Genomic DNA, 54,141 nt, shown 5'->3' with positions numbered 1-54,141 from the left:
TCGGCGATGCGCCGGGCGATGGGCAGGTCGTCGCGCCCGGGCTGGCCTTCGCGCCAGTAAAGCGCCGCCGCCCCCGCGAACAGCAAGGCCAGCAGCGACAGCGCCAGCAGCCCGCGCCCGCCCGCGCCGCCCGTTCCCGCTTGGGACAGGCGGCGGTCGGCGTCCAGCACCTTGCGGCCGATCTCGGTGCGCAGGCGCGCGGCCTCCTCGGGGGCGATCACGCCGCGGTCCAGGTCGCGCTCGACCTCCTTCAACTGGTCGCGGTAAACGCGCAGGTCGAAGGCCGCCGTCGGTTCGGCAGCCATGCGCCCGCCCCGCAGCAGGGGCGCGATGATGGCAAGGCCGACGACGATCGTGGTGGCGGCGCAGATGATCCAGAACATTCCAGCCCTCCGGTTGGTCCCTCCTTTAGGGCGCTTTCGCTTCGGCGGAAAGCGTCAGGCTGTCGCATTTTGCCGTGATCGCGCCGCAAGCCGTCTTGAGCCTGCGGTCCCGTCCCGCCATTCTGCGGCCAAGTCCAACAGGGGTTCCTGATGCCGTCACGCCGCTATTCGGTCTTTGCCATCGCGCGCGAGGCGCTGCGCCAGCATCGGGGCTGGACCCGCGCCTGGACCAGCCCCGAACCGCGCGACCGCTACAAGGTGGTGATCGTCGGCGCGGGCGGGCACGGGCTGGCGACGGCTTACTATCTGGGCAAGAACCACGGCATCACCGATGTCGCGGTGATCGAGAAGGGCTGGCTGGGCGGCGGCAACACGGGCCGCAACACCACGATCATCCGGTCCAATTACCTGCAAGACCCGTCCGCGGCGATCTACGACAAGGCGCTGAAGCTCTATGAAACGCTCTCGCAGGACCTGAACTACAACGTGATGTTCAGCCCGCGCGGGCTGATCATGCTGGCCCAGACCGAACACGAGGTCCGCGGCTATCGCCGCACGGTCCATGCCAACGCGCTGCAGGGCGTGGCGACCGAATGGATCGAGCCTGCGCGCGTCAAGGACCTGGTGCCGATCATCAACATCGACGGGCCGCGCTATCCGGTGCTGGGCGGGCTTTACCAGGCGCGCGGCGGCACGGCGCGGCACGACGCGGTGGCCTGGGGCTATGCGCGGGCCTGTTCCGACATGGGAATGCACGTCATCCAGAACTGCGAGGTCACGGGGGTCGAGACCGCCGGCGGCCAAGTCCGCGCCGTCAACACCGCCAAGGGCCGCATCGGTTGCGACAAGCTGGCCTTGGTCGTGGCCGGTCATTCGTCGCAACTGGCCGAGATGGCGGGCTTCCGCCTGCCCATCGAAAGCGTGCCCCTGCAGGCCATGGTCAGCGAGCCGGTCAAGCCCTGCATGGACGTGGTGGTGATGGCGAACACCGTCCACGGCTACATGTCCCAGTCCGACAAGGGGGAAATGGTGATCGGCGGCGGCACCGACAGCCATAACGCCTTCACGCAGCGCGGCAGCTGGCACCATGTCGAGGAAACCGTGCGCGCCCTGGTCGAGACCTTCCCGATGATTTCCCGCCTGAAGATGCTGCGGCAATGGGGCGGGATCGTGGACATGACGGGCGACCGCTCTCCCATCCTGTCGGCGACGCCGGTCGGGGGCGTCTTCGTGAACTGCGGTTGGGGCACCGGCGGCTTCAAGGCCATACCGGGGTCCGGCTGGGCCATGGCGGAACTGGTGGCCCAAGGCCGGCCCGGTCCGCTGGCCGCCGCCTTCGGCCTGAACCGCTTCCGCGAGGGACGCTTCATCGACGAATCCGTCGCGGCCGGTGTGGCGCATTAGTCATGGCTGACGATGCACGGGAATTTCAAGGAACCCGAGGGGCGCCGGTCTCATTGTCCGGGTACCTCAGGGTGAATCGAAAGGGACGAGAATGGCCGAACCCAACAGCAATCGCATGTATATCATCATCGGTGCCATCATCGTCGTGGTGGCGCTGCTGTTCTTCTTCATGTCGGGCAGCGATGATGCCGCGACCGACGCGACCGCGACCGGCAACGCGACCACGACCGCCCCGGCCACCACGACCGCTGACCCGGCTGTCGATGACGCCGTCGAGGTCGAACCCGCCGCGCCCGGAACCACGACCGGAACCACGACGGGCACCCCGGCCCCGGCCAACTGACCCGCGCCGCGCCGGCACCGCCCGGCGGGCTTCTTCTTCATCGAAATATCCGCGGGGGTCCGGGGGCAGCCAGCCCCCGGCCTTCGTCCCGAAACCACCCGCAGCCTTGCTCGGGTGGTTTTCATCGTTCACCATCCCCACCCGTTCGAGAGCGCGATGCTGATCCTGACCTGCCCTTATTGCGGCGTCAAAGCCGAGGAAACCGAACTGTCCCCCGGAGGCGAGGCGCATCTGAAGCGCATCGGTCCCGACGGCACGGCCGCCGATTTCGAGGCCTATCTGTTCGCGCGCAAGAACATCAAGGGCGTGCATTTCGAACGCTGGCGCCACGCCTATGGCTGCGGCAAATGGTTCCTGGCCGCCCGCGACACCCACACCATGCAGGTCTATGGCACCTACAAGGCCCAGACGGCGCACGCCACGGACGAGATCGTGGCGAACGCCCGCCAGGCGCGGCCCGAATGGGTGCCCGACTGGCCGCAGGCTTCCGAGGCGGTGGTCGGATGAGCCGCACGCCCCCCTTCCGCCTGGTCCGTGGCGGCCGCCTGATCGACCGCGCCTTCCAGCTTGCCTTCCGCTTCGACGGCCGCCACCTGCGCGGCGTGCAGGGCGACACGCTGGCATCCGCCCTGCTGGCCAATGGCCAGATGCTGATGGGCCGGTCCTTCAAGTATCACCGCCCGCGCGGCCCCCTCGCCTCGGGCGCCGAGGAGCCGAACGCGCTGTTCGGCCTGGGCCAGGGCGGCCGGTTCGAACCCAACCAGCGGGCCAGCACCACCGCGCTTGTGGCGGGCATGGTGCTGCGCAGCCAGAACTGCTGGCCCTCGCTGGACGCCGACGTGGGCGCGATCAACACCTGGCTGTCGCCGCTGCTGCCCGCGGGCTTCTATTACAAGACCTTCATCCACCCTCGCCCCTTCTGGAAACACCTGTTCGAGCCGATCATCCGCCGCAGCGCAGGCCTTGGCCGCGCGCCCACAGGTCCCGATCCCGACCGCTATGAACAGGCTTACGGCTTTGCCGAGGTGGTGGTCGTCGGCGGCGGCATCGCCGGCCTGACGGCGGCGCGCGAGGCGGCGGACAAGGGCGGGCGCGTGATCGTTCTGGAACAGGACCCCCACTGGGGCGGGCGCACGCCGACCGATCACGACGGCGGACAGGCCGCCATCGACGCGGCTCTGGCCGACCTGCGGGGCCGCGCCAACGTCACCCTGCGCCGCAACACCATGGCTGTGGGGCTTTACGACCACGGCTATCTGCTGGCGCGCGAAACCCTGGCCGATCACGACCCCAACCAGGGCATCCCCCGCCAGCGGTTGTGGCGCATCCGCGCGGGCCATGTGATCACGGCGACCGGCGCGCTGGAACGCCCGTTGTCCTTCGCCTGCAACGACGTGCCGGGGGTGATGCTGGCATCCGCCATGCGCGACTTCATCGCCGATTACGGCGTCGCGCCCGGCAAGCGCATCGTCGTCGTCACCAACAACGACGACGCCTATCGCACCGCCCTGACCGCCCAAGCGGCGGGGCTTGATGTCGTGGCCGTCATCGACGCCCGCCCGCAGGCCACGGGCGACGGGCCGCAGGCGGCGCGCGCCGCGGGCATCCCGGTGATGACCGGTACCGCCGTGGCCAAGGTCAAGGGCGGCACCCATGTCGAGGGTGTGGCGCTCTGCGACCAGTCGGGGACGGGCCGCGTCACCGGCGCACTCGATTGCGACGTGGTCGCCATGTCGGGCGGCTGGTCGCCCGTCGTGCACCTTTACAGCCACTGCGGCGGCAGGATCACCTGGGACGAAGCGCAGGCGATGTTCCGCCCCGACCCCTCGCGCCCGCCGCTCGGCGCGGACGGCAAGCCCATGGTCACTGTCCTTGGCGCAGCGAACGGCGACCTGCGCTGCGCGGGCGACCTGGAACGGGCCGAGGCGCCCACCATGCCCGTCTGGGTCATGCCCCGGAACGCGCCTTACAAGCTGCGCGCCAAGATGTGGCTGGATTTCCAGAACGACGTGAAGGTCAGCGACGTGGAACTGGCCGCGCGCGAGGGCTATGCCTCGGTCGAACATGCCAAGCGATACACGACGCTGGGCATGGCGACCGACCAGGGCAAGACCAGCAACATCAACGGCCTGGCGGTCCTGTCGGCCGCGCTGGACCAGCCGCTGGAAGCCACCGGCACCACCACCTTCCGCCCGCCCTACACGCCCCTGACCCTGGGCACCATCGCCGCCGAGGCGCGGGGCGAGGCCTTCCAGCCCCTGCGCAAGACCCCGATCCACGACTGGCACGCGCGCCACGGCGCATCCTGGGAACCCGTGGGCCATTGGCGCCGTCCCTACAGCTATCCCCGCGCGGGCGAGGACCGATACGCGGCGGTCCACCGAGAGATCCTTGCGGTGCGGAACGGGGTGGGCACGCTGGACGCCTCGACCCTGGGCAAGATCATCGTCAAGGGACCGGATGCCGGGCGGTTCCTGGACATGATGTATACCAACATGATGTCCACGCTGCCGGTCGGCAAATGCCGCTATGGGCTGATGTGCAACGAGAACGGCTTCCTGATGGACGACGGCGTCGTCGCGCGGCTGTCCGCCGACACTTGGCTTTGCCACACCACCACGGGCGGGGCCGACCGCATCCACGCCCACATGGAGGACTGGCTGCAATGCGAATGGTGGGACTGGCAGGTCCATGCCGCCAACCTGACCGAGCAATACGCCCAGATCGCCATCGCCGGTCCCAAGGCGCGCGAACTGCTGCAGCGCCTGCCCGGCACCATTGACCTGTCGCAGGACGCCTTGCCCTTCATGCAATGGGCCGAGGGCGAACTGGCAGGCATCCCCGCCCGCGTTTATCGCATCAGCTTCTCGGGCGAACTCAGCTATGAAATCGCCGTGCCTGCCGGGCGCGGGCTGGAGTTGTGGGAAAAGCTGCACGACACGGGCCGCGACCTGGGCATCACCCCCTACGGGACCGAGGCGATGCATGTCATGCGCGCGGAAAAGGGCTTCATCATGATCGGGGACGAAACCGACGGCACGGTGATTCCGCAGGATCTGGGGCTGCACTGGGCGATCTCGAAGAAGAAGCCCGATTATATCGGCAAGCGCGCGCAGGCCCGCAGCTTCATGAAGGATGGGGGCCGCTGGCAGCTTGTGGGGCTGGAAAGCCTCGACGGGCGGGTTCTGCCGGATGGCGCCCATGCGGTGGAACCCGGGGTGAACGCCAACGGGCAGCGCCGGACGCAGGGTCGCGTCACCTCCAGCTATCATTCGCCCACGCTGAACCGGCCCATCGCCATGGGGCTGGTCCGCCACGGCCCGGCGCGGATGGGGCAGGTGCTGGAGTTTCCCATGCCCGGGGGCGGGGTGATGAAGGCGCGGATCGTGGATCCGGTCTTTTACGACAAGGAAGGAACCCGCCTGAATGGCTGAGGCGCTTGCAACCATTATTCGCGTGGAAGGCCTGGGCATGGTCACGATCCGCGCCGACCTGGACCACGCAGGCGACGCCATTGCCGAGGCATCGGGCCTTGCCATCCCCGACCAGACCCGCATCGTGACGGACGGCAGCCGGTCCCTGGGCTGGATGTCCCCGGACGAACTGCTGCTGGTCCTGCCGGCTGCGGAACGGGCCGATGCCCTGACCGCGCTGACCGATGCCCTGGCGGGCGAGCACGCCCTGGTCGTCGATGTCTCGGACGCGCGCGCGGTCTTCGACGTGACCGGTCCCCATGCGGCGGACGTGATCGGCAAGCTGATGCCGGTCGATCTGGACATGCTGCCCCACGACGGCTTGCGCCGAAGCCGCGCGGCCCAGACGGCGGCGGCCTTGTGGCGCATCCCCGGCGGCTTCCGGCTGATCGGCTTCCGCTCGACCGCCGACTACCTGCGCCTGATCCTGGAAAACGCGGCCATTCCTGGCAGTCAGTTGGCGCCGCGCTGATCTTCTTCATCCAAGTATCCCACAGGGGGTCCGGGGGACGTGAAGTCCCCCGGCTACCGCCCCCGGCAGGAACCCGCCCCGACCCCTTGCGTTTAGGCCCCGAATGCGGGACCGTGCGCCCGACCAAGGCTCAACCCCTTCTGAAAGGACAGAAAATGGCTTTCACGCTTCCCGATCTTCCCTATGCGCATGACGCACTGGCCGAAGGCGGCATGTCCAGGGAAACGCTGGAATACCACCACGACAAGCACCACAAGGCCTATGTGGACAAGCTGAACGAGCTGACGGCCGGCACCGAATGGGACGGCAAGCCGCTGGAAGACATCGTCAAGGGCACCTATCAAAAGGGCGCGGTCGCGCAGAACGGCATCTTCAACAACGCCAGCCAGCACTGGAACCACGCCCAGTTCTGGGAGATGATGACGCCGAAGCCCGTCGCGATGCCGTCCGAACTGGAAAAGGCGATCACCGAATCCTTCGGCTCGGTCGATGACTTCAAGAAGAAGTTCACCGAAGGCGGCGTGGGGCAGTTCGGGTCAGGCTGGGTCTGGCTGGTCAAGACCGCCGACGGCGGGCTGGAGGTCACCAAGACCGAAAACGGCGTGAACCCGCTCTGCCACGGGCAGACCGCGCTTCTGGGCTGCGACGTGTGGGAACACAGCTATTACATCGACTTCCGCAACGCGCGTCCGAAATACCTGGAAAACTTCCTGGGCAACCTGGTGAACTGGGAAAACGTCGCCTCGCGCATGTGATCCCCTGCCCATCATGGAAGGCCCGGCGCATGTCCCGCCGGGCCTTTTCCTTTGCGCCAAGCGCGGCATTGGCTTTCCCCGCCATGCCGGTATAAGACAGGGCGCAAGAAAAGCGGCGGAAGGCGGGCATGGCCAACGGGAACGACAATTTCATCGACGAGGTCTTCGACGACCTGCGCCGCGAACGCCTGTTCCGGCTGTTCCGCCGGTGGGGATGGGTCGCGGGCCTTGTGATCCTGGGCATCGTGGCGGGCGTGATCTGGCGCGAATACAGCCAGTCGCGGGCGGAAACGCAGGCGCGGGCCTGGGGCGACGCGATCCTGGCGGCGGAAGGCTCGGACGATCCGGCGGCGATCATGGCGGTCGATCCGCAGGGGGCCGAATCCCGGCGCATCCTGACGGCGCTGCTGGCAGCCTCGGAATGGTCGGAAAACGGCAACGTCGATGCCGCGGCCGAGGCGTTGCGCGATGTCGCGGGCGACCAGGCGGCGGGCACGGTGCTGCACGACCTTGCGGAACTGAAGCTGGTCATGCTGCAAGGCGATGCGATGGACCCCGCGCAGCGCGACGAGATCCTGTCGCGCCTGTCGCGCACCGGCGCCCCCTTCGAACTGCTGGCCCTGGAACAGAAGGCCATCGCCCTGGTGGGCGCGGGCCGGCCTGACGACGCGGTCACCCTGATCCGCCAGATCCAGCAAAAGGACGGCCTCAGCCAAGCCTTGCGCCTGCGCCTGTCCGAGATGATGATCGCCCTGGGCGTCGAGCCGGAACCGTCCGACAACATGCCCGCGGGCTGACGCGCGGGCCAATGAACGAACACGAGGGAGAGGCGAGGAATGACCGCCACGCTGCGACTGACCCTGGCCCTGGCGGCCACGCTTGGCATGACGGCCTGCGGCGAACGGGACACGATCCTGCCCGGGCAGCGGCTTGACCCGCTGGCCGTGACCTCGCCCGACGGCCCGGCCATCGAAGGTCCGGCGCCCGTTTCCTCGACCGCGCTGCGGCTGGCCGCGCCCGTGACCAATGGCGAATGGACGCACCGTGCGGGCAATGCCGCGCATCAGCCGGGGCACCTGGCCCTGGGGGCGGGCACGTCGCGCATCTGGACGGCCAATATCGGGCAGGGCAGCGACAAGCGCCACCGCATCAGCGCCGATCCGGTCGTGGGCGGCGGACTGGTCTTCACCCTGGACAGCCGCACCCGCGTCACCGCCACCACGACGGGCGGGGCAACCGCCTGGACCAGCGACATCGCCCCGGCCCTGGAGGCGCGCGACAGCGTCTCGGGCGGCGGCCTCGCCTATGAAGGCGGGCGCGTCTATGCCACCGGCGGCTTTGGCGAGCTGGTGGCGATGGACGCCGCATCGGGCCGGATCCTGTGGCGGCAGCGCGTCGATGCGCCGATCGGTGGCGGACCGGCGGTGCAGAACGGCGTGGTCTATGTCCTGGGCCGCAACGACATCGGCTGGGCGGTGCGCGCAGCCGACGGCAAGGTGCTGTGGCAGACCTCCGGCACGCCTTCGACGGCGGGGGTGATGGGAGTCTCGGTCCCGGCGATCCAGGGCAACACCGTGATCTTCCCCTTTGCATCCGGGCAGTTGCTGGCCGCCGACCGGGAAACCGGCGCGACCTTGTGGACCGCGCAGATCGGCGGGCTGCGCACCGGGCGGGCCGTCGCCAACATCCGCGACGTGACCGGCGATCCGGTGATCGCGGGCAACGTGGTCTATGGCGGCACCTCGTCCGGCCGCATCAACGCCATCGAGATGGACAGCGGGATCGAGGCCTGGTCGGCGCGCGACGGGGCCAACAGCCCGGTCGTGGTGGCGGGCGGGTCGGTCTTTGCCGTCAACGACCAGGCCGAACTGATCCGCCTGGACGCCGCGACCGGCGGCGCGATCTGGCGCGTCCAGCTGCCCTATTACACGACCGGGCGCGTCCGCAGGCAGGACCGCATCCACGCCCATTTCGGCCCCGTGCTGGCGGGGGGACGGCTGTTCGTCACCTCGTCCGACGGGGTGATGCGGGTCTTCGATCCCAGTTCGGGCGCCCTGGTCGGCCAGGCGCAAATCCCCGGCGGTGCCGCCGCCGCCCCTGCCGTGGCGGGCCAGACGATCTATGTCGTCTCGCGCGCCGGCCAACTGCACGCGTTCCGATGACATTCACACTCGCCATCGTCGGTCGGCCCAATGTGGGCAAATCGACCCTGTTCAACCGCCTTGTCGGCAAAAGGCTGGCCCTGGTCGATGACCAGCCGGGCGTCACCCGCGACCTGCGCGAAGGCGCGGCCCGGCTAGGCGACCTGCGCTTCGTCGTGATCGACAGCGCCGGCCTGGAGATGGCCGACGACGACAGCCTGCAGGGCCGGATGCGCCGCCTGACCGAACGCGCGGTCGACGAGGCCGACATCTGCCTGTTCGTGATCGACGCCCGCGTGGGCGTGACGGCGGCGGACGAATACTTCGCCGAGATCCTGCGCAAGCGATCGAAACACGTGATCGTCGCCGCCAACAAGGCCGAGGGCCGGGCAGGCAAATCCGGCGCGATGGAAGCCTGGGGCCTTGGCCTGGGCGAGCCGTTGCGCATCAGCGCCGAACATGGCGAGGGGATGGACGACCTGTATCGCGCCCTGGTGCCCCTGGCCGACCGGATCGAGGCCGAACGCCCCACGCCCATCGCGGCCGAAACCGACATCGACCTGACCGAGGAAGACGCCGAGACCGGCGAAGGGGCCGAGGATTGGCGCCCGTCGGCCGCGCGCCCGCTGCAACTGGCGGTGATCGGGCGGCCCAACGCGGGCAAGTCCACGCTGATCAACAAGATCATCGGCGAGGATCGCCTGCTGACCGGACCCGAGGCCGGGATCACCCGCGATTCGATCAGCGTCAGCACCGAATTCATGGGCACGCCCATGCGCATCTTCGACACCGCCGGGATGCGCAAGCGCGCCAAGGTGGTGGACAAGGTTGAAAAGCTGTCGGTGGCCGACGGCCTTCGCGCGGTGCGCTTTGCCGAGGTGGTGGTGGTCCTGCTGGACGTGGCCATTCCGTTCGAACAACAGGATCTGCGCATCGCCGATTTCGCGGAAACCGAAGGGCGCGCGGTCGTCATCGCCGCGAACAAGTGGGATCTGGAGGACGACAAGCCCCACAAGCTGAACGAATTGCGCGCGAATTTTGAAAAGCTGCTGCCGCAGTTGAAGGGCGCGCCGCTGGTTACGGTCTCGGCCCGCACCGGGAAGGGGCTGGACCGGCTGCACGCCGCGATCCTCAAGGCGCACGAGGTCTGGAACCGCCGCATTCCCACCGCGCGGCTGAACCAGTGGCTGGGCGCGATGACCGAAAGCCATCCGCCCCCCGCGCCGGGCGGACGGCGGATCCGGCTGCGCTACATGACGCAGATCAAGACGCGGCCCCCGGCGTTCATCGTGAAGGCCACGCATACCGACAAGCTGCCCGACAGCTATCAGCGGTATCTGGTCAATGGGCTGCGGGCCGATTTCGACATGCCCGGCACGCCGATCCGGCTGTTCTTCCGCGACCAGGGGGGTGACAACCCCTTCAAGGAAAAAGCCAAGAAGATCAACCAGTCGGGCGCGCTGTCCAAGCACAGGAACCGGCAAAAGCCCAAGGACGCTTGAAGGCGGCTTGACCCTGATTGGCGAAGGCCATCGCCTTTGCCACACGATACGATTGCCACCTGAACCGCCGGGCCTTTAAGGCCCGGCCAGCGCCCGACCCGCCCCCAGGCGGGCGCTTACACGCCCCCCTCGGGTCGGGCGCCGGCCTTCCGTGGTCGCAAGGCGGCGCCGTCTCTGGTGGCAGCCTCGCGTAACGGGCGGGGGAAACGCTCGTCGCTTTTCCTTGTCCCGCCCTGCGGACTTGCGCAGAATTGACAATCACCTTTCAGGTCGCCGCGCGCACGAACACGACGCCCATGCCGGATATGCCGATGATCGCGGCCAGCGCCACGCCGGGGCTGCTGGCCATGGTGGTCACGGCCACCGCGCAAAAGGCCCAGATCATCGCCAGCGAAAAGGTCAGCGACCCGTCCAGCCGTTCCTGGGCGAACATCCCGATCACCGCGCCGGGCAGGATGGCCAGGATCGCCGTCTGCGGCGTGGTCAGGTCCATCGGCGCGCCGATCAGGCTCGCCAGCGTCGCCGTGCCGAGCGCAAGGCTCCACCCCGCCAGGAAGCCCGGCGCGGGACGCCCCTGGCCCCCGGCGCGCATGGCGCCCGACAAGGCCGTGGTCAGCATCAGCAGCGCGCCCAGCGTGGCGAGCGGCTTGTGAAAGCCCACAAGCCAGGGCCACAGCGCGCCCCCGGCCAGGGCCAGGCTGAGAGGCAGCCAGGCGGGATGGGGACCATGGTCCGACGGCTCCAGGTATTGCGCGATCCCGTCCGCCAGCAGCGTCAGCCACAGCAACACCAGCAGCGCCCACATCAGCGGGTTCTGCGGCTGGACATAAAGCTGGGGCAGGGTCACCATGGGCAGGATGGGGGCAAGCTCCAGCGGGCCATAGGAATGGGTCTGGGGCAGGATCGGCGCCGCGATCTGGACCGCAGGACGCCCCAGGGTCGCCAGCACGGCGCTGCTGGCGACAAAGATCGTCACCGAACCGAGATAGATGACCTCTGCCACGCGTGCCATGCGGGCCAACGCCCCGGGTGCTTGCCCAGTTTCGGCGCGCCTTGCCGCAATCGCGGTTTCACGTGCTTGTGGTCAGGCCAGCCTGCCGTCCGCGTCCAGCCGGGTCGCCCCGCCCAGATAGGGGTGCAGCGCGGCGGGCAGCGAAACCGATCCGTCCGCTTGCTGGCCGTTTTCCAGCACCGCGATCAGCGTGCGCCCCACGGCCAGGCCCGATCCGTTCAGCGTGTGGACGAATTCCGGCTTGCCGGTCTTGTCGGACCGGTATCGCGTGTTCATCCGCCGCGCCTGGAAATCGCCGCAGTAACTGACGCTGCTGATCTCGCGGTACTTGTCCTGGCCGGGCAGCCAGACCTCGATGTCATGGGTGATCCGCGCGCCGAAACCCATGTCGCCGGTGCACAGCACGATGGTGCGATAGGGCAGGTCCAGCGCCTCCAGCACGGCCTCGGCGCAGCGGGTCATGCGGTCGTGTTCGGCGGGGCCGGTGTCGGCGTCGGTGATCGACACCATCTCGACCTTCTCGAACTGGTGCTGGCGCAGCATCCCGGTGGTGTCGCGGCCCGCGCTGCCGGCCTCGGACCGGAAGCATTGGGAATGGGCCACCATGCGGCGGGGCAGGGTGGCGTGATCGACCAGATCGCCGTGGACGGTGTTGGTCAGCGTCACCTCGGACGTGGGGATCAGCCAGTATCCCTCGCGGGTCAGATAGCTGTCCTCGCCGAATTTCGGCAGTTGTCCGGTGCCGACCATCATGTTTTCCAGGACCAGCACGGGGGTCCAGGTTTCCTGAAGGCCATGCCGGTCCACGTGCAGGTCCAGCATGAACTGCGCCAGCGCGCGGTGGATGCGCGCGACGCCGCCCTTCAGCACCACGAAGCGGCTGCCCGACAGCTTCGCCGCGGTCTCGAAGTCCATGCCGGGTTTCACGCCCGCGATGTCGAAATGCTCGACGGGGGTGAAATCGAAGGCGCGCGGACTGCCCCAGCGGCGCAGTTCCACGTTGTCGGCCTCATTGCGGCCGTCCGGCACGCTGTCCAGCGGCAGGTTCGGGATCTCCATCAGCAGATCGCGAAGGCGGCCGTCCAGCAGCGAGGCCTCGGCCTGCAACTTGGCGATGTCGGCCTTCTTCTCGGCCACCAGCGTGCGCAGGCGGTCGAACTCGGCGTCGTCGCCGCGCGCCTTGGCAGCGCCCACGTCCTTGCTGGCGCGGTTCTGGTCGGCCTGGGCGGTTTCGGCGGCCACGATCCGGGCGCGGCGGTCGGCGTCCAGTGACAGGATGCGGTCGGACAGGGGTGCAAGCCCGCGGCGGGCCAAGGCCGCGTCGAACGCTGCGGGGTTTTCCCGGATGGCACGGATGTCATGCATTGTCGTCACCGTCGCTGAAAATGGCTGGCCGTTGCCTAGCCGATGCGCGGGCCTTGGGAAAGCCCCGCCTAGCGCGCCTCATCCAGCAGGGCGGACAGCGCCGGATAGAACTGCTGGGGTGTCATGTGGCCCTCCAGCCGCCCGACCTCGGAGCCGCCGTCCAGCAGGATGAAGGTCGGCGTGACGAAGGGCCTGCGCGCCAGGGCCAGGCCGTCCGGGTAGGGGCCGTGGATGTCCACCCGCATCAAGGGCGCGGCGCGGCCCGTGTCAGAGGCCGCATAGCCCGGGCCGATATTGCGGTCCCAGGCGGCGCAATAAACGCAGCCCTCCTTTTCCACCATCAGCAGGCGCAAGGGGTCGGCAGCGGCGGGCAGGGCGGTCAGGGCCAGAACAAGGGCGGCAAGGAAACGGGTCATGGCGGCATTATCGGCAGGCGACGGTGGCTTGGCAATCGCTGCGCGCGCCCCTATCCCTTGGCCCATGGACGAGCTTCTGGAACCCTTGCTGGCCCGCGACCGCCGCGCCCTGTCGCGGGCGATCACGCTGATCGAATCGACGCGGCCCGACCACCGCGCCCGGGCCGTGGCGCTGCTGGCGGACCTGCCGGACCGGCAGGCGCTGCGCATCGGGCTGTCGGGCACGCCTGGGGTGGGCAAGTCCACCTTCATCGAGGCCTTCGGGACCATGCTCACCGAACAAGGCCTGCGCGTGGCGGTTCTGGCGGTCGATCCGTCTTCGGCCCGGTCGGGCGGGTCGATCCTGGGCGACAAGACCCGGATGGAAACGCTGGCCCGCAACCCCATGGCCTTCATCCGCCCCACGCCGTCGAACGCGCAACTGGGCGGCGTGGCGCGCCGCACGCGCGAGGCGATCCGGCTGTGCGAGGCCGCGGGCTATGACGTGGTGCTGATCGAGACGGTGGGGGTGGGGCAGTCGGAAACCCTTGTGGCCGAGATGTGCGACCTGTTCGTGCTGCTGCTGGCGCCTGCGGGCGGCGACGAATTGCAGGGCGTCAAGCGCGGCATCATGGAGATGGCCGACCTGATCCTGGTCAACAAGGCCGATGGAGAGCTGCTTGGCCCCGCCCGCCGCACGGTGGCCGATTACGCGGGCGCGCTGCGGCTGCTGCGCAAGCGCCCGCAGGATCCGCAAGGCTTTCCCAAGGCGTTGCCGGTATCCGCCGCGACCGGCGACGGTCTGGCGAAGGCGTGGGAGGAGATGCGGGCGCTTGCCGATTGGCGGCGGGAACACGGGCATCTCGCGGCCAACCGCGCGGAACAGGAGCGCCAATGGTTTCTGGCCGATGTGCGCGCGGGCCTGCTGGCGCGGCTGGACACGCCCGCCGCCCGCGACCGGCTGGCGCATCTGGGCGATGCGGTGGCGGGTGGCCGTGCCGCCCCGGCCGAGGCCGCGCATGAGATGCTCGACTGGCTGGCGGGTCAGAAATAAACGCCCGATTTCGCGGCCCGTGGCGCAGCGAATCGGTTAGGGTCAAGGCATGGAGATGGTGAACGACATGCTGGACCTGCCCGATACCGACACGCTCTATGCCGCACTGCTGGCGCGCGATCCGGCCTGGGAAGGCCGCGCCCTGGTGGGGGTCACGACCACCGGCATCTTCTGCCGCCTGACCTGCCCGGCGCGCAAGCCGCTGCCGCGGAACTGCCGCTGGTTCGCCTCGGCCGATGCCGCGCAGGCCGCAGGCTTCCGCCCCTGCCGCCGCTGCCACCCGCTGGGCGCGACGGCCGAGGGCGAGCCGCTGGTCCGCGACCTGCTGGCCCGGCTGGACGAACGCCCCGACCACCGCTGGTCCGAGGCCGACCTGCTTGCGCTCGGGCATGACCCCTCGACCGTGCGCCGCGCCTTCAAGCGCCATTTCGGGCAAAGCTTTCTGGACATGTCCCGCGCCGCGCGGCTGCGGGGCGGGATGGCCAGCCTGGTGAAAGGATCGACGATGATCGACGCGCAACTGGAGGCCGGGTTCGATTCGGCCTCGGGGTTCCGGGCGGCCTTCGCGCGGCTGTTCGGCCATCCGCCGCACCGGATGCGGCAGGGGTCGGACCTGCTGGCCGACTGGATCGACACGCCCCTGGGCGGGATGATCGCCATCGCCGATGACCAAACGCTGCACCTGCTGGAATTCATCGACCGCAAGGCCCTGCCCGAGGGGCTGCGCCGCCTGTCCGCGCATGCGGGCGGCCGCGTGGGTCTGGGCCGCACGCCCGTCCACGACCGGACCGAGGCGCAGCTTGCCGCCTATTTCGCGGGAAACGCGCCGTGCCTGGACGTTCCCGTCACCCTGCACGGCACGCCCTTCCAGCAGCAGGTCTGGCGCGCCTTGCAGGCCATCCCCGCCGGGCGGACGCGCAGCTATGTCCAGCTTGCGACAGCCATCGGCCGTCCCACGGCCATCCGCGCCGTGGCCCGCGCCAACGCCACGAACCGCATCGCCCTGGTGGTGCCCTGCCACCGGGTGATCGGCGCGGACGGCACGCTGACGGGCTATGCGGGCGGGCTGTGGCGCAAGGAAAAGCTGATCGCGATCGAGCGCGGCTATGCCTGATTGCGTCCCGCGAAGGCCGGGGGCCAGCCCCCGCTCGGGCCTGCCGGCCCCTTCCTCGCTGAAAAAGGTCCACTGGACCTTTTTCCGGGCGCTCGGAAGCCCCGGGATATTTGGACAAAGGTGAAAAGGATTGAAAGGTGATTCCCGGTTGACGAGGGAGCCAGCTTCCATTACGGACGCGCAAACGGAATTCCGGGCGCTGCCTCGCGGCGCCCTTTCACTTTGGGACGGAACCCCTGCCGGGACCGCCCGCATAGCAAAGACGAAGGATCAGCACCATGTCGCGCGTCTGCGAACTGACCGGCAAAGGCCCGATGTCCGGTAACAATGTCAGCCATGCCAACAACAAGACCCGTCGCCGGTTCCTGCCGAACCTGAACGAGGTCACGTTGCTGTCCGAAAAGCTGAACCGCGGCTATTCGCTGCGGATCTCGGCGGCGGCGCTGCGCTCGGTCGATCACCGGGGCGGCCTGGATGCCTTCCTGGCGAAAGCCAAGGACGACGAACTGTCGGACCGCGCGCTGAAGATCAAGCGCGAGATCGCCAAGGCCGAAGCGCCCCAGGCCTGATCCGGCCTCCGGTTGCGGCAATATGCCCCGTCGTTCCCGCGGCGGGGCTTTTGCATGTGCGTTGCCTTCCGCGCGCCCTTCGATAATGGTCGCGCCACGCTGCGACCCTTTCGCATGAGAAGGACAAGAACGATGATCCGCATGACCCTGGCCGCGTTGACGCTTGTCACGCCTGCCGTTGCCCTGGCCCAGGACGGGCTGGCGATCCGCGACGCTTATGTGCGCAGCGCCAATCCCAAGACCGCCGCCGCCTTCATGGTGGTCGAGAACCGGGGCGCGACCGACTGCCGCCTGACCGGCGTGTCCTCGGACGCGGCAAAGGTGGTCGAACTGCACACCCATGCCGAACAGGACGGCGTGATGAAGATGCAGAAGATCGAGGGCGGCATCGCCATTCCGGCGGGCGGCGACCATGCGCTGGCCCGGGGCGGCGATCATGTGATGCTGATGGGGCTGGCCAAGCCCCTGGCGGATGGCGACAGCATCGCCCTGACGCTGGATTTCGGCCCCTGCGGGACGCAGCAGGTCGAGGCCGCGCTGGACAATGATCGGGCCGAGGCGGCCCCCGAAGATCATGGGGGCCACAAGGGCCACTAGGCCGGCTTTAGCGCACCCTGCGCAGCCGCAGGGCATTGCCCACCACGCAGACCGAGGACAGCGCCATCGCCCCCGCCCCCAGCATGGGCGACAGCTGCGGCCCGCCAAGGGGCACCAGCACGCCCATGGCGACGGGGATCAGCGCGGTGTTGTAGGCGAAGGCCCAGAACAGGTTCTGCCGGATGTTGCGCATCACCGCGCGCGACAGCCGGATCGCGCGCGGAATGCCCCCCAGATCGCCCGACATCAGCACCAGATCCGCCGATTCGATGGCGATGCTGGTGCCGGTGCCGATGGCGATGCCGGTTTCCGCCGCAGCCAGCGCCGGGGCGTCGTTGATCCCGTCGCCCACGAAGACGGAACCCGCGCCCATGTCCCGGATCGCCGCCAGCTTGTCGCCCGGCATCAGCCCGGCCTGCACGTCGTCGATCCCCAACCGCTTGCCCACCGTCTGCGCTGTCGCGGGGATGTCGCCCGACAGCATCGCGGTCCGCAGGCCCATGCGGTGCAGGGCGGCGATGGTGTCCGCCGCCTCGGGGCGGACCGGGTCGGCCAGGGCGAAACTGGCGGCATGGCGGCCATCGACGGCCAGATGCACCGGGGTCGCGCCTTGGGCGGCGTCATCCTCTGCCGCGTCGCGCAGGGCGGGGGCGGGGTCGATCCCGGCTTCGGTCAGCGCGGACAGGTTGCCGATCAGCAGGCGGCGCCCCTCGACCATGCCGGACAGGCCGCGGCCGGCACTGGCCTTGACCTCGGCGGCGGGGGGCAGGTCCAGGCCGCGCGCCACGGCCCCCGCGACGATGGCCGCGCCCAGCGGGTGTTCGGACCGTGCCTCGGCCCCGGCGGCAAGGCGCAGGGCATCGGTTTCGGTGATGCCTTGGGTTCGGATCGCCAGCAGTTCGGGATGGCCGACCGTCAGCGTGCCGGTCTTGTCCATGGCGATCAGGCGCGCGTTCGACAGACGCTGCAAGGCCTCGCCCCGGCGGAACAGCACGCCCAGTTGCGCCCCGCGCCCGGTGCCGACCATGATCGAGACCGGGACCGCCAGCCCCATCGCGCAGGGGCAGGCGATGATCAGCACGGCCACGCCCGCCACGACCGCATGGGCCAGGTCGGGACCGAAGACCAGCCACAGCAGGAAGGCCAGCGCCGCCAGCCCCATCACGGCGGGCACGAAGACGCGGGTAATGCGGTCCACCAGGGCCTGCACCGGCAGGCGGGCGTTCTGCGCGCCCTCGACCATGGCCACGATGCGGGACAGCGTGGTGTCGGACCCCGTGGCCGTCACGCGATAGGTCAGCGCGGCAGTGCCGTTCACCGTGCCGCCCGTGACGGGATCGCCGGGGACCTTTCCGGCGGGCACAGGCTCTCCGGTCAGCATGGATTCGTCGATATGGCCCCGGCCTTCGGTGACGACCCCATCCACCGCCACGCGTTCCCCCGGCGCCAGCAGCACCAGGTCGCCCGGCCAGAGGTCGGCCACCGCGACGGGCACCGGCTTGCCGTCGCGCAGCACGGTGGCGCGGTCCGGGGCCAGGTCGATCAGCGCGCGGATCGCGGCGCCTGCCTGGCCCTTGGCGCGGGCCTCCAGCCAGCGGCCCATCAGGATCAGGGTGACGATGACGGCGGCGGCCTCGAAATAGACATGGCGGGAGGCGGGCGGGATCAGCGCAGGCATCAGCACCACGACCGCCGAGAACAGGAACGCCGCCCCCGAGCCGAGCGCGACAAGGCTGTTCATCTCCGGCGCGCCGCGGAGAGCCGCGGGGATGCCGGTCGCGAAGAACCGCCGCCCAGGTCCCGCCAGGACAAGCGCGGTCAGGATCATCTGCATCCAGTTCAGCGGCCCGCTGCCGACCTGTGCGTGCAGCCAGTGATGGAAGGCGGGGATCAGGTGGCCGCCCATTTCCGCCACGAAGACCGGCAGGGTCAGGGCAAGGGCGGTCAGGAAGGCGCGCTTCAGGGTCGCGGCCTCGTCGGTCCTGGCGACCGGCGCGGTGTCCTGGGGGATGGTTGCGGGATAGCCCAGCCTGGTCACGGCCTGGGCGAGATCGGCCGGCGACAGGCCGGGGGCGTGGCGGATGCTGGCGGTTCCGGCCAGCAGGTTCACCTGGGCATCCGCCACGCCGGGGCGGGCGGACAGGGCGCGGGCGACGCGGCCGGAACAGGCGGCGCAGCTCATCCCCTCGACGGTCAGGCGGGTGGTGACAAGGGTGTCCGGGACGGGCAGGTCAGCGGAGTGAACGGTCATGGCGGTTTCCTGAAATCATGCGAGGGGTGCAGGACGGGTTCAGGAAACGGGGCGGTGCCTGCGGACGCGGAGGCGCCTGGCGGGGAAACCGCGCGGCGATCACCGCGCGCGGGTCAAGGCGCGGCACGCGGCGGGGGCGGGCGAGGGTCGGGCGCGCATCTTGGTGGCAGCGGCAGGCGCGGTCGCCCCGGCCCCGGCACAGATGGGCGGGCCGTCGCAGGGGGCGGCGCGCTTTCCGGCAGCAGGGGCGCAAGACGGGGACCATCACCAGCAGATGTGCCCCGGATGGCCCGTGGTCAAGGGCAAAGTGAACGCGAAACGCCGTCGTGAGTTGCATGGGCAGCCTGTCCCTTGTTATGGGCAGGATCAGAGCAGAAGAACACGAGACCCACAGGATCACCATGAACCGCCGTGAGATGATGTCGCTGGCCGTGCCGCTGATGGCCGCCGCCTATTTCGCCCCCTCGCTGGCCTTCTCGCAGGAAGCCGCGCGCGATCCCTATGCCCCGACCGAGGTCGCCATCCGCGAGGATTTCGAGGTCGGCAGCATCGTCGTGGTCAGCAAGGATTTCTTCCTGTATCACGTCATCGCCCCGGGCCGGGCGGTCCGTTACGGCGTGGCCGTGGGCGCGGCCGAACTGGTCTGGAAGGGCCGGGCGACCGTGGGCCGCAAGGTCGAATGGCCGTCCTGGACCCCCACGCCCGAGATGATCAAGCGCAAGCCGCAGCAATACGGCAAATGGGCCGACGGGATGCCCGGCGGCCCGCAGAACCCCCTGGGGGCGCGGGCGCTGTATCTGTATAACGACAAGGGCCAGGACACCGCGATCCGCATCCACGGCACCACGGAACCCGGTTCCATCGGCCGCGCCGTGTCGAACGGCTGCCTGCGGATGCGCAACGAGGCGGTGATGGCGCTGTATGACCAGGTGCCCATCGGGACGCCCGTTTACGTTTATTGATGTGGCGCTGACGCTGACAGGCCTGTCGGATCCCGCGCTGGCGGGGTTCGACGACATCATCGACGTGCGGTCCCCGGCGGAATATGCCGAGGATCACCTGCCCGGCGCGATCAACCTGCCCGTTCTGGACGATGCGGAACGGGCGCGGGTCGGGACGATCTACAAGCAGGTTTCCCCCTTCGACGCCCGCAAGATCGGCGGCGCGCTGGTCGCGGCCAATGCGGCGCGCCATGTCGCCGGGCCGCTGGCGGATCGCGATGGAAGCTGGCGCGGGCTGGTCTATTGCTGGCGCGGCGGGCAGCGGTCGGGCAGCTTCACGACGATCCTGTCGCAGATCGGCTGGCGGGTGGATCGGGTCGAGGGCGGCTACAAGGCCTGGCGCGCGCTGGTCGTGGACCGGGTGCAGAACCGGCCCGTCCCCGCGCCGGTGATCGTGCTGGACGGCAATACCGGCAGCGCCAAGACCGCGATCCTGAACCGGCTGGCCGCGCGCGGCTGGCAAGTCATCGACCTGGAGGGGCTGGCGAACCACCGGGGCAGCCTGTTCGGCGCGCGCGCCGGGGGACAGCCCGGCCAGAAGCGGTTCGAGGGGCGGCTGGCCCTGGCGCTTGAGGCGCTTGACCCCGCGCGTCCCGTTCTGGTCGAGGCCGAAAGCAGCCGCATCGGCGCGCTGACGGTGCCGAAGGCGATGTGGCAGGCGATCTGCGCCGCGCCCCGGCTGCGGCTGGAGGTTCCGGTTGCGGCGCGGGCGGCCTTTACCGCCGCGACCTATGACGACATGGTGGTGGATCCCGCGCGGGTCGAGGCGATCCTGGCCACGCTGGCCCCGATGCACCCGGCCGAACGAATCGCCGATTGGCAGGCGGCACTCGCCGCGCGCGACTGGCGCGGCTTGGCCTGCGGGCTGCTGCGCGATCATTACGACCCGCGCTATCTGAAGCATCGGCTGCGCTATGCCGAGCGTGAAAAGGCGGTGGTGGCCCTGGACGATCTGCGCGACCTGGATACGGTGACGGGGCGGGTCGAGGCGGAACTGGCGCGCCTGGCGTGAACCCCCTGCGGGGGTTGCCTCCGGCGGGGATATTTTCGTGAAGAAGAAGCTCTAGGCCTCGCGCAGGAAGCGGCGCAGGATGCGTTCCAGTTTCGCCGCGCCCAGGGGGGCCATGGCCTTGGTGTGGTCGTGGCTGATGGATTCGTCCGACAGACCCGCGCCCATGTTGGTGATCACGGATATGGCGGCGCAGCGCAGGCCCAGGAAGCGGGCCAGGATGATTTCCGGCACCGTGGACATGCCCACGGCATCGGCGCCGAGAATTTTGGCGGCGCGGATCTCGGCAGGGGTCTCGAAGCTGGGACCGGAGAACCAGCAATAGACACCCTGGGGCAGGGCAATGCCTTCGGACCGTGCGGCAGCGGCGAGGGCTGCGCGCAGTTCAGCATCGTGGGCGTCGGTCATGGGGACGAAGCGGGCGTCGGTTTTCTCTCCGATCAGGGGGTTGGTGCCGGCGAAGGCGATGTGGTCGCTGAGCATCATCAGGTCGCCCGGCGGGATGTCGGAACGCAGCGATCCGGCGGCATTGGTCAGGATCAGCCGTTCGCAGCCAAGCGCAGCCAGCGTTTCCAGAGGCAGGCGCATGGCATCGGCGCGGCCCGATTCGTAGTAATGCGACCGGCCCCCGAAGACCGCGACCCGGCGGCCCTCCAACTGCCCGATCACCAGTTGCGGCACATGGCCCGAGACGCCCGCATGGGGAAAGCCCGGCAGCTCGTCATAGGGGATCGCCACGCCGTCCACGGTCCCCGACAGGTGCCCGAGGCCGGACCCGAGGATCAGGCCGTATTCCGGCGCGGCCTCGCCCGCGCGGTCGCGGATCAGGCTGGCGAGATCAGCGTTCCTTGACATAGGGTTCTCCTCCGGCGCGGGGGGGGATGGCGCGGCCCACGAAGCCTGCCAGGATGATCACCGTCAGGATATAGGGCAGGGCGTTCATGAACATCGACGGCACGGTGATCACCCCCAGATCCAGGTTCGGATAGCGGTTGGCGACGGCCTCCAGCAGGCCGAACAGGAAGGTCGCGCCAAGCGCCCCCCAGGGCCGCCACTTGGCGAAGATCAGTGCGGCCAGGGCAATGAAGCCGCGCCCGGCGGTCATTTCCTTGACGAAACCCGCCGACAGCCCGGTTGCCAAATAGGCCCCCGCCAGACCGCAAAGCAGCCCGGCGATCGCCACGGCGGCGAAACGCAGCCGCGTCACCGACACGCCCGCCGTATCGACCGAGGCCGGGTTTTCCCCTACCGCCCGCAGCCGCAGCCCGAAGCGCGTGCGATACAGCACCCACCAGGTCAGCGGCACCATCAGGAAAGCCACATAGACCAGGATGGAATGGCCCGAGATCACCTCGGCATAAAGGGGACCGATCACCGGCACGCCGCGCAGGGCATCCGCGAAGGGCAGGGTGATCTCGCCGAAGCGCGGGGTGGCGGTCAGGGCCGCCGCGCCGTCCGGGCCGGTGATGCCCGACAGCCAGGCGCGGAAGGGCGTGACCTGGGCCTCAAGCTCGGCCCCAGGCGTCAGGCTGGGGGTGCGCCCGCCCAGGCCGAAGATCTTCTGCCCCAGCAGCACCGTCAGCCCCGAGGCCAGGAAGTTGATCGACACGCCCGAGATCAGCTGGTTGCCCCGGAAGGTGATCGAGGCCACGCCATGGACCGCCGACAGCATCAGCGCCCCCAAGAGGCCCGCCACAGCGCCCAGCCAGACATTGCCGGTCAGCGCGGCCACGGTGGCGGCTGAAAACGCAGCCATCAGCATCTTGCCCTCAAGCCCGATGTCGAAGACGCCCGCGCGTTCCGAATAAAGCCCGGCGAGGCACGCCAGCAGCAGGGGCGTCATCAGTCGCACCGCGCTGTCGAGGATTTGCAGGACGGTGTTCAGATCCATCACGCGCCCCTTTTCCGCAAGGCCATGAACATCCGCTCCAGCGGCATCCGCACCATGTTGTCCAGCGCGCCGGTGAACAGGATCACGAGCGCCTGGATCACGATGATCAGTTCGCGCGGAATGCTGGTCCACAGCGCCAGTTCGCCGCCCCCCTGATACAGGAAGCCGAACAGCAGCGCGGCCAGGAACACGCCCAGCGGATGGTTGCGGCCCATCAGCGCCACGGCGATGCCGATGAAGCCCGCGCCCTCGACCGCGTTCAGGACCAGACGCTCGGCCTCTCCCATCACGTTGTTGATGGCCATCAGCCCGGCAAGACCCCCGGAAATCAGCATGGCGATCACGGTGATGCGGACGGGGTTTATCCCTGCGTAAAGCGCGGCGGGTTCGGACTTGCCGAAGGCGCGGATCTCGAACCCCAGGCGGGACCGCCAGATCAGCAGCCAGACCAGAACGCAGGCGATCACGGCCACGAAGAAGCTGATGTTGACGGGCGTGTTCTTGCCCCACTCGAACCCCAGGGCCAGCGCCATGTCGGACAGCTTGGGCAGGTGGGTGGCGTCCGGGAAACGGGCCGAGGCCGGGTCCATGCTGCCCACCGGGCGCAGCAGGTTCACCAGCACATAGTTCAGCAGCGCGGCGGCGATGAAGTTGAACATGATCGTGGTGATCACGATATGGCTGCCGCGTTTCGCCTGGAGCCAGGCGGGGATCAGCGCCCAGGCCGCGCCGAACAGGGCCGCGCCGATCATCGCGGCGGGCAGGGCCAGCGCCCAATGCGGCAGGGGCAGGGACAGCAGCACCAGGGCCACGCCCAACCCGCCCATGGCCGCCTGCCCTTCACCGCCGATGTTGAACAGGCTGGCGTGATAGGCGACCATCACCGCAAGCCCGGTGAAGATGAAGTTCGTCGCGTAATACAGCGTGAAGCCCCAGCCATAGCTCGAGCCAAGCGCGCCGTCGATCATGGTGGTCAGTGCGACCATCGGGCTTTCGCCGATGGCCAGGATCACGAGCGCCGAAATCGCCATTGCCAGCACCAGCGAGATCAGCGGTGTCAGGATCACGTCGGCCCATTTCGGCATCTTGGTCATGCGTCAGCCTTTCATGCCGTGGCACAGCGCCAGGAAGGCGCGGGGATCGGCGATTTCGTCCCAGGTGATCGCGTCGCCGTTCCCGGCCATGCGCGCCAGGCTGCGGGCGCGGGGGACGGCGCCGCCCTGGCCGGGAAAGCCGCGCACGGCCAGCAGGTTCTCCTCGGCCCGGGTGGCGCCTTGGCGCGCCTCTCCGGTGCAGCGGCTGCCGTCGGCCAGGGTCGCGAAGGCGATGGCGACGCGGCCCGTGACCTGGGGGGCGGTCGCGGCCTCGGCGGGCATCTCGACAGGAGCATGGTCGGCGCAGGCGGTGCCGCGCGCGTCACTGACGCAGCTGCCGGGAAAATCGTCCTCGTAGTCGGATGCCCGGACCGGATCGGCCACGGCCCAGCTGCCGTCGGGGTTGCGGGCGCGGGTCTGGGCGCGGGCCTCGGCGGCCATGACCAGGCGGTCGGGCGCCTCGCCGTCGGGCCAGATGTCCATCTTGGGCATCCGCGGCATGGCGCCTGTGCTGCAGCTTGCAGCAAGGACAAGGGAAAGAAGGCAGGCTATGCGGGCAGTCGTCATTCACACTTCTCGGGAAAGATCTTGGGTGGGGGGGTAGCATCGGCGTCCACGCCCGCCATCAGCAGGCCCAGTTCGCCGGTCGTGGTCTGGCCGGGCAGGCGTTCGCCCATGATGCGGCCGTCGAACATCACGGCGATGCGGTCGGACAGCGACATGATCTCGTCCAGTTCCACGGACACCAGCAGGATCGCCTTGCCCGCGTCGCGCAATTCGACGATGCGCTTGTGGATGAACTCGATGGCGCCGATGTCCACGCCGCGCGTGGGCTGGCCGATCAGCAGCAGGTCGGGATTGCGCTCGATCTCGCGGGCGACGACGATCTTCTGCTGGTTGCCGCCGGAAAAGTTGCGCGCGGCCAGGTCGCAGTCGGGCGGGCGCACGTCGAAACGCCGGATCTTGCCCTCGGCGTCCCGGCGGATCGCATCGCGGTCCATCAGCGGGCCGCGGCCGTATTCCGGCGCGTCGTGATAACCGAAGGCGACGTTTTCCCAGGCGGAAAAATCCATGATCAGGCCCTCGGCCTGCCGGTCCTCGGGGATGTGGCCGACGCCTTTGCGGCGGCGTTCGGCGGCGTTGCAGCCCGCGCCCGTCAGCGGCAGGGGCGCGCCGTTCACGCGGACCTCGCCCGAAACGGTGCTGCCCTTCTCGGGGTATCCGCCCAGAATTTCCAGCAGTTGCGTCTGGCCGTTGCCGCTGACGCCCGCGATCCCCAGGATCTCGCCCGCGCGGATGTCCAGGCCGATGCCGCGCAGCCGTTCGACGCCCGAGGCATCGACCATGCGCAGGTCGCGGATTTCCAAGACCGGCTTGCCGGGCCGGGCGGGCGCCTTTTGCACGTTCAGCAGCACCTTGCGGCCCACCATCAACTCGGCAAGCTGTTCGGGCGACGTGTCGGCGGTCCTGACGGATGCCACCATCTCGCCCCGCCGCATGACCGACACGGTGTCGGTGATCTCCATGATCTCGCGCAGCTTGTGGGTGATCAGGATGATCGTCTTGCCCTCGGCCCGCAGGCCTTCCAGGATGCGGAACAGGTGGTCGGCCTCGGCCGGGGTCAGCACGCCGGTCGGTTCGTCCAAGATCAGGATGTCGGCCCGGCGATACAGCGCCTTGAGGATCTCGACCCGCTGCTGGTGGCCGACGGACAGGTTTTCCACCACCGCGTCGGGATCGACATGCAACTCGTAATCCTGGGCGAGCCGCTTCAAGACGCCGCGCGCCTTGGACAACGACGGGCGCAGCAGCCGCCCCTCCTCGACCCCCAGGATGACGTTTTCCAGAACGGTGAAGTTCGGGACCAGCTTGAAATGCTGGAAGACCATGCCGATGCCGGCGCGGATCGCGGTCTGGCTGTCGGTGATGGTCAGGGGACGCCCGCCCACCAGGATCTCGCCCGCGTCGGGCTTGTAGAAGCCATAGAGGATCGACATCAGCGTGGACTTGCCCGCGCCGTTTTCGCCGATGATGCCGTGAATGGTGCCGCGTTCCACGCGCAGGTGGATGTCGCGGTTGGCCTGCACGGGACCGAAGGCCTTGGAAATGCCGCGCAGTTCGATGGCCGCAGGGGCGGCCGTTTCCGGCCGCCCCCGTGTCTGCGTTTCCGCGGCCATTACTGGACCGGGCAGGCGTTGTCGGTCATGTAGTCGTGGACCGCGATTTCCCCGCTGGCGATCTTGGCCCGCGCGTCGTCCACGGCGGCCTGCATCTCGGGCGTGATCAGCGGCTTGTTGTTGTCGTCGATGGCCACGTCCACGCCCTCGGCCTTGAGGTCCATGACCTTGACGCCGGGCTGCACGCCGTTCTTGAAGGCGTCGTAAACGGCGTTGTCCACGCGTTTCACCATCGAGGTCAGGACCTTGCCCGGATGCAGGTGGTTCTGGTTGCTGTCCACGCCGATCGACAGGATGCCCCCGTCGGCGGCCGCTTGCAGGATGCCGATGCCGGTGCCGCCGGCGGCGGCATAGATCACGTCGGCGCCCTGGCTGATCTGGGCCTTGGCAAGCTCGCCCCCCTTCACGGGGTCGTTCCAGGCGGCAGGCGTGGTGCCGGTATAGTTGATCAGCACCTTTCCATCAGCCTTGGCGGCCTTGAAGCCCTGGGCAAAGCCGCATTCGAACTTGTGGATCAGCGGAATGTCCATGCCGCCGATGAAGCCCACGGTGCCGGATTTCGACGCCTGCGCGGCCATGATCCCGGCCAGATAGCTGCCCTGTTCCTCGGTGAAGACGATCGACTGGACGTTGGGCTGTTCCACCACCATGTCGATGATGGCGAATTGCGTATCGGGGTAATCGGGGGCCACTTGGTTCAGCACGTCGCCGAAGGCAAAGCCGGTCATGACGATGGGATTGGCGCCGGTTTCGGCCAGGCGGCGGAGCGCCTGTTCGCGCTGCGCCTCGGACTGCATTTCCAGTTCCTTGTAGGTGCCCCCGGTTTCCTCGGCCCAGCGTTTCGCGCCGGTGAAGGCGGCCTCGTTGAAGGACTTGTCGAACTTGCCGCCAAGATCGAAGATCAGCGCCGGTTCCGCCAGGGCGGCGGCACCCGTCAGGGCCGTCAGCGCCACGCCCGCCAGAAGCGTTTTCATCAGGGACATAAGGAAACCTCATCCTGTTGTGCCGGGCGATTCAAGCCGCCCGCATGATGGGGCGATTAGGGCGCATCGGCTGGTGGCGGTCAACCGCCTTCTTGGCCGCCATCCAGCGGTAGTTCCATGACGATCGCGTCCAGATCCGGCCCGTAATAGCGCCGCCTGCGGCCCGCCTGCCGCCAGCCTGTCGCGCCATAAAGGGCCTGCGCGGGGGCGTTGTCGGCGGCGACCTCCAGAAAGGCGCGGGTCGCGCCGCGGGCGCGTGACGTAGCGGCAAATTCCGTGACCAGATCGCGGGCAATGCCCTGGCGGCGGGCGTCGGGGGCGACGGCCAGGGTCAGCAGTTCGGCCTCGTCCGCAATGGCGCGGCCCAGCAGGAAGCCGGAGGGGCGGGTCAGCAGGAACACATGCGGGCTGTCCAGCAGGGCGGCGAACGCGGGGGCGCTCCAGGGGCGGGGCAGGGTGAAGCAGCGCGCGTGCAGCGCGGCCAGTTCCTCGGTCGTCACGGCAGGATCAGGGGGGCGGCGTCGCGGGCCGGGGCCGCATCGGCGGGGCGCAGGTAAAGCGGCGCGGGGCGCGGTCCGGGTGCGGTCCGGCGGGTCAGGGCGATGCGGGCGATGGCGACGGCGGTCGGGACCACCGGCGCAGCCGGCGCGGGGCCGGGCGGCAGCGAACCGGTCGCAGCCTGCTGCGGACGGTCCCCCGCGACAGGGCCGAAGTCCTGCCACACGACCTGGTCGGCCCGCAGGGGCAGCACGACGCGGCAGGGCCGGGGCAGGTCGAGGGCCGCGGCCTCGGTCGCGGTGACGCCCACGGCGGGGATGCCAAGGGACAGCGCCAGCCCGCGCGCCGCGGCCACCGCGATGCGGATGCCGGTGAAATTGCCCGGCCCGATGCCGACGCCGATCACATGAAGGTCGCGCCAGTCCAGGCCCGCGCCTGACAACATCTCCTCTAGCAAGGGAAACAGCCGTTCGGCCTGGCCCTTGGTCATTTCCTCGGAGACCTGCGCCAGAACGGTGTCCCCACGCAGCAAAGCGGCCGCGCAATGCGCGGCCGACGTGTCGAAGCCCAGGGCGACGGGATCAGGCAACCGGCCGGACCTCGACCACCTCGGGGATGTAGTGGCGCAGCAGGTTCTCGATCCCCATCTTCAGCGTCAGGGTCGAGGACGGGCAGCCCGCGCAGGCGCCCTGCATGTGCAGATAGACGACGCCCCGGTCGAAGCCGTGGAAAGTGATGTCGCCGCCGTCCTGGGCCACCGCCGGGCGGACGCGGGTGTCCAGCAGTTCCTTGATCTGGACGACGATGTCCGAATCGGGACCGTCATGGCTGGCATGGCCCGACTGTTCCGCCGCGCCTTCGATGGCGGGGGCGCCCGACTGGAAATGCTCCATGATCGCGCCCAGGATCGACGGCTTGAGATGGTCCCAGGGCTGGTCGTCGGCCTTGGTCACGGTCACGAAGTCGCGTCCCAGGAAAACGCCGGTGACGCCGCCCACGGCGAAGATGCGGCGGGCAAGCGGCGACTTGGCCGCGGTCTCGGTCGCGGGGAAGTCGGCGGTGCCGTTGTCCAGCACGATTTCGCCGGGAAGGAACTTCAACGTCGCGGGGTTCGGTGTGGTTTCGGTCTGGATGAACATTTTGGCCAGGCTCCTTTGGATGGGATATGGCGACGGCAGGCCCTCGGGTCAAGCGGGACCGGCAAGTCAGGTGATGGCTTCCAGCCGTTCCTTGGAAATGTCGGCGGGCACGATGGTGATCGGGCAGGGCAGGGTCGCGGCCTCTCGCAGCAGGCGCGACAGCAGCGGGTTCTGGGCGCCCTTGTCGGGGTTCAGGCCGATGGCGACGATGCCGACCCCGGGGTCCTCGGCCAGATAGGCCAGCAGCTGTTCGGCCGGGTCGCCCTCGCGGATGACCAGCTCCGGCTCGACTTTCGGGCGCATCCGCATCCATTTGGCGAAGACCTCGAAATGCGCCTCGATCCGTTCATAGGCCTCGGCGCGCATGACCTCGGCCACGCCGAAGCCGTGCTGGATCTCGTTGGGCGGGATCACCGCCAGCACCGTCACCGCGCCGCCGGAATTCGATGCCCGCATGGCGGCAAAGCGCATCGCGTTCAGGCATTCCCGGCTGTCGTCCAGCATCACAAGAAACTTCCGCATCCCCCGCCTTCACATTGCCTTGACCGGGGCAGACAGTGGCCCCTTTGCCATGGTCGCGCAAGTCATTCGGCGGATTGCCGCAAGCCCGGTTTCCATGCTTCGGTCTATATGCTACCGCGCTTCAAGGAACGAGTTGTTGCAGGGCAGGCATTGTGACGATCCACCACGATTGGGACAAGACCGGTTCGGCCCGCCTTGCCGCGCCGAAGATGGCTTGGTTCGTGGTCGATGGTCATGCCCCCATCAGCAAGCCCTCGCCCCGGCGCAAGCGGCTGTTCGACGTGGCGCTTGCGCTGGTCCTGCTGCTGCCCTTGTCGATCGTGATGGCGGTCGTGGCGGCCTTGATGCTGGTCCAGCAGGGCCGCCCCATCTTCTATTCGGCCGAGCGGATGCGGGCGCCGGGCCAGCCCTTCCGGCAGCTGAAGTTCCGCACCATGATCCCCGAGAACGAGGATTTCGGCGCGACCGGCGCCCACAAGCACTGGCGCATCACGCCCCTGGGCCATTTCCTGCGCCGCACGCGCATCGACGAATTGCCGCAGCTGTTCAACATCCTCAAGGGCGACATGAGCTTCGTGGGTCCGCGCCCGCCCTTGCGCGAATACGTCGAACGCTTCCCGGCGGTCTATTCGCAGGTGCTGAAAAGCCGCCCCGGCGTGACCGGCCTTGCCACCCTGATCTATCACCGCCACGAGGACCGCATCCTTGCCCGCTGCAAGAGCGCCGAGGCGACGGAACGCGCCTATTACCGCCGCTGCCTGCCCGCGAAGCTGAAGATCGACCTGATCTATCAGCGCCACCGCGACTTTCGGCTGGATCTGTGGATCATGTGGAACACGTTGAAGATCGTGCTGGGCTACAAGGACGAACGCCCGCGCAGGCGGGGCCGCCACTAGGCGCCGAACGGATCCTGCGGGTATCCCACGCCGCACAGGTAAAGGCCATGCGGCGGGCAGACAGGCCCGCAGGCCGCGCGGTTGCGCGCAGCCAGCGCATCGGCCACCCGGTCCGGCGGCCATGATCCCGCGCCCACCCGTTCCAGCGTGCCGACGATCGACCGGACCTGGTTGTGCAGGAACGACCGTGCCCGCAGGTGGAAACGGTATTCGCGGCCATGGGGAATGGCGGTTTCCTCGATGGCGATCTCGTCCAGGGTCTTGACCGGACTGGCCGACTGGCAGATGGAGGACCGGAAGGTCGTGAAGTCGTGCAGCCCCACCAGATGCGCCGCCGCCTTTCGCATCGCCTCCGCGTCCAGGGGGTTCAGCACCTGCCAGACCAGCCCGCGGTCATGCGTCGCGGGCGCGCGGCGGGCCTGCAGGCGGAACAGATAGCGCCGTTCGGTGGCAGAAAACCGGGCGTGGAAATCGTCCGGCACGCGGGCCGCAATCAGCACGGACACCGGCGCGGGTTTCAGGTGGAAATTCAGCGCCTCGGCCAGGCGGAACGGATCCCAATCGCGCGCCAGATCGGCATGGGCGACCTGGGCCGTGGCATGGACCCCCGCATCGGTCCGGCCCGCAGCGGCGATCCGCGCGCCTGCCGCAAAGCCGGGATCCAGCCGGGCCAGCGCCGATTCAATCGCGCCCTGGACCGAGGGCTGGTCGGCCTGGGCCTGCCATCCGGCAAAGGGACGCCCGTCGTATTCGATCTTCAACGCGAAACGCGGCATCAGGGATCAGCGCGCCTTGTCCCGGTCGGGGGTCAGCAGGCCGTCCAGGAAACGGGCCGTCTCGGTCGTTGGCGCCTCCAGCTGCGCGGGTTCGCTGGCCCGCACGCCTTCGCGCGCCAGACGTTCGCGCAGGACCGAGATCTCGATGTCCAGATCGGACTTGTCGCCTTCCAGCAGGCGGCGGGACTTGGCGTTGAAATCCTGTTCCAGATCGTCCAGGAACGCCTCGTAAGAGGCCCGTGTCGCGGGATCCGGGATCTGGCGATACAGGTCCGCGAACTTCACCGAGGCATCCCGCGCACCCGTCAGATAGACGCCCAGATAGCGCCGCGCCGCCGACAGGTCGCCCGGATTGCTGCGGACACGGTCGAACAGATCCTCGACCGTCGCGGCGAAACGGTCCACGCGGGCGTCCAGCCAGCGGTCGCCCAGGCGGCGGATCGCATCGCGCATCTGGGCCAGATGGGTTTCGGCCTCGTCGATCATCTTCTGGGCGCGTTCCCCCTGGAAGCTGTCGGTCCCCGCGATGCCCTTGTCGCGCATCGGATCGGTCCCGAAGGCCAGCCAGTGCAGCACCAGGCCGGTGACGCCCATCACGCCCGCGCCCGCCAGGCTGCCGGGTTCGGCCACGCCCAGGCCAAGCCCGAGACCCGTCAGGACGCTGCCGAACAGCTTGCGCGGGATCGCCGGGCGGCGGGCGACGCGGCGCACCTCGTAGGCGGCCTCGGCGGCCAGGCCCTCGCCCGTCATCCACATGGCGCTGGCGATCACGCCGAAGGCGGCCAGGCTTGCGGCCATGCCCGCCGGATCCTGGAAGAACGCGCCGAACAGGAACGGCACCGCCGCCATGGTGACGTATTTCGGGCGCCCGGCCAGCCGGTGCCGGATCGGCGCGGCGGGCGCGGGGTTCAGGTTGTCCTGCTGCATCCCGGGCGAGAAGCGCCCGCCAAAGCGTTTCGCCATGCCCTTACCCCGCCCCGAACGAGGCGTAGAGCGTCACCAGAACCAGCAGATAGAAGCCGAGCCTTTGGATGGCGTTCCGCGACATGCCTGTCCTTTCCTTTTGGGCCATCGCGGCCCGTCCGTTTCTATATCGGGATTGCCGCGCGGATTGCAAAGATCAGCCGCGCGGAAACAGCCGGTCCAGCGCCTGGTCCAGGGGCGCGGGGTCGTCCAGGGCCAGCCGCACGGGCAGGGTCATCACCTTGGGCCGGAAGGACCGGGGCAGGCGGGCCGCGTCCTTTTCGGTGGTGACAAGCTGCGCGCCCGTCAGCCGCGATTCCGTGTCCAGCCGGGTCAGCAGGGCGGGGGTGAAGGGCTGGTGATCCTCCAGCGCCTCGGCGCGCACCAGGTCGGCGCCAAGAGCTGCCAGTGTGGCGAAGAACTTTTCCGGGTGGCCGATGCCCGCAAAGGCCAGGACGCGGTGGCCCCGCCAGTCCATGCCCATTTGCAAGGGCATCAAGGCCCCGCGCAGATGCGGCGGACCTGGGGGGGCAGTGAAACACGCCTGTGCGTCGGGGGGGCCGATGGACAGCAGCAGGTCGGCGCGGGCCAGGCCTGCCGCCATGGGTTCGCGCAAGGGTCCGGCGGGGATGCACAACCCGTTGCCGAAACCCTTGGCGGCATCGACCACGACCAGCGACAGGTCGTGGGCCAGGGACGGATCCTGGAAGCCGTCGTCCAGGATGATCGCCTCCGCGCCATCCGCCACCGCCGCGCGCGCGCCCGCCAGCCGGTCCTTGGCGACCCAGACCGGGCCGAAGGCCGCCATCAGCAGCGGCTCGTCCCCTGTCAGGGCGGCGTCATGGCGGGCTTCGATCACCCGCAAGGGACCGTCCGCGCTGCCGCCGTAACCGCGGGACACCACATGCGCCGCGATGCCGCGTGCCTGCAGCGCCTGTTGCAGGTGGATCACCGTGGGCGTCTTGCCGGTGCCCCCGGCGTTGAGGTTGCCCACGCAGATCACCGGCACGCCGGCCCGCGCCCGCGCGCCCTGCGCCAGCCTGCGGGCGGTGGCGCGGGCGTAAGCCGCGCCCAGCGGCGACAGCAGGCGCGCCGTCAGGCTGGGCGGGCGCCGATACCAGAAGGCGGGGGCGCGTTTCATGGCTTGGCCTTTCCGATGGCGTCCAGCACGGGCGCGCAGATCCGCATGGTCACGTCCGCGCCGCCGGTGCTGACGGTCCAGGCGTTGCTGGCCAGTGTCGCGATCAGGTCGGGTTGGGACAGTTCGGCGATGGCCGCGGCCAGGCCCTCGGCGTCGGCCACCTGCCGCGCCGCGCCTGCGCCGCCAAGCTGCTGCCATTCGGTGGCGAAGCGTTGCGTCATGGGACCATGGACGATGGCGGACCCCAGGGCCGCAGGCTCGAACGGGTGGCGGGCGGCGGCATCGTCGCCCCCCAGGGTGCCGCCCAGATAGGTGACGGGGGCCAGGCGATACCACAGCCCCATCTCGGTCGGGCCGTCGGTCAGCATGACGTGAACCTCGTCGGTCGGATCCTCGTCCCGAGACCGGCGGGCGACGGTCAGGCCGCTCGCCTCGATTTCCTCGGCCAGGGGGTCGATGCGGTCGGGGTCGCGGGGGGCCAGGAACAGCAGCGCCCGGTGGGACTGGGCCAGGGCCGCGTGATGGGCGGCAAGCACGGCCGCTTCCTCGTCGGGGGGGACGGATGCCGCAAGCCAGGCGTGGCGGCCGCGCAGAAGCTGGGCCATGACGCTGCGCTCGGCCTCGGAACAGGGCAGGGGGTCGCGGATTTCGGCCACCGGGCCGGTCATGGCGACGCAGCCGCGGTCGGCGCCCATGCGCAACGCGGTGGCATGGCTGGCAGGGTCCGTGACCAGCACCGCCCGCATGGAACGCAGCAATTCGCGCCGGGCAAGGGCGCGGAGCGTCCAGCCCGCATCCTCGGGCGCAAGGCGCGCCTCGGCCAGGATGACGGGCAGGTCATGGCGGCTGGCGGCGTCGATCAGCCCGGGCGGCAGGTCCGAGCCGAACAGCAGAAGCGCCGCCGGGCCTGCCCGGATCAGCGCCTCGGCAGCGGAAGGGGAGGGATCGCCCAGTTCCAGGATGCGCAGGTCCGGCCGCGCGCGCATCAGGCGGCGCTGGACCTGCGAAAAGGCCACGCGCGCGTCGGGCGACACATGGACCAGCAGCAGCGGACCCGCGCCCTGCGGAATGTCGGGCACGGGCGCGCCATCCTGCCCCGCGGCCTGGCGAAGCTGCCACCAAAGGCCAAGCCGCCCGATGCCGAAACCCCCCTTGCCCATGCCGTTTCCCTGGTCGCGGGCAATCAGCCCTTGGCCCCCAGCTCCTCGGTCGGGCTGGCGGCGGCTTCCTCGTCGCGCAGGCGGTGCAGGTGGGCGATGAAATAGCGCGTGTGGGCGCTGTCCACGGTCCGCTGCGCCTCGGCCTTCCAGGCGTCATGGGCGGATTGGTAGTTGGGGAAGATGCCGACGATGTGGATGTTGTCGGTGTCGCGGAACTGGGTGCCCTGCGGGTCGGTCAACTCTCCGCCGAAGACAAGGTGCAGGCGTTGGCTCATGGGGGGGGGTTCCTGTGGTTGTGCTGCGCGCTCTAACGTGGCAGCGCGAGGGTGAGGCGGCAAGGCCGGGGGACTTCACGTCCCCCGGACCCCCTGTGGGATACTTGGGCAAAGGTGAATAATCGGTCACAGACCGGCCAGTTTCCGGATCGCGGCCCATTCGGCGTCGGTTACAGGCTGCACCGACAGGCGCGAGTTGTTGACCAGCACCATGTCCTTCAACGCAGGTTCCTGTTTCGCCTGGTCCAGCGTGACGGGGCGCGGCAGGGGTTTCACGGCCCTGATGTCCACGCAGTCCCATTTCGGATCGTCCGCGGTGCTGTCGGGATGGGCCTCGGCCACGACCTCGACGATGCCCACGGCCTCTTTGCCGATGTTGGAATGGTAGAACAGGCCCAGGTCGCCCGTCTTCATGGCGCGCATGAAGTTGCGCGCCTGATAGTTGCGCACCCCGTCCCATTCCTCGCCCGCCTCGCCGCGCGCGACCAGGTCGTCCCAGCCGAAGACATCGGGTTCGGACTTGAACAGCCAGTAGGCCATCAGCCGATCACCTTTTTCCATTCGATGACCTGGGTGCTGTCGAACAGTCCGGCGGCCTTGTAGGGATCGCCCGCCGCCCAGTCCTGCGCGGCGGCCAGGTCATCCGCCTCCAGGATCAGCAGGGATCCGCGCATCTCTCCGCCGTCGATCAGGGGACCGGCCATGCGGACGATGCCGCTGTCGCGGACATAGGCCAGATGCGCCTCGCGCGTGTCGAGGCGGGTTTGCAGGGCGCCGGGCTTGTCCCGGCAGATCACGGCGAAGAGTGGCATCATTCCTCCTTCAGGGGGCGGGTCATCAGGTGAAGGGCTGCGTCGTCCACGGTCATGCGGCCCTCGGTCAGGCGGGCGACCATGGCGGCGATGGGCATGTCCTGGCCCAATCGGCGGGCAAGGGCGGCGACGGCGCGGGCGGTGGCCGCGCCTTCCACGGTGGTCGTGGCGTCGAAGGGCTGGCGCGCGCCGAGCGCCTGGCCATAGCGGAAGTTGCGCGACTGCGCGGACGTGCAGGTCAGCGTCAGGTCGCCCAGGCCCGACAGGCCGGTCAGGGTTTCGGGGCGCGCGCCAAGATGGGTGGCAAGGCGGGTCATTTCGGCAAAGCCGCGGGTGATGATAGCCGCGCGCGCGCTGTCGCCCAGGCCCGCGCCGATGGCCACGCCCGCGGCGATGGCGATCACGTTCTTCAGCGCGCCGCCCAGTTCGGCGCCGGTCACGTCGGTGGTGCGGTAAAGCCGCAGGACGGGCGTGGACAGGTCGTGCTGCAGGGCGCGGCTCGCATCGGCATCGGCGCAGGCCAGCGTCAGGGCGGTGGGCAACCCGCGCGCGATGTCGGCGGCGAAGGAGGGGCCGGTGAGGACAGCGATCGTCGCCCGGGGGCAGGCCTCGGACAGAAGCACGGAGGGGCCGGTCAGATGGGACAGGTCGATGCCCTTGGCGGTGCTGACCAGGCGCTTGCCGTCCAGCAGGGGGGCATGATCGGCCAGGAACCCGCCAAGCGCCTGCGCGGGCAGGGCCAGCAGCAGGGTGTCGGCCCCGGTCGCCGTAGCCAAGTCGTCGGTGATGCGGATTGTCGGGGGCAGCGTCACGCCGGGCAGGCGAGGATTGTCGCGGCCCCAGCCGATGTCCCGCGCCCACAGCGTCACCGGCCCGTTCGCCGATAGCGCCACCGCCAGCGCCGTGCCGAAGGCGCCCGCGCCCAGGATCGCGACCGTCATGCCTTGGCCCCCCTCTTGCCGCTGCCCAGCATCGGCGCGGCGTCCCGGTCCAGCGGCCAGCGGGGGCGGGCAGCGAGATCCATGCCGTCGCGATGGCCCAGGGCAAAGCGTTCGGCCCCGGCCCAAGCGATCATCGCGCCGTTATCGGTGCACAGCGCCAGGGGCGGGGCCAGGAAGCGCGCGCCTGCGTCTTTGGCGACAGCCTCAAGCGCCGCGCGGACCGTGCGGTTGGCGGCGACCCCACCCGCGACCGCTAGCACCGGGACGGGATGGGCGGCCAGGGCGCGGCGGGATTTCTCGGCCAGGACCTCGGCCACGGCGGCTTGGAAGGCGGCGCAAAGGTCGGCGCGGTCGCCTTGCCGCAAGCCGCCCTGGTCCGCGATCAGCTGGTCGCGCAGCCGCAGCGCGGCGGTTTTCAGGCCCGAGAAGGACATGTCGCAGCCGGGCCGGTCCAGCAGCGGGCGGGGCAGGGCGAAGCGGTCGGGATCGCCGGTCGCGGCCTCGGCTTCCACCGAAGGCCCGCCCGGCTGGGGCAGGGCCAGCAGCTTGGCCAGCTTGTCGAAGGCCTCGCCCGGGGCGTCGTCGATGGTGCCGCCCAGGCGGGTGAAATCCTGCGGCCCGTCCACGCGCAGGAACTGGCAATGCCCGCCCGAGACCAGCAGCATCAGATAGGGAAAGCCGATCCCGTCGGTCAGGCGCGGCGTCAGCGCGTGGCCCGCCAAGTGGTTCACACCGATCAGGGGCAGGCCTGCGCCCGCGGCGATGCCCTTGGCGCACATCACGCCCGCCATCACCCCGCCGATCAGCCCCGGCCCCGCCGTGACCGCCACCGCCGTGACATCGGACAGGGTCACCCCCGCCTGAGACAACGCCTGCTCCACCGCCAGATCCAGCCGCTCCGCATGGGCGCGGGCGGCGATTTCCGGGACCACGCCGCCGAAATCGGCGTGCAGCGCGGTCTGGCCGTGCACCACCGACGCCAGGATCCGCCGGCCGCCCGTCACGAGCGCGGCGGCGGTGTCGTCGCAACTGCTTTCGATGCCAAGGAAAATCTGCTGGTCGTCCATGCTCTTGCCGGGCGGGGGAATGGCGCTTACGCGTTAGGCCCTAGCATCGGTCATGGGGTTTGCCAATGTCCAGTCCCGCGCGGCCCGTCCTGCTGCTGACCCGCCCCCGGGCGGATTCGCGACGGTTCGCGGCGATGCTGCCGGAGTGGCGGGCCGTGATCTCTCCCATCCTGCGGATCGTGGGGGTGGATCATGACGGGGTGGCGTTGCGGGATGCGCCGGGGCTGGTGTTCACCTCGGCCCATGCGGTGGCGGCGGCGGGACCGGGGCAGGGACGGCTGGCGATCTGCGTGGGCGGGCATACGGCACAGGTGGCGCGGGCGGCGGGGTTCGCCGTGCGGACGGGGACCGGATCCGCCGAAGGGCTGCTGCCGCTGATACGGGACGCGGGCGTGCCGTTGATCCATCCGCATGGGCGGCATCTGGCGCGGGAACTGCCGGTGCCCGGGGTGGTCGTTTACGATCAGCAACCCGTGCCGCTGACAAGGGACGCGCAGGCGCTGCTGGCGGGCGATGCGCCTGTGGTGCTGCCGCTGTTTTCGCCGCGCAGCGCGCGGCTGGCGGCGGATGCTGCGCGGGGGGCAAGGGCGGCGCTGTGGCCGGTGGCGATCAGCGAGGCGGCCCGGGCCGCCTGGGACGCGCCTGCCGCCGGTCATGCCGTGGCCGGCAGGCCCGACGCGGCGGCCATGGTTGCGGCCATCCGCAACCTGCCCGTGGCGGAACAATGATGCGCAGGGCGGGTTGAGAAGCGGCCCCGCTCTCATTAGGCTGCGGGCCACACGCAGACATGCGTGGTGCCGCGAGACGGGGACAAGACGTGAAAAAGCCAGACAAGACGAAAAGCTCCAGCCTATCCGAGACTTCGCGGGACACGACGCCCCTGATGCTGAAAAAGGAAGCCGCCGAACCGGGCATCATCGCCCAGACCGACATCGGCGCGGGCGACGGGTCTGCCGCCGCCGCGACGGGGGCCGAGATCAGGCCGGTGGAATCCACCCTGCTGGGCGACGGGACGGACCAGCACCCCCCTGCCGCGCGCAAGCCCGAGACGGGCGGGATCGAGGCGCCAGCCGAGGCGGACAAGGCCGAGGCCGTCAAGGCTGCTGACACCCCGATACATGCGGCGACCCTGGCGGCACGGCCGGATGCCCAGGTCACGCCGCCTGCGCAAAAGGTCACGGTGAAGAAAACCGGCTTCTGGCCCGTGGTCCTGGGCGGCGTGGTCGCGGCGGGCCTTGGATCGGCGGCGACCATCTGGGCGCTGCCGCATCTGCCCGCGGGCTGGCTGCCCCCGCAGCCCGCAGCACAACCTGCCGAGGCGCCGCAGGTCGATGTGGCCGCCATCCGGTCCGAGGCCGTCAGCGCCGCCCGGGCCGCGACCGCCGAACAGATCGACGCGCTGCGGGCCGAGCTTGCCGCCGCGCCGGATCAGCCCGAGGCCCCGGCAGGCCCCTCGGCCGAGGATCTGGCGGCGCTGCGCCAGCAGATCGACCAACAGGCCGCCCAGATCGGGGAATTGTCTGCCCGTCCGCAGATCGCCCCCGAACTCGCCGCCCGCGTGCAGACCCTGGCCGACCAGGCCGACACGCTGGAACAGCAGTTGCAGACCGCCGCCCAGGCCGCGCAGGCCCAGATCAACGCGGCCCAGGCCGAGGCGCAGCAGTTGCAAGAGGCCGCCGCCGAAACCACCCGCCGGGCCGAGGCGGTCGCCGCCATCGCCGCCCTGCAAACCGCGCTGGATCGCGGCGTCACCCCCGATCAGGCGCGCCAGACCCTGGAAGGCGCGGGGATCGAGACGCCCGAGGCGCTGACGCGCGAGGTGCCCAGCCTCGACAGCCTGCAGGCGTCCTTCCCCGAGGCCGCGCGGGCCGCCCTGCGCGCGTCCCTGCAACAGGACAGCGCGGCGGGCAACGGCAGCCTGTTCGGGAACTTCATCCGCGCCCAGACCGGCGCCCGGTCCGTCGAGCCGCGCGAGGGCACGGACCCGGATGCGGTCCTGTCGCGCGCCGACGCCGCCGTCCAGGAAGGCCGCATCGCGGATGCCCTGACCGAAGTCGAGGCGCTGCCTGACGACGCCCGCGCCGCCCCCGCCATGGCCGAATGGCTGACGGGCGCCACGACCTATCGCGACGCGCAGGCGGCCCTGTCCGACCTGTCCGCCCCTTCAAACTGAGGTCCGGGCAATGCTGCTGTCCTTGTTGAAAATCCTGTTCTTCTTTGCCGTCGTCCTGGTCATTTCGCTGGGCGCGGTCCACTTGTCCGAAACCGGGCAGATGCTGCGCGTGGAATACGGGGGCACCGAATACGCCCTGACCCCGGTCAAGGCGGTCGCGGCGCTGCTGGTCCTGATGGTGTTGGCCTGGCTGGTCTTCAAGGCGCTTGGCCTGGCCCTGGCCTTCATCCGCTTCATCGCGGGGGACGAAACCGCCATCGACCGCTATTTCGCCCGCTCGCGCGAGCGCAAGGGCTATGAGGCCTTGGGCGAGGGGATGCTGGCCGTCGCGTCGGGCGAAGGGAAGCTGGCGCAGGACAAGGCGGCGCGGGCCGAGAAATACCTGAACATGCCCCACATCACCAACCTGCTGTCTGCCCAGGCGGCCGAGGTCGCGGGCGACAAGGCCCGCGCGGGCCAGGTGTATCGCACCCTGCTGGAGGACGACCGCACCCGGTTCGTCGGCATTCGCGGGTTGATGCGCCAGAAGATGGACGAGGGCGACACGGCGACCGCGCTGCTTCTGGCGCAAAAGGCCTATGCCCTCAAGCCCAGGCACCGCGAGGTGCAGGACACGCTTCTGGGCCTGGAAATGCGCGAGGGTGACTGGAAGGGCGCGCGGCAGCTGCTGAAGGACAAGCGCCGCCAAGGCGACCTGCCCAAGGACGTGCATATCCGCCGCGACGCCGTTCTGGCCCTGCAAGAGGCCAGCGAGGTCCTGGCGCACGGCAATTCGATCAGCGCGCGCGAGGCCGCGATTTCGGCCAACAAGGCAAGCCCCGACCTGATCCCGGCGGCGGTGCTGGCCGCGCGCAGCTATATCGCGCAAAAGGACTACCGCAACGCCTCGCGCGTCCTGGAAAAGACCTGGTCGGTGCGCCCGCATCCCGACGTGGCCGCGGCTTACGCCGAGATCGTCCCGGACGAGACCCCCGCCGCCCGCCTGGCCCGGTTCAACCGCCTGATCGCCAAAAGCCCCGACCACGAGGAATCGCGCCTGCTCAAGGCCGAACTGCTGCTGGCGGCCGAGGATTTCCCCGGCGCCCGCCGCGCCCTTGGCGATCTGGCGGAAAAGCACCCGACGGTGCGCACCCTGTCCATCATGGCCGCCGTAGAACGGGGCGAGGGCGCGGACGACAGCGTCGTGCGCGGCTATCTGGCGCGCGCGCTGACGGCGTCCCGCGGGCCGCAATGGGTGTGCGACAAGTGCCACAACGTGATGTCCGACTGGGCGCCCGTCTGCGACAGCTGCGGCGGCTTCGACACGCTGACCTGGCGCGAGCCTGACAGCGTCCGCTCCGTCGCGACCGCCACGGGCGCCGAGATGCTGCCGCTGCTGGTCGGCGCGCCCAGGCAAGAGCCTGCGACAGAACCCGCGCCACAGCCGGACGCCCCCGTGCAGCATGGCGCGCCCGAAAAGCCCGCCGGTCCGCCCCCCGTCCGCCGGGTCGAGGTCGCGGATGTCGCCCCCGGCATGGTGCCGCGCGAAAGCGATTACGTCACGGTCGAGCCTGCGCGCACGATCACCACGCCCGAGCCTGCCCCCGCCAGGCCGGAACCCCGGCCCGAACTGGTGATCGTGTCCACCCCTCCGTCGCCTCCGGTCGTGGAACCGGTCCTGGTCCGCCCCGACGTGGCCCCGCCCGAGGACGCCGACTGGACCGAGGGCAGGACCCGGCCCTAGGGATGCGGCACGGAAAGGGCGCAGAAAAAATCCCGCGCCCCCTTTTCCCCCGGCCCGGAAGCTGCTATCCGGCGCGGCACAACCAGATGCCGGTGTAGCTCAGCTGGTAGAGCACGTCATTCGTAATGATGGGGTCGGGGGTTCGAGTCCCTTCACCGGCACCACTAATACAGTGGAAATGTTGAGAAAAATGGCTGTCCTTCGGGGCGGCCTTTTGCTTTGCTGATGTTGTGGAACCATGGCGGAACCATGATAGACCCAGGCTCTATACCGTTCGCTATCACGGAAAGGTGAGGGGAGTGGTGCTTCGAGAAAGCATGCTCCATCCCGGAAGATGCAAGAGAGAGGGTTCTTCGGCCCTATATTATTCTGGTGATTCGTTGTGCTTGCGTCAGGCACGGAGACGCCAAGTTGGCAGCAGCCTTCAGCCCTGAGCTGCGCTCTCTCCGGCCTTCGTTCCCTGGTATTCAAAGTCTCTGTTTGTCGGGCAGCGCATTTTTTGCGGGGAACAAGGGGAACATGGGGAACACCCCTTATTTTACTGAGGAAATCGCTGTTCCCCATGTCGCGAGGGCTTGGGGAACAAGGGGAACAGGGCAGCAAAAGCCCATTCCCAAAATCTCCAATTCGGTCATATCTTGCGCGAAACCCCCCGCACTGGTCCCCGAAAAAGGGGCAAAGTTGACGACCACCCCCCCCCCTTGCATCTGGTGCGGGGTGCATGTCCTGCAGGGTTTCGGTGATTGCGGGTAAGGTGGCCTGCGCTATGGTCATGGCGGCACGAACTACGGAGACGCCATGTTTATCACGCTCAATCGGAATGCAGGCAGAACAACCTTTCCGATCACAATCGCTATCAACCACATCGTTGCTTTCGAGCCATATCTAACTGGCGAGAAGACGACTGTTCATCTGGCCGGGCTGAAAGGCACTGAGGGTCATCAGTTCATCGTTGACGAGACAGTCGATGCAATCCAGCGAATGATCACTAAGGCGCAGCTTCCGTGATCTTACGTTGCATGGTGTGCCATTGCCTGGTGCGCCATGCATAACCAGGGGAAGGCCATCGGCTCACCCACCAAGAGGTCGCCGCGCCCCTCAGCGCGGGGGTGGTGCGTAGCTGAAGTTGCCTTCGCGGTAGTTCAACTTTCCGGCCTCGATGTTGGCCAGCATGTCGCGGAGGACCGTGGCAGTATATTCAGGGCCGAAGTTTGCCACCATCTGAATGGTCCCTGCTTCCATCATCCTCAATGCGGCGAACCATACGGTGGCACCGTGTTCGACTGACTTTTGCAGTGCTTCCATCATCTGTTGATCGATCATGAAGCGTGCAGCCATGTTCGGGTTATCAGAGTGTTCGGTCATCTCATCCTCAATATGCATGCTACCGGCGATGCTGCTTTTAAAGCACCTGATCCACAACTGGCATCCGACCAGAGCGGGCGGACCTTTCAACAATGAGGATTGCTAGTGCCAGTGCAGCGTGACCTTTCGCCCGAGACGGGTATTTTATCGGACAGGATAAACGGTCTCGGTATACGGCTTGCAGCTTGGAAGGCCCTAGAGCCGAAGGCCTCCGCAGTTATTGGTCTTCGCGCCGGTGCCTGCCGAAACCACCTTCAGCGCGGACGTTCTTCCGCGAGTTGCAAGGGCGGCACATGGGCTGCCAGTTAGCTGGGTCCATCCTAAGCGCGTCGTCCCCTTTGAATGCTATACGGTGATCAACGACGGTTGCAGGCTCCCCGCATACTACACAGCGCCGATTTTCCCGTCTGGACAGGAAGAGCTTTGATGCCCTCTCCCAAGCCTTGTCATAGCCCCGCTGGCGGGCACTTGGCCGCTTGGCATCATATGTCTTGTCGCTCGCCCGCTTGCGGGCCTTCTGGCATTCGCATTTTACACCTGCGGGGACGACCTTGCCGCATGAGCAAATTCTGGGAGCTTTGAAGGGCATTTCTATCTCCGGGTAGGTGTTTCTGGTGGGGAACACGGGGAACATGGGGAACAGGTTTGAAAACGTTAGCTAAATCTCTGTTCCCCAAGTTTTCGCGCTTGGGGAACAAGGGGAACAGGCTCAGTCATCTGCCAGGATCGACGATGAGACGACATAGCAGCGTGCAGGCTTCGCAATTCCGGGAAGACGCTGCTTGACCTGAGGCTTGCCGTCACCCCCGGTCAGCATAAATCCGCGCTCGACAAGCACCTTCGCCACGCGGCCCGGATCCATTCCTGCACAGACGTCTTTCCAGGTCTCTGGTAGGAAGATGTATTCTCGCTCACCGTCCTGATGGCGAACAAACCCAGCGCGATTGATGATGCGACTATCGATGGCTTGCTCGGTCCCAGCGTGTGCTTCGCCGTGAATAAGTTCGAAACGACTGGAGCCATGTGCTTCCAGGAAGCGACGCACAGTGGTGAGGGCGTCGCGATCCTCGGCAGCTTCGGTGCCTCCACGTCCGTCAATCCAGGCGCGAAAGCACTTGCGAGCAGCGTCGAACGCATTACCCGATGCCCATGGCAATATGCCGAACTCCAGCGCGAGCTCACCTGCCGCAGCTGCTAGTGCGAAGCGGGCCAGAACACGGGACACCTGACCATCCGCGCCCGAAACAGTATTCTGCTCTTGGAAGGCCTTCATCAGAACTGCGGCGCGTTCGACATTCTTGGTAGGAGCCTCAACCAGCTTCGTCAGGAATGCGATAGAGGCGTGGCCGTAGTTCTTCGAGATTGCCGCCTTGAAATGACGCGCGAACGCATCAGGGCCGGGGAAGCCGTGCAGCACCTCGAAGATGCCCATCCCGGCCCCTGCATCGGCAGTGACGTCGACGATCCGCACCTCCTGTCCCGCCATGGCGCGGCGATTACGGGTGTCCTCTGCGATCTTCTGCGCCAAGCTGATTTCACCCGACGACAAGAACAGGACGCGCCATTCTGATGACTTCCGGGCCTCACCCCCTCGACCAGCGCGGGATTTGCCCCGACCGTTGGACAGCATGTATGCGACTTGGCCGGCCTCGCGAGCGTCGATCTGTCCAATCTCATCGAGGCACAGAAGCGTGTCACAATGCAGGGCGGCAATTCCTTCAAGCCCGTTCGATGTCGCGCGCCACGTGCCGACATAGCCGTTGATGCCGCCACCTCCCCAGACCGATCCTGCCACCTGGAGGGCCGTTGTCTTGCCGGTGCTGGATCCGCCCCGGAAATGGAAGCCGCCACCCTCGACGCTGAGGGGCTGGAGCAGGGGACCGGCGAAGGCAGCGGAGAGCGCAAGCATTAGCCGGCTGTTGCCCACGGCGTTCTTGCCTACTTCGGCCTGCCATGTCTGCAAGGTTCCGGCGCAGCGATACGGATTGTCGAGCGGGACGGCGCTCTGAAAGATCACGCGTTCGTTCATGTCAGAAGGTTCCGATGGTTTGAGAAGGGAGGACAAAGGCGCCGCCGCTCCACCCGATACGGGATACGCAACGCATCTTCTGTTCGGGCTGGGCAGAACCGATGTATTCGAGCAGCGCTTGCCGGGCATCTCTGGCCTGTGATGGGACAAGGCCAAGCGAATAGAGCCGATCACGAATGGCGCTGCCGTCGCCCGCCATCAGCGCCATCGGCATCGCCCAGCGCTTGCGCCGGCCGTCGCGGTCTACCACATCAAGGAGCCGACCCCATTCTTCGCCATCCGCATCACGCGTTTCCGCCAAGACATGCAGTTCTGAACAGATCGGCACCCACTTGGTGATGATCCTGCCGGTTTCCTTGTCCATCTTGTCGCTGCGCTTCCAGACACCGTTCTTTGTGACCTTGAACGGCCAATCTGAGGTCGGCTTTTCCGGTGCAGCATCTTCGTCCGTCAGTTCGTCATCGTCATCAGGTGAGGTGTCCGGTTCAGTGTCCTGAGGTTGGGCGGCACCGGCGGGCTCCGGATGGGGCCGCAGTCCCGCCTCGTGCGCATAGTCTCGGACAGCGCTGGTGAAATCCCCGCCCTTCTCATGATGGACATACAGATCAAAGGCATCGCCGAAGCGGTGACCATCCGGCGTGGCCCGACCGATCCCGGCGGCCGCATCGCTCGCTGACAAGCTTACCCAGTAGTCGCCGAAGTTCTTGGTGGCATAGCTCCCTGACGTCTGCATGGGGCTGCGCCAGTCCGGAGACTGCCCCGCCTGACTATATCTGTAGCGGGCAAGAAGGTCGGCGACATTGTGGCTCTGGTTGAAGTGATCAACCGGGCTGATGTCGGATCCCTGGGCACCAAGGACTGGACGACGCTCGCGCTCTTTCCGCGCGAATTTCTGCGCAGCCTCTAACCGGGCGCGGTTCTCCTCACGGCGGATGATAACGGGATTATCCGGCGTCAGGGCAACGGCCTGGCCACGATGCATATGGAATTCGTAATGCTGTCCCTTGTTCGGGAGATAGACCAACTGACCAGGGCGACCGAGGGCACGATCTGGTATCAGCGCGCCATCGCTTGCTGTTTCCAGAAGGTCATAGAAGGCGGCCAACGTATCAGGGTAATCTGAGCCAGGGATGGTGTCCCTCAGCGGGACAAGCGCGCGCCATTTTCTATTTTCCTCAGTCGCGGAACGCGAGGAATAGATGATGCAATGGCTATCTGGCAGGACTGCATGGACTGCTCCAAAGATATCGCTCAGCGGGAGATTATTCTGATCGACATCAAGCGGCAGCCAGAAGAAATTCCCCTTTAGGCGCTGCGCTTCATGGGAGCGGGCATCGGAGGCAGAATAAGTGCTCGGAATGAACCAGCGTGCTTTCTCCTTCGGAGCAGAAGGCGGGTTCTTCACCATTCCGAGTATCTGCTTCCCAGTGATTTGCTCATATGGCTGCCCTGCCTGCGATGATGGGTTCGGGCGCCCATCGGTCAGGGTGGCAATATGGGTATCGCTCTGGCCGTAGCCGCTGGCGAAGCCGAGGATGGTTTCGGCACGAGCGTTCATCGCTTCATTCCTCCGAGGTCGAAGTGCGCAGATCCCCGAGCTTTTCCACGGCCCATTCGTCGAGGGAGGTGCGCGGGTAGAGCGGAGTGCGGTTGATCTTCTGAAAGGCAGGGCCGCCGCCCCTAGTCGCCATCGTGGCCAGGGTCGAAGGTGCTAACGAGATGCCGTGCGCCAACTCCAGATACTGGCTGGCTTCATCGCGGCGCAGGCGCGGCTTGCGCAAGGCAGGTGGCAGAGTGAGCACCTCCGATCCCGCAAGCGGGTTATTCTGCTCGATCATCGTCTTTACTTCCTTAGGGCGTCGCTTGTGGGCGTTTGCTTGATGCCCCTATATTCGGGCGAGCGAATGAAAATCCAAAGCCGAGTTTTTGGTTATCCACATAAACCGAAAAGGGCTTCGGAAATAAAATATGGCAAACGCCCGCTTTTATTCGAACCCACCACGATGACCTCCATTGATGCAGACGCTCGCCGCGACAAAGAAGCTATAGTCAATGCGGGTTGATCTGGCCCAGGTAGCATTTAGGCCGATAAGCTCACGAGAAGGATTGTCTGGGACAGAGACTTCTTCGATATTCGGCGTTGCGAAACTCAGTCTCACCCATTGGTTCCCGTCATCGAGCATTACCGTGGCAGAGGCAAAAGCTAGATCGGGCACTACCTCGTCTATCGTGACAGTCATATTGGTGACGCCGATCCACTCGCCCGCATCGTCAATAAGCACATCGTCTCGATAAGGCTCGTCCACCAGCAAGCTAGCCAGGAGAAAGCCGAAGTCCTCGCAGAAGTCTTTGATGGACCAATGAGCGAGTTCATCGTGGACGTCCACGATACCATCATGTTCCAGTTCTGCTTTCGGCTGCAGCTTAGCGCCTCTTAGGAGCTCGACCGCGTGAGGCGCGTTCACCGCATCCCCCGCTCCTGCAAGGCCCAGGATCAAATCGGCTACATCGGTCTGATGCATTTCGGGTGCGCCTCTGCCACGCTTTCCCTTCGGAAGCACGCCTGCGTCACGGAGCACCCGTGCATAATTGGTGATCGTCGCAACGGATCGCGTGTCGTGTTTTGCGATGAGTTCGATGATTGCTGGTAACTTCGCCATGTGATGTGCCTCGTCTCTCATTGTGAGTAAAGCACACAAAAACGCCCTGTGCAAGTATTTTGAGTAAAACTCACAAAGGCCGCGCTGCCAAACCCGTCACCGTATCGGATTTATCGTGCAGGCACGATAGGGCAGTCATGTGAAGCGATCTGACTGCCTGATCCGGAGCTGCCGATTGTCTGTTTTTTGACCTTCTGCAGAGTTCCGGTCGATCCAGCGCCAGGCTTGCGCGTTGCTATCGCAGACGGCCAGCACGTCGCCGCCTGCGGTCTGCACCTCGTGTTTACCATCTGGTCGAGATACCACCCGCAACGCTGCCTCACGCATCGGTTGCCACCTGCACGGCTGACCATTCGGCTAGTGCGTGATCGATGCAGAGACGTGCCAGCTTGAGACGAGCAGCGTTCACTTCTGCATACTTGGGCTCGCGGCGGCGCTTTCTGGCGCCCGTCACCAACCTACCTGCGAACAGCAACAGGTCGTCGGCGGGGATTAGTGGCACAAGTTCGGCCAGGGCATTATCTGCAGGGGCCATGATGACGCTGTGACTGTCGAGGACAAACGGGGCGCCGGGGATGTGGAGCACCCGGCCATCGGTAAGGCGAACGCTGCTCATGCCTTGCCTCCCATTCCCATGCCGGCACGGAAGGCGGTGACGCGGTCCTGCCCCTCTTTTAGCATCCGCTCCACTTCGGCCTCGCAGCCAAGGCGGCGGGCCAAGATCAGCAGGGCACCGCCAGCAACGCCCAGATGCTCGTGCAAAGCATCCAGCGCCTCGCCCACGTCGCGGAAGCTGGTCCGATCGGTGCTGTCGATCAGGCGGCGGCCAGTTAGGGCAATAGAGGAGGCGCTGGCAATCAGTTCGGGATTGGTCGGTTCCTTGCTCATACCGCTACCTCCCCCATCAGGCGGCGCATGTCGCGCAGGGCGTGACGCAGATAACCGCGAGCTTCCGGCATCTGCCAGCGCCGGGGATGGTCGCCTTCGGTGGCGTCCAACGCCAACACAAGGCAGTCGTGGATTTCGTAAAGGGTTGCAGTAGGCAAGCCGGTAGTGGCTGCCGAAACGCAGTCGCGTGGCATTGCGGGGTCTCCCGATATGAGGTATCAACGAAAAACATTGATACCTGCACGGCGACATGCCGTCAACGAAAAACGTTGATTTATGACACCAGCACAGTCGCGGGCTGCCCGGGGCCTCATATCAATAACCCAGGCTGAGCTTGCAAAGGCAGCAGGCCTTGGCCAATCAACTGTCATCGACTTCGAAAAGGAGCGGCGCGTGGTGTCCCCTCAAGCGATTGACGCCATTCGTGCTGCCCTGGAAGCTGCGGGGGTTGAGTTCATCCCCGAGAACGGCGGCGGGGCTGGGGTGAGGCTTCGGAAGTGAACAACACCAAGCGTATCAAGGAACTGCGCCGCGCCCGTGAGCGGATGAAGCGGCAGCTGGAAACCTGCCCAGAGGAATTCAAGGTGGTGAACGCCTGCATGCTCATCATCCTGCAAGAGCATATGGTTGAGGTTCTAGGCACCATCGAGGAACATGTTGAGCTGGCAAATCTACGGAAGGCAATGAAGCCGGAATGGCTGGAAGTGCTTCCTCAGGTTCGTGCTATGGCTCCGCCTATCCCGGTTTGAAGGAGCAGGACATGACAGACGACACGCCGAACATCATTCATTCTGGCAAGAGCCAGTCGTTCATCGTGGACGGCTATCGCTTCGATATCCAGATTTATCGTGGTGAGGATGAAGCCGAGTGGCTGCTGGAGGTCGTGGATAGCGAGGGCTCCAGTCATGTCTGGGATGATCGGTTCGCTAGTGACAAAGACGCCCGCGACGCTGCTCTACAGGCGCTTGAGAAAGAAGGTGCGCTAGGGTTCATGCGGGGTGAGGATCGAGCCAACGTCGTGCCGTTCAGGCCGAGATAGGACTAAAGAATGGCGGCAGGGATGGGAGTGAGATTGGAGCAAAATGACTGAGGAAGCCTTGGGCACCATAATCAAGGCCCACTGCGGACGCTGCGGCGGGGAGCGAAATTGCGAAGTCAAAGGCTTTCATGAAGACAGCGGTTCCGACGACGGCGGCCAATTTCACTGGAACACCAACTGGTATCTGTTGGTTTGTTGCGGCTGTGATTTTACCTTTGCACAAACCGTTTATACTGATTCAGAGAGCTATCACGATTACTTTGATCACAATGACGATCATGTCCAAGAAAGCATAAAGACGGTGGACCTTTGGCCTGCGAAGGCTAGGCGGCAACTTCCCGACTGGTTCGACCGTTACCGAGTGGAAGGCACGCATCTTTTCCAGAATATACCCCTCAACACTGCGATGAATGAACTTTACCGCGCGCTGGACGCCGATCTTTTGGTTCTCTCGTCTATTGGTATCCGAACAGCGTTCGATGCTGCATCCGAGGCATTGGGGATCCAGCCCGGATTGCCGTTCGAAGACAAACTGACCTCGCTTACGGACAGCGGGAAAATTCGCCCCTCAGAGCGAGCGAAGCTACAGGTGCTTGTTGATGCCGGGAGCGCGGCGGCACATCGCGGCTGGCGGCCAGACGCCGATCAGATCAGTCTGCAAATGGATATCTTGGAAGAGTTTATCTTCAACTCGATGGTTCTTCCTGCGCGACAGAAGAAAAGAGAGGATCTTGTCGCCACGTTGAAAGAGGCGGTGCCCCCAAAGCAAGTGCGCCCAAAGAAAAAGAAAAAGGAAGGAAAATCCGCCCCCAGCCCTTCTGCGCCCCCAGCGAACGACAAGAGTGAGGAAGAGTGAATGGCAATTATCGGCAAAGTGGTGCGGATTGAGCGGGTCAAACCACGTGGAGGAAAACAGGAGCACCCTTGGCACACAGCGCAGGGCTACTGCTTGGGCGACCCGCGCCACGGCAATGAGAAGCACCACGAACGGAACGCTGTCTACGTGCAGACACTGGATGAAGCAGCTGATCTAGTTGCGAAGGGTTATTCCCTCAGGATGACTGGCCTTGGCAAGGTTCCATCGCTCATCTCTCCGGCAGGTCTGCGCGTCGTGAGAGCAACATGATGCGTCCACACTGATCTGGGACAACTTTGAATGCCTATTGGAAATCGCTTAAGGAATTTCTTCAGGCAGCATATGGGGCACTACTTGGCCTCCAGAAGGGCATATAAGCGCGGAGGGAATAGGTGATGCAGGACGTTCCCGCATGGCTTCCGCTGCTCGTTTCCGGTCTGTCACTTGTGGTATCTGCATTCATTGCAGGATGGACCGTGTATAAGGATGTGGTTCGCAAGCCTAGATTTCGAGTTTCGATAGGCGTGAAGAATATCTACCAGGGCAGCACAACGATAGGGCCAGATATCTGGATCGAAGCGCTGAACCTAGGCCCATCTCCGAACCGCATCGGCGTTCCATTTGGTCGGCCATCGTGGATCAAAAGAACATTCCTCAGACGGATGGGCTTCTTCATCGGCTATGACCACTCCCATGCAGGCGCTTCAGCAAAGGGCCAACGCGTTGAAGTGGGGGATATGGCCGCTTTCGTTCTGCCTCTGTCGAGCGACTTTGTTGATGCTGATTTTGCGCAAATCGGAGTGAGCGATGGTTTTGGCAACCTGCACTGGTGCAAGAAGTCAAACGTCCGGGCAGCAAAGACAGCCATTCGTGAGGCAAGAAGAAAAGCAGCCGAGCAAGGGTTACGGGCGGAATAGATCGCCTTGTTGGTCCTCTGGGGGCAATGGTAAATCAAAGCCTCCATACACTTTCAAGCCAGGGCCAGCGTCTTTTGCAACGTCGCTGTCGAAGGAATAAATCGCCTCGGCGCCCGCCACACGCGCAATGGCGATAATCTGGTAGTCGAACTTCGCCTTCTGCTTGCCCTGCGCAAGCGGCCTGGGTGCGCTGCTCATCTGTGCGGAGTGTTCAATGGCGGCGCGCACGTCAAAGTCAGCAACCACAAAGTGCCGAGATTTCCCGATGGTATTGAGCCATTCCGGGGCAGCCTCGCCCGCCATTACCAACACTTCAGCCAAGGCAGGTGTCGGTATAACAATCTTGGCCGAACTTGCCGCCAGTTCGGCAATCAGGTGATTCACCCGATCATAGCAGCGTTCAAGCGGCTTCCCCGTCTCTGGGTTGATCGGGGCCTTTGCGTCTTTCTCGAACAGGAAGACCAGAACAGATGCATCAAGGGCAACAATCAATGCGTCTCTCCGCCGCCATTCCGCTCGGCCAGAAGCGATGCCACAGGGTCCGGCACCTCACCCCACTTACTACCCCTGACGGCACGTAGACGGGCAACGACATCGCCAAGCGGCGCATCGTCCAGAACCTCAAAGTCATTGATGCGGAAAGCCGACAGCCGCCAGGCCCCACTGGCCTCGCGGAACCACGTGCCTATACCATGCACACGGATGACGCCGCCAAGATAATGGTGCGCCAATCGCCGGGCTGTTTCTTCATTTGCGGTTAGGCCAGTCAGAACTGTGTCACCATCGCGCAGATGCACGGGAATTGTGTCGTCCTTTCCGCCCACGCGCACCACCTGGCCGCTCAAGCTGCCCTCTTGCTTGATCGGCCCAAAGACAGGGGGCAGCTTCTTGTCGATGCCCGGAAACGGGATCACCACGCGGTCGCTGCTGTCGCGCAAACTGCCGGTTGCGTTGTCCTTCCGCAACATCTCGTCAAGCGTCTCGACCGCCTTGGCTATGTCCTTCGGCGGAGCAGGGCTGTTTGCGGCTTCGACGCGATCCGCGACACGAACTTGCGCAGGCGAATCAATCGTGGCGTGAAGCGCAACACACCCCTCGGTCACTTCCTTGAAATGGACGTTCGCTTTCTCGCCCAGAAGCTGGGCCAAGGCTTGCAGATACTCGCCCAGCCGATCCATGGGGATCGTCTCAGGGTCATAGCTGCCCTCAATGTGAAAGCTGTATTCCATTACAGACCGTCCAAGGTTCAGACTGAAGATAGTCAATCGCCACGTCTGTGGCGAGAGTCCATTGCATCACACTCAGGTCGATAGCCATTCTGGCAGCGGGGTTCCTCTGGAGGGATCAACCGGTTCCCCACCACGTCTTCAGGCCAGCGATGAACAACAGAACTTCTCATCTCAGGTTTCTGGAATATAGCCAGCTGAACATATCCCCCGATGTTGCTAGTGCAGCCCTGGTCGGTTGGGCTCTGCTCCGAAGCACGAGCACCAGCTACAATGCGAACCATGTGGTCCAATGGTCCATCGCGTTCATGCTGATCATCATCGAAGATACCAAATTGCTCCATCACTTGGGCGTCGATCCCGGTGGAAACAATCAATGCGCCGGGCGGGACAAAATGTGGCTCGAACGCGGCGAGGCGACGCTCCTCTCCAGTCGCACTGTTGGTGCTGCCCTTCTCGTAAGTCGTCATCCGCAAGCCAGCATAGCACTGCTGTGCCTGAGACCAGCCTACGGCCATGATATTCGAGATCGTTTCACCGCCTACGGCCAAGCCAAGGTGCAGCATGTCCTCATGTGTAGCCCGTGCCAGTCGCGGTAGATCATCAACGAATTCGTCGAAGTCTCGCACCTTCGGGTTTTTGTTCATGATCATGAGATGGCCAAAGCCGCCAGCGCCTGTAACCCCAAACATGGTTTCATATTCTGGCGCGAGATGAAGCTTCGAGACATAGCCACCCACGCATCCCGTGAGAGGCTCCGTCCATACACCATCCCCTGCCAGTGCCGCGAAATTGTCACCCAACCGAAGAACGACGACGCTCACAATGTAGCTCCTTTGCACTGAAATTCGATTTCGCTACCTGCTTCACCGCCCGGCACCAGACCACCCTGCATGAAGCCGCGAGTGCCGCGATGCAACATGTCGAGAGGACCGACGCCTATGCGGTCCACTGCGTCCTTTGAGAAGACATACTCACCCCCATGCACCACGCCCGCCACACGATCCTTTGGGCCCGCTCCCGTGTAACCACCTGAAGCAAAGCCCAGCGCGCCGCCGACAATGCTGGCGAGGCCACCCATGCCGGGAAGTTGCATCATGCCTTTGATGAACTGCATCTTGGCAATTTCCATCAGCAACTGACCCACGGCTTCCTTGGCCGACATGGATCCGTCGAAGATCGAGCCGAACAGATCGGACAATGCGTCCTTGCCTGCCTGGCTGCGCTCCTTGATCAGGTCCAGCTTGTCCGCCGCGCCCTCGGCTTTCAGCCCGGCCTGCACGTAAGCCTCGGCCAGCCTGTCGATCTCGGCTTCCAGTTCCGGGGTGATCTTCTTTCCGTCCTGTTGAGCCGCGTGCAGCAGTTCGGCCTTGGCGCGGGCGAACTCCAGGGCATCGCCGTATTCCTTGCCGGACGCCGCCACGGCGATCAGAACCGCCGCTTCGGCCTGCAGGGCTGCCGTGCGGTCGCGGATGCCCTCGGCCTCCTTGGCGAACTCATCGACCGCTGCCTTCCCGCCGCCACCGCTCTTTCTGCCTTTCGATCCGCCGCCACCCTTGCCAGCGGCGCTGCGGGCCGCGCTGCCTGCCAGAGAGGCCACGGCAAGGTCATTGGCCTGCTGGTCGGTCAGCGTGGCTCCTGCGGCCCCTGCGCGCCGCCTAACAGCCTCGATCTCCTGTTGCAGTCGAAGCTGTTCCGCCGATGCGCCGTTGCGGGCCTCCTCGGCCGCCGTGAAGCCTTCCAGAGCCTCGCGCTGCGCTTCCATGCTGTCCATGCTGGCAGCCTCGGCCGCGTGCCGGTCCCGCATGGCCTGCGTGGCTTTCTGGTCCGGTGCCGTGCCTGCCGCCCGCGCGATGGCCGCGCCCATGCTGTTCGCCAGACTGGTGACAGAGGCAATCACGCCACCTAGGCGGCCAAGCTGCGAGACCACGTTATCGAAACTCTGGCGGTCCCCTTCTTCCAAGGCCGCGAACGCATCGTGCGCCGCTGTCTGGATCTCACCCAGCTTGATCGCGAAATCGGAGTAATGAGCGAAAGTTGGTGATGCCCTGAGGGGCGGCATATCATGGCGGTGTTCACGCGCCGTCAAT

General features: G+C 66.9%; 62 protein-coding genes, 1 tRNA gene and 1 pseudogene (1 of these 64 only partly in view). 27 read left to right on the top strand and 37 right to left on the bottom strand.

The features are described from left to right. On the bottom strand, positions 1-383 hold the beginning of the coding sequence (gene ccmI / locus GIY56_RS06365) for a c-type cytochrome biogenesis protein CcmI (RefSeq protein WP_154763990.1). 829 nt of this gene lie to the left of the window's left edge; only the first 383 of its 1,212 coding nucleotides appear in the window; the start codon lies at positions 381-383; its stop codon lies beyond the left edge, outside the window. A 150-nt stretch (positions 384-533) separates the two neighbouring features. Here ccmI and GIY56_RS06360 point away from each other — a divergent pair, with 150 nt between their 5' ends. The 9 genes from GIY56_RS06360 (at position 534) to der (ending at position 10,473) form a co-directional block, all read left to right on the top strand. Next, on the top strand, positions 534-1,787 hold the full coding sequence (locus tag GIY56_RS06360; RefSeq protein ID WP_154763989.1) for a sarcosine oxidase subunit beta family protein: 1,254 nt from the start codon (positions 534-536) through the stop codon (positions 1,785-1,787). Between the two features lie 91 nt (positions 1,788-1,878). Continuing rightward, complete coding sequence (locus tag GIY56_RS06355) at positions 1,879-2,130, top strand: hypothetical protein (protein ID WP_154763988.1); 252 nt, start codon at positions 1,879-1,881, stop codon at positions 2,128-2,130. A 156-nt stretch (positions 2,131-2,286) separates the two neighbouring features. Then, a complete protein-coding gene (locus GIY56_RS06350; RefSeq protein ID WP_154763987.1) occupies positions 2,287-2,637 on the top strand; it encodes a sarcosine oxidase subunit delta in 351 nt (116 codons plus the stop codon). Next, positions 2,634-5,564 carry a sarcosine oxidase subunit alpha family protein gene (locus GIY56_RS06345; protein ID WP_154763986.1) on the top strand — a complete coding sequence of 977 codons (2,931 nt, stop codon included), beginning with the start codon at positions 2,634-2,636 and terminating at the stop codon, positions 5,562-5,564. The genes GIY56_RS06350 and GIY56_RS06345 overlap by 4 nt, the downstream gene beginning before the upstream one ends. Beyond that, on the top strand, positions 5,557-6,075 hold the full coding sequence (locus GIY56_RS06340; protein ID WP_154763985.1) for a sarcosine oxidase subunit gamma: 519 nt from the start codon (positions 5,557-5,559) through the stop codon (positions 6,073-6,075). The genes GIY56_RS06345 and GIY56_RS06340 overlap by 8 nt, the downstream gene beginning before the upstream one ends. Before the next feature lie 155 nt (positions 6,076-6,230). Beyond that, positions 6,231-6,830 carry a superoxide dismutase gene (locus tag GIY56_RS06335; protein ID WP_154763984.1) on the top strand — a complete coding sequence of 200 codons (600 nt, stop codon included), beginning with the start codon at positions 6,231-6,233 and terminating at the stop codon, positions 6,828-6,830. 128 nt (positions 6,831-6,958) lie between these two features. Next, complete coding sequence (locus GIY56_RS06330) at positions 6,959-7,627, top strand: tetratricopeptide repeat protein (RefSeq protein WP_154763983.1); 669 nt, start codon at positions 6,959-6,961, stop codon at positions 7,625-7,627. Between the two features lie 39 nt (positions 7,628-7,666). Then, positions 7,667-8,992, top strand: a complete 1,326-nt coding sequence (locus tag GIY56_RS06325; RefSeq protein ID WP_154763982.1) for a PQQ-like beta-propeller repeat protein — start codon at positions 7,667-7,669, stop codon at positions 8,990-8,992. Next, complete coding sequence (gene der, locus GIY56_RS06320; RefSeq protein ID WP_154763981.1) at positions 8,989-10,473, top strand: ribosome biogenesis GTPase Der; 1,485 nt, start codon at positions 8,989-8,991, stop codon at positions 10,471-10,473. The genes GIY56_RS06325 and der overlap by 4 nt, the downstream gene beginning before the upstream one ends. Positions 10,474-10,738: 265 nt before the next feature. On the opposite strand, the gene GIY56_RS06315 is transcribed toward der, so the two are convergent. The 3 genes from GIY56_RS06315 to GIY56_RS06305 form a co-directional block, all read right to left on the bottom strand. Beyond that, the gene (locus GIY56_RS06315) at positions 10,739-11,485 is read right to left on the bottom strand and encodes a hypothetical protein (protein WP_154763980.1); all 747 of its coding nucleotides are present in this window, start codon (positions 11,483-11,485) and stop codon (positions 10,739-10,741) included. Between the two features lie 72 nt (positions 11,486-11,557). Beyond that, positions 11,558-12,850, bottom strand: coding sequence for a serine--tRNA ligase (gene serS / locus GIY56_RS06310; RefSeq protein WP_154763979.1), 1,293 nt, complete (start codon positions 12,848-12,850; stop codon positions 11,558-11,560). Between the two features lie 68 nt (positions 12,851-12,918). Beyond that, on the bottom strand, positions 12,919-13,266 hold the full coding sequence (locus GIY56_RS06305; RefSeq protein ID WP_154763978.1) for a thioredoxin domain-containing protein: 348 nt from the start codon (positions 13,264-13,266) through the stop codon (positions 12,919-12,921). 64 nt (positions 13,267-13,330) lie between these two features. Between GIY56_RS06305 and meaB the strand changes: the two genes are divergently transcribed. From meaB to GIY56_RS06285, 4 genes are all read left to right on the top strand, one after another. Further along, complete coding sequence (meaB, locus tag GIY56_RS06300) at positions 13,331-14,299, top strand: methylmalonyl Co-A mutase-associated GTPase MeaB (protein ID WP_154763977.1); 969 nt, start codon at positions 13,331-13,333, stop codon at positions 14,297-14,299. A gap of 49 nt (positions 14,300-14,348) precedes the next feature. Then, positions 14,349-15,413, top strand: coding sequence for a bifunctional transcriptional activator/DNA repair enzyme AdaA (locus GIY56_RS06295; protein ID WP_230312340.1), 1,065 nt, complete (start codon positions 14,349-14,351; stop codon positions 15,411-15,413). 278 nt (positions 15,414-15,691) lie between these two features. After that, complete coding sequence (gene rpmB, locus GIY56_RS06290; RefSeq protein ID WP_154763976.1) at positions 15,692-15,982, top strand: 50S ribosomal protein L28; 291 nt, start codon at positions 15,692-15,694, stop codon at positions 15,980-15,982. Positions 15,983-16,114: 132 nt separating this feature from the next. Continuing rightward, entirely contained in the window at positions 16,115-16,579 is a 465-nt protein-coding gene (locus GIY56_RS06285) for a copper chaperone PCu(A)C (protein WP_154763975.1), read from the top strand. Between the two features lie 7 nt (positions 16,580-16,586). Here GIY56_RS06285 and GIY56_RS06280 read toward each other — a convergent pair whose 3' ends face one another. Further along, positions 16,587-18,830: a heavy metal translocating P-type ATPase gene (locus GIY56_RS06280; protein ID WP_154763974.1), complete on the bottom strand. Its 2,244-nt coding sequence runs from the start codon at positions 18,828-18,830 to the stop codon at positions 16,587-16,589. A gap of 401 nt (positions 18,831-19,231) precedes the next feature. On the opposite strand from GIY56_RS06280, the gene GIY56_RS06275 reads away from it, so the two are divergent. Both GIY56_RS06275 and mnmH read left to right on the top strand, forming a co-directional pair. Continuing rightward, complete coding sequence (locus GIY56_RS06275) at positions 19,232-19,792, top strand: L,D-transpeptidase (RefSeq protein WP_154763973.1); 561 nt, start codon at positions 19,232-19,234, stop codon at positions 19,790-19,792. 1 nt (position 19,793) lies between these two features. Then, positions 19,794-20,843: a tRNA 2-selenouridine(34) synthase MnmH gene (mnmH, locus tag GIY56_RS06270; protein WP_328288463.1), complete on the top strand. Its 1,050-nt coding sequence runs from the start codon at positions 19,794-19,796 to the stop codon at positions 20,841-20,843. 51 nt (positions 20,844-20,894) lie between these two features. Here the strand turns inward: mnmH and GIY56_RS06265 are convergent, their stop codons facing one another. The 10 genes from GIY56_RS06265 to GIY56_RS06220 form a co-directional block, all read right to left on the bottom strand. Further along, complete coding sequence (locus GIY56_RS06265; protein WP_154763971.1) at positions 20,895-21,695, bottom strand: purine-nucleoside phosphorylase; 801 nt, start codon at positions 21,693-21,695, stop codon at positions 20,895-20,897. Further along, positions 21,679-22,731 (bottom strand): ABC transporter permease, encoded by a 1,053-nt coding sequence (locus GIY56_RS06260; protein ID WP_154763970.1) that lies wholly within the window; start codon positions 22,729-22,731, stop codon positions 21,679-21,681. Before GIY56_RS06260 ends, GIY56_RS06265 begins: the two co-directional genes overlap by 17 nt. Continuing rightward, positions 22,731-23,825, bottom strand: coding sequence for an ABC transporter permease (locus GIY56_RS06255; protein ID WP_154763969.1), 1,095 nt, complete (start codon positions 23,823-23,825; stop codon positions 22,731-22,733). Before GIY56_RS06255 ends, GIY56_RS06260 begins: the two co-directional genes overlap by 1 nt. Before the next feature lie 3 nt (positions 23,826-23,828). Further along, positions 23,829-24,317, bottom strand: coding sequence for a hypothetical protein (locus GIY56_RS06250; protein WP_154763968.1), 489 nt, complete (start codon positions 24,315-24,317; stop codon positions 23,829-23,831). A 71-nt stretch (positions 24,318-24,388) separates the two neighbouring features. Beyond that, a complete protein-coding gene (locus GIY56_RS06245; RefSeq protein ID WP_154763967.1) occupies positions 24,389-26,002 on the bottom strand; it encodes an ABC transporter ATP-binding protein in 1,614 nt (537 codons plus the stop codon). Continuing rightward, positions 26,002-26,985 (bottom strand): BMP family lipoprotein, encoded by a 984-nt coding sequence (locus GIY56_RS06240; RefSeq protein ID WP_154763966.1) that lies wholly within the window; start codon positions 26,983-26,985, stop codon positions 26,002-26,004. The genes GIY56_RS06245 and GIY56_RS06240 overlap by 1 nt, the downstream gene beginning before the upstream one ends. A gap of 80 nt (positions 26,986-27,065) precedes the next feature. After that, positions 27,066-27,485, bottom strand: coding sequence for a GNAT family N-acetyltransferase (locus GIY56_RS06235; RefSeq protein WP_328288462.1), 420 nt, complete (start codon positions 27,483-27,485; stop codon positions 27,066-27,068). After that, entirely contained in the window at positions 27,482-28,072 is a 591-nt protein-coding gene (gene tsaB / locus GIY56_RS06230) for a tRNA (adenosine(37)-N6)-threonylcarbamoyltransferase complex dimerization subunit type 1 TsaB (protein ID WP_154763965.1), read from the bottom strand. Before tsaB ends, GIY56_RS06235 begins: the two co-directional genes overlap by 4 nt. Further along, on the bottom strand, positions 28,065-28,622 hold the full coding sequence (locus GIY56_RS06225; RefSeq protein ID WP_154763964.1) for a NifU family protein: 558 nt from the start codon (positions 28,620-28,622) through the stop codon (positions 28,065-28,067). The genes tsaB and GIY56_RS06225 overlap by 8 nt, the downstream gene beginning before the upstream one ends. 66 nt (positions 28,623-28,688) lie before the next feature. Next, positions 28,689-29,144, bottom strand: coding sequence for a universal stress protein (locus GIY56_RS06220; RefSeq protein WP_154763963.1), 456 nt, complete (start codon positions 29,142-29,144; stop codon positions 28,689-28,691). 152 nt (positions 29,145-29,296) lie between these two features. On the opposite strand from GIY56_RS06220, the gene GIY56_RS06215 reads away from it, so the two are divergent. Beyond that, positions 29,297-30,040 (top strand): sugar transferase, encoded by a 744-nt coding sequence (locus GIY56_RS06215; protein ID WP_328288461.1) that lies wholly within the window; start codon positions 29,297-29,299, stop codon positions 30,038-30,040. On the opposite strand, the gene truA is transcribed toward GIY56_RS06215, so the two are convergent. The 9 genes from truA to tsaD all read right to left on the bottom strand — a co-directional run bounded on the left by truA (position 30,037) and on the right by tsaD (position 37,175). Beyond that, a complete protein-coding gene (truA, locus tag GIY56_RS06210; protein WP_154763962.1) occupies positions 30,037-30,816 on the bottom strand; it encodes a tRNA pseudouridine(38-40) synthase TruA in 780 nt (259 codons plus the stop codon). The genes GIY56_RS06215 and truA overlap by 4 nt on opposite strands. Before the next feature lie 6 nt (positions 30,817-30,822). Beyond that, positions 30,823-31,779 (bottom strand): 5-bromo-4-chloroindolyl phosphate hydrolysis family protein, encoded by a 957-nt coding sequence (locus tag GIY56_RS06205; RefSeq protein ID WP_154763961.1) that lies wholly within the window; start codon positions 31,777-31,779, stop codon positions 30,823-30,825. Between the two features lie 157 nt (positions 31,780-31,936). After that, complete coding sequence (gene lpxK, locus GIY56_RS06200; protein ID WP_154763960.1) at positions 31,937-32,920, bottom strand: tetraacyldisaccharide 4'-kinase; 984 nt, start codon at positions 32,918-32,920, stop codon at positions 31,937-31,939. Continuing rightward, the gene (locus tag GIY56_RS06195) at positions 32,917-34,080 is read right to left on the bottom strand and encodes a 3-deoxy-D-manno-octulosonic acid transferase (protein ID WP_154763959.1); all 1,164 of its coding nucleotides are present in this window, start codon (positions 34,078-34,080) and stop codon (positions 32,917-32,919) included. Before GIY56_RS06195 ends, lpxK begins: the two co-directional genes overlap by 4 nt. Positions 34,081-34,103: 23 nt before the next feature. Next, positions 34,104-34,355 (bottom strand): DUF4170 domain-containing protein, encoded by a 252-nt coding sequence (locus GIY56_RS06190; protein WP_154763958.1) that lies wholly within the window; start codon positions 34,353-34,355, stop codon positions 34,104-34,106. A 126-nt stretch (positions 34,356-34,481) separates the two neighbouring features. Then, a complete protein-coding gene (locus GIY56_RS06185) occupies positions 34,482-34,895 on the bottom strand; it encodes an EVE domain-containing protein (protein ID WP_154764398.1) in 414 nt (137 codons plus the stop codon). After that, complete coding sequence (locus tag GIY56_RS06180; protein WP_154763957.1) at positions 34,895-35,167, bottom strand: YciI family protein; 273 nt, start codon at positions 35,165-35,167, stop codon at positions 34,895-34,897. Before GIY56_RS06180 ends, GIY56_RS06185 begins: the two co-directional genes overlap by 1 nt. Then, entirely contained in the window at positions 35,167-36,108 is a 942-nt protein-coding gene (locus tag GIY56_RS06175) for an NAD(P)H-dependent glycerol-3-phosphate dehydrogenase (RefSeq protein ID WP_154763956.1), read from the bottom strand. The genes GIY56_RS06180 and GIY56_RS06175 overlap by 1 nt, the downstream gene beginning before the upstream one ends. After that, on the bottom strand, positions 36,105-37,175 hold the full coding sequence (gene tsaD / locus GIY56_RS06170; protein WP_154763955.1) for a tRNA (adenosine(37)-N6)-threonylcarbamoyltransferase complex transferase subunit TsaD: 1,071 nt from the start codon (positions 37,173-37,175) through the stop codon (positions 36,105-36,107). Before tsaD ends, GIY56_RS06175 begins: the two co-directional genes overlap by 4 nt. Before the next feature lie 65 nt (positions 37,176-37,240). Between tsaD and GIY56_RS06165 the strand changes: the two genes are divergently transcribed. From GIY56_RS06165 to GIY56_RS06145, 5 genes are all read left to right on the top strand, one after another. Further along, positions 37,241-37,903 (top strand): uroporphyrinogen-III synthase, encoded by a 663-nt coding sequence (locus tag GIY56_RS06165; RefSeq protein ID WP_230312339.1) that lies wholly within the window; start codon positions 37,241-37,243, stop codon positions 37,901-37,903. Between the two features lie 89 nt (positions 37,904-37,992). After that, on the top strand, positions 37,993-39,348 hold the full coding sequence (locus GIY56_RS06160) for a COG4223 family protein (RefSeq protein ID WP_154763953.1): 1,356 nt from the start codon (positions 37,993-37,995) through the stop codon (positions 39,346-39,348). A 10-nt stretch (positions 39,349-39,358) separates the two neighbouring features. Beyond that, a complete protein-coding gene (locus GIY56_RS06155; RefSeq protein ID WP_154763952.1) occupies positions 39,359-41,071 on the top strand; it encodes a heme biosynthesis protein HemY in 1,713 nt (570 codons plus the stop codon). A gap of 88 nt (positions 41,072-41,159) precedes the next feature. After that, positions 41,160-41,235 (top strand) — tRNA-Thr (locus tag GIY56_RS06150). A gap of 634 nt (positions 41,236-41,869) precedes the next feature. Further along, complete coding sequence (locus GIY56_RS06145) at positions 41,870-42,079, top strand: hypothetical protein (protein WP_154763951.1); 210 nt, start codon at positions 41,870-41,872, stop codon at positions 42,077-42,079. A 90-nt stretch (positions 42,080-42,169) separates the two neighbouring features. Here GIY56_RS06145 and GIY56_RS06140 read toward each other — a convergent pair whose 3' ends face one another. From GIY56_RS06140 to GIY56_RS06100, 9 genes are all read right to left on the bottom strand, one after another. Continuing rightward, positions 42,170-42,454 carry a hypothetical protein gene (locus tag GIY56_RS06140; RefSeq protein WP_154763950.1) on the bottom strand — a complete coding sequence of 95 codons (285 nt, stop codon included), beginning with the start codon at positions 42,452-42,454 and terminating at the stop codon, positions 42,170-42,172. Between the two features lie 199 nt (positions 42,455-42,653). Continuing rightward, the gene (locus GIY56_RS18925; protein WP_154764397.1) at positions 42,654-43,025 is read right to left on the bottom strand and encodes an HNH endonuclease; all 372 of its coding nucleotides are present in this window, start codon (positions 43,023-43,025) and stop codon (positions 42,654-42,656) included. 120 nt (positions 43,026-43,145) lie between these two features. Continuing rightward, positions 43,146-44,465 (bottom strand): DUF927 domain-containing protein, encoded by a 1,320-nt coding sequence (locus GIY56_RS06130; protein WP_154763949.1) that lies wholly within the window; start codon positions 44,463-44,465, stop codon positions 43,146-43,148. Position 44,466: 1 nt separating this feature from the next. After that, positions 44,467-46,023 (bottom strand): DUF927 domain-containing protein, encoded by a 1,557-nt coding sequence (locus GIY56_RS18730; RefSeq protein ID WP_154763948.1) that lies wholly within the window; start codon positions 46,021-46,023, stop codon positions 44,467-44,469. Positions 46,024-46,027: 4 nt separating this feature from the next. Then, positions 46,028-46,303 (bottom strand): hypothetical protein, encoded by a 276-nt coding sequence (locus tag GIY56_RS06120; protein ID WP_154763947.1) that lies wholly within the window; start codon positions 46,301-46,303, stop codon positions 46,028-46,030. Between the two features lie 147 nt (positions 46,304-46,450). Then, positions 46,451-47,125, bottom strand: a complete 675-nt coding sequence (locus GIY56_RS06115) for a hypothetical protein (protein ID WP_154763946.1) — start codon at positions 47,123-47,125, stop codon at positions 46,451-46,453. A gap of 319 nt (positions 47,126-47,444) precedes the next feature. Further along, complete coding sequence (locus GIY56_RS06110) at positions 47,445-47,741, bottom strand: hypothetical protein (RefSeq protein WP_154763945.1); 297 nt, start codon at positions 47,739-47,741, stop codon at positions 47,445-47,447. Beyond that, the gene (locus GIY56_RS06105; protein ID WP_154763944.1) at positions 47,738-48,013 is read right to left on the bottom strand and encodes a hypothetical protein; all 276 of its coding nucleotides are present in this window, start codon (positions 48,011-48,013) and stop codon (positions 47,738-47,740) included. Before GIY56_RS06105 ends, GIY56_RS06110 begins: the two co-directional genes overlap by 4 nt. Next, on the bottom strand, positions 48,010-48,171 hold the full coding sequence (locus GIY56_RS06100) for a hypothetical protein (protein WP_230312337.1): 162 nt from the start codon (positions 48,169-48,171) through the stop codon (positions 48,010-48,012). Before GIY56_RS06100 ends, GIY56_RS06105 begins: the two co-directional genes overlap by 4 nt. A gap of 118 nt (positions 48,172-48,289) precedes the next feature. Here GIY56_RS06100 and GIY56_RS06095 point away from each other — a divergent pair, with 118 nt between their 5' ends. The 6 genes from GIY56_RS06095 to GIY56_RS06070 all read left to right on the top strand — a co-directional run bounded on the left by GIY56_RS06095 (position 48,290) and on the right by GIY56_RS06070 (position 50,825). Then, complete coding sequence (locus GIY56_RS06095) at positions 48,290-48,514, top strand: helix-turn-helix domain-containing protein (RefSeq protein WP_154763942.1); 225 nt, start codon at positions 48,290-48,292, stop codon at positions 48,512-48,514. Next, positions 48,511-48,762, top strand: coding sequence for a hypothetical protein (locus GIY56_RS06090; protein ID WP_154763941.1), 252 nt, complete (start codon positions 48,511-48,513; stop codon positions 48,760-48,762). Before GIY56_RS06095 ends, GIY56_RS06090 begins: the two co-directional genes overlap by 4 nt. Before the next feature lie 11 nt (positions 48,763-48,773). Next, a complete protein-coding gene (locus GIY56_RS06085; RefSeq protein ID WP_154763940.1) occupies positions 48,774-49,052 on the top strand; it encodes a hypothetical protein in 279 nt (92 codons plus the stop codon). A 43-nt stretch (positions 49,053-49,095) separates the two neighbouring features. Continuing rightward, a complete protein-coding gene (locus GIY56_RS06080; RefSeq protein WP_154763939.1) occupies positions 49,096-49,908 on the top strand; it encodes a DUF4145 domain-containing protein in 813 nt (270 codons plus the stop codon). Beyond that, complete coding sequence (locus GIY56_RS06075) at positions 49,909-50,178, top strand: hypothetical protein (protein WP_154763938.1); 270 nt, start codon at positions 49,909-49,911, stop codon at positions 50,176-50,178. A gap of 125 nt (positions 50,179-50,303) precedes the next feature. Continuing rightward, complete coding sequence (locus tag GIY56_RS06070) at positions 50,304-50,825, top strand: hypothetical protein (protein WP_154763937.1); 522 nt, start codon at positions 50,304-50,306, stop codon at positions 50,823-50,825. On the opposite strand, the gene GIY56_RS06065 is transcribed toward GIY56_RS06070, so the two are convergent. The 4 genes and pseudogenes from GIY56_RS06065 to GIY56_RS18355 all read right to left on the bottom strand — a co-directional run. Then, positions 50,811-51,317 carry a type II toxin-antitoxin system VapC family toxin gene (locus GIY56_RS06065; protein WP_154763936.1) on the bottom strand — a complete coding sequence of 169 codons (507 nt, stop codon included), beginning with the start codon at positions 51,315-51,317 and terminating at the stop codon, positions 50,811-50,813. The two genes, GIY56_RS06070 and GIY56_RS06065, sit on opposite strands and share 15 nt — an antisense overlap. Next, positions 51,314-52,054: a hypothetical protein gene (locus GIY56_RS06060; RefSeq protein ID WP_154763935.1), complete on the bottom strand. Its 741-nt coding sequence runs from the start codon at positions 52,052-52,054 to the stop codon at positions 51,314-51,316. The genes GIY56_RS06065 and GIY56_RS06060 overlap by 4 nt, the downstream gene beginning before the upstream one ends. A 32-nt stretch (positions 52,055-52,086) precedes the next feature. Continuing rightward, the gene (locus GIY56_RS06055) at positions 52,087-52,875 is read right to left on the bottom strand and encodes a hypothetical protein (RefSeq protein WP_154763934.1); all 789 of its coding nucleotides are present in this window, start codon (positions 52,873-52,875) and stop codon (positions 52,087-52,089) included. Beyond that, positions 52,872-54,141, bottom strand: a pseudogene (locus GIY56_RS18355) (hypothetical protein); the annotation flags it as partial. The pseudogene GIY56_RS18355 and the gene GIY56_RS06055, both read right to left, overlap by 4 nt.

Source organism: Paracoccus lichenicola (assembly GCF_009708075.1).
Classification (GTDB): Bacteria; Pseudomonadota; Alphaproteobacteria; order Rhodobacterales; family Rhodobacteraceae; genus Paracoccus; species Paracoccus lichenicola.
This window is presented reverse-complemented; position numbering and strand designations above follow the sequence as displayed.

Excerpts from the sequence above, each read along its gene's own strand:
- GIY56_RS06360 (WP_154763989.1), top strand. The coding sequence starts at position 534 with ATGCCGTCACGCCGCTATTCGGTCTTTGCCATCGCGCGCGAGGCGCTG.
- GIY56_RS06355 (WP_154763988.1), top strand. The coding sequence starts at position 1,879 with ATGGCCGAACCCAACAGCAATCGCATGTATATCATCATCGGTGCCATC.
- GIY56_RS06350 (WP_154763987.1), top strand. The coding sequence starts at position 2,287 with ATGCTGATCCTGACCTGCCCTTATTGCGGCGTCAAAGCCGAGGAAACC.
- GIY56_RS06345 (WP_154763986.1), top strand. The coding sequence starts at position 2,634 with ATGAGCCGCACGCCCCCCTTCCGCCTGGTCCGTGGCGGCCGCCTGATC.
- GIY56_RS06340 (WP_154763985.1), top strand. The coding sequence starts at position 5,557 with ATGGCTGAGGCGCTTGCAACCATTATTCGCGTGGAAGGCCTGGGCATG.
- GIY56_RS06335 (WP_154763984.1), top strand. The coding sequence starts at position 6,231 with ATGGCTTTCACGCTTCCCGATCTTCCCTATGCGCATGACGCACTGGCC.
- GIY56_RS06330 (WP_154763983.1), top strand. The coding sequence starts at position 6,959 with ATGGCCAACGGGAACGACAATTTCATCGACGAGGTCTTCGACGACCTG.
- GIY56_RS06325 (WP_154763982.1), top strand. The coding sequence starts at position 7,667 with ATGACCGCCACGCTGCGACTGACCCTGGCCCTGGCGGCCACGCTTGGC.
- der (WP_154763981.1), top strand. The coding sequence starts at position 8,989 with ATGACATTCACACTCGCCATCGTCGGTCGGCCCAATGTGGGCAAATCG.
- GIY56_RS06315 (WP_154763980.1), bottom strand. The coding sequence starts at position 11,485 with ATGGCACGCGTGGCAGAGGTCATCTATCTCGGTTCGGTGACGATCTTT.
- serS (WP_154763979.1), bottom strand. The coding sequence starts at position 12,850 with ATGCATGACATCCGTGCCATCCGGGAAAACCCCGCAGCGTTCGACGCG.
- GIY56_RS06305 (WP_154763978.1), bottom strand. The coding sequence starts at position 13,266 with ATGACCCGTTTCCTTGCCGCCCTTGTTCTGGCCCTGACCGCCCTGCCC.
- meaB (WP_154763977.1), top strand. The coding sequence starts at position 13,331 with ATGGACGAGCTTCTGGAACCCTTGCTGGCCCGCGACCGCCGCGCCCTG.
- GIY56_RS06295 (WP_230312340.1), top strand. The coding sequence starts at position 14,349 with ATGGAGATGGTGAACGACATGCTGGACCTGCCCGATACCGACACGCTC.
- rpmB (WP_154763976.1), top strand. The coding sequence starts at position 15,692 with ATGTCGCGCGTCTGCGAACTGACCGGCAAAGGCCCGATGTCCGGTAAC.
- GIY56_RS06285 (WP_154763975.1), top strand. The coding sequence starts at position 16,115 with ATGATCCGCATGACCCTGGCCGCGTTGACGCTTGTCACGCCTGCCGTT.
- GIY56_RS06280 (WP_154763974.1), bottom strand. The coding sequence starts at position 18,830 with ATGACCGTTCACTCCGCTGACCTGCCCGTCCCGGACACCCTTGTCACC.
- GIY56_RS06275 (WP_154763973.1), top strand. The coding sequence starts at position 19,232 with ATGAACCGCCGTGAGATGATGTCGCTGGCCGTGCCGCTGATGGCCGCC.
- GIY56_RS06265 (WP_154763971.1), bottom strand. The coding sequence starts at position 21,695 with ATGTCAAGGAACGCTGATCTCGCCAGCCTGATCCGCGACCGCGCGGGC.
- GIY56_RS06260 (WP_154763970.1), bottom strand. The coding sequence starts at position 22,731 with ATGGATCTGAACACCGTCCTGCAAATCCTCGACAGCGCGGTGCGACTG.
- GIY56_RS06255 (WP_154763969.1), bottom strand. The coding sequence starts at position 23,825 with ATGACCAAGATGCCGAAATGGGCCGACGTGATCCTGACACCGCTGATC.
- GIY56_RS06250 (WP_154763968.1), bottom strand. The coding sequence starts at position 24,317 with ATGCCCAAGATGGACATCTGGCCCGACGGCGAGGCGCCCGACCGCCTG.
- GIY56_RS06245 (WP_154763967.1), bottom strand. The coding sequence starts at position 26,002 with ATGGCCGCGGAAACGCAGACACGGGGGCGGCCGGAAACGGCCGCCCCT.
- GIY56_RS06240 (WP_154763966.1), bottom strand. The coding sequence starts at position 26,985 with ATGTCCCTGATGAAAACGCTTCTGGCGGGCGTGGCGCTGACGGCCCTG.
- GIY56_RS06225 (WP_154763964.1), bottom strand. The coding sequence starts at position 28,622 with ATGTTCATCCAGACCGAAACCACACCGAACCCCGCGACGTTGAAGTTC.
- GIY56_RS06220 (WP_154763963.1), bottom strand. The coding sequence starts at position 29,144 with ATGCGGAAGTTTCTTGTGATGCTGGACGACAGCCGGGAATGCCTGAAC.
- truA (WP_154763962.1), bottom strand. The coding sequence starts at position 30,816 with ATGCCGCGTTTCGCGTTGAAGATCGAATACGACGGGCGTCCCTTTGCC.
- GIY56_RS06205 (WP_154763961.1), bottom strand. The coding sequence starts at position 31,779 with ATGGCGAAACGCTTTGGCGGGCGCTTCTCGCCCGGGATGCAGCAGGAC.
- lpxK (WP_154763960.1), bottom strand. The coding sequence starts at position 32,920 with ATGAAACGCGCCCCCGCCTTCTGGTATCGGCGCCCGCCCAGCCTGACG.
- GIY56_RS06195 (WP_154763959.1), bottom strand. The coding sequence starts at position 34,080 with ATGGGCAAGGGGGGTTTCGGCATCGGGCGGCTTGGCCTTTGGTGGCAG.
- GIY56_RS06190 (WP_154763958.1), bottom strand. The coding sequence starts at position 34,355 with ATGAGCCAACGCCTGCACCTTGTCTTCGGCGGAGAGTTGACCGACCCG.
- GIY56_RS06185 (WP_154764398.1), bottom strand. The coding sequence starts at position 34,895 with ATGGCCTACTGGCTGTTCAAGTCCGAACCCGATGTCTTCGGCTGGGAC.
- GIY56_RS06180 (WP_154763957.1), bottom strand. The coding sequence starts at position 35,167 with ATGCCACTCTTCGCCGTGATCTGCCGGGACAAGCCCGGCGCCCTGCAA.
- GIY56_RS06175 (WP_154763956.1), bottom strand. The coding sequence starts at position 36,108 with ATGACGGTCGCGATCCTGGGCGCGGGCGCCTTCGGCACGGCGCTGGCG.
- tsaD (WP_154763955.1), bottom strand. The coding sequence starts at position 37,175 with ATGGACGACCAGCAGATTTTCCTTGGCATCGAAAGCAGTTGCGACGAC.
- GIY56_RS06165 (WP_230312339.1), top strand. The coding sequence starts at position 37,241 with ATGTCCAGTCCCGCGCGGCCCGTCCTGCTGCTGACCCGCCCCCGGGCG.
- GIY56_RS06155 (WP_154763952.1), top strand. The coding sequence starts at position 39,359 with ATGCTGCTGTCCTTGTTGAAAATCCTGTTCTTCTTTGCCGTCGTCCTG.
- GIY56_RS06145 (WP_154763951.1), top strand. The coding sequence starts at position 41,870 with ATGTTTATCACGCTCAATCGGAATGCAGGCAGAACAACCTTTCCGATC.
- GIY56_RS06140 (WP_154763950.1), bottom strand. The coding sequence starts at position 42,454 with ATGCATATTGAGGATGAGATGACCGAACACTCTGATAACCCGAACATG.
- GIY56_RS18925 (WP_154764397.1), bottom strand. The coding sequence starts at position 43,025 with ATGCCCTTCAAAGCTCCCAGAATTTGCTCATGCGGCAAGGTCGTCCCC.
- GIY56_RS06130 (WP_154763949.1), bottom strand. The coding sequence starts at position 44,465 with ATGAACGAACGCGTGATCTTTCAGAGCGCCGTCCCGCTCGACAATCCG.
- GIY56_RS18730 (WP_154763948.1), bottom strand. The coding sequence starts at position 46,023 with ATGAACGCTCGTGCCGAAACCATCCTCGGCTTCGCCAGCGGCTACGGC.
- GIY56_RS06120 (WP_154763947.1), bottom strand. The coding sequence starts at position 46,303 with ATGATCGAGCAGAATAACCCGCTTGCGGGATCGGAGGTGCTCACTCTG.
- GIY56_RS06115 (WP_154763946.1), bottom strand. The coding sequence starts at position 47,125 with ATGGCGAAGTTACCAGCAATCATCGAACTCATCGCAAAACACGACACG.
- GIY56_RS06110 (WP_154763945.1), bottom strand. The coding sequence starts at position 47,741 with ATGAGCAGCGTTCGCCTTACCGATGGCCGGGTGCTCCACATCCCCGGC.
- GIY56_RS06105 (WP_154763944.1), bottom strand. The coding sequence starts at position 48,013 with ATGAGCAAGGAACCGACCAATCCCGAACTGATTGCCAGCGCCTCCTCT.
- GIY56_RS06095 (WP_154763942.1), top strand. The coding sequence starts at position 48,290 with ATGACACCAGCACAGTCGCGGGCTGCCCGGGGCCTCATATCAATAACC.
- GIY56_RS06085 (WP_154763940.1), top strand. The coding sequence starts at position 48,774 with ATGACAGACGACACGCCGAACATCATTCATTCTGGCAAGAGCCAGTCG.
- GIY56_RS06080 (WP_154763939.1), top strand. The coding sequence starts at position 49,096 with ATGACTGAGGAAGCCTTGGGCACCATAATCAAGGCCCACTGCGGACGC.
- GIY56_RS06075 (WP_154763938.1), top strand. The coding sequence starts at position 49,909 with ATGGCAATTATCGGCAAAGTGGTGCGGATTGAGCGGGTCAAACCACGT.
- GIY56_RS06070 (WP_154763937.1), top strand. The coding sequence starts at position 50,304 with ATGCAGGACGTTCCCGCATGGCTTCCGCTGCTCGTTTCCGGTCTGTCA.
- GIY56_RS06060 (WP_154763935.1), bottom strand. The coding sequence starts at position 52,054 with ATGGAATACAGCTTTCACATTGAGGGCAGCTATGACCCTGAGACGATC.